53 protein-coding genes, 2 tRNA genes, 3 rRNA genes and 1 pseudogene (2 of these 59 running past the window's edge) are annotated in these 56,122 nt (G+C 54.3%); 28 read left to right on the forward strand and 31 right to left on the reverse strand.

Annotated features, from left to right (window positions below):
* Nucleotides 1-38 carry the 5' end (the start) of a reactive chlorine resistance membrane protein RclC gene (gene rclC / locus LVJ83_RS13165; RefSeq protein WP_244785097.1) on the reverse strand. Its footprint begins 544 nt before the window's first position, so 38 of the gene's 582 nt are visible here — the first part of the coding sequence; its start codon is at nt 36-38; its stop codon lies beyond the left edge, outside the window.
* Nucleotides 39-138: 100 nt separating this feature from the next.
* Nucleotides 139-480, reverse strand: coding sequence for a carboxymuconolactone decarboxylase family protein (locus tag LVJ83_RS13170; RefSeq protein WP_244785098.1), 342 nt, complete (start codon nt 478-480; stop codon nt 139-141).
* 200 nt (nt 481-680) lie between these two features.
* Between LVJ83_RS13170 and LVJ83_RS13175 the strand changes: the two genes are divergently transcribed.
* Together LVJ83_RS13175 and LVJ83_RS13180 are read left to right on the forward strand one after the other, a co-directional pair.
* Nucleotides 681-1,664, forward strand: coding sequence for an AraC family transcriptional regulator (locus LVJ83_RS13175; protein WP_244785099.1), 984 nt, complete (start codon nt 681-683; stop codon nt 1,662-1,664).
* Between the two features lie 46 nt (nt 1,665-1,710).
* Nucleotides 1,711-1,854 carry a hypothetical protein gene (locus LVJ83_RS13180; RefSeq protein WP_244785100.1) on the forward strand — a complete coding sequence of 48 codons (144 nt, stop codon included), beginning with the start codon at nt 1,711-1,713 and terminating at the stop codon, nt 1,852-1,854.
* A gap of 216 nt (nt 1,855-2,070) precedes the next feature.
* Here the strand turns inward: LVJ83_RS13180 and LVJ83_RS13185 are convergent, their stop codons facing one another.
* Nucleotides 2,071-3,027, reverse strand: a complete 957-nt coding sequence (locus tag LVJ83_RS13185; protein WP_244785101.1) for an L-lactate dehydrogenase — start codon at nt 3,025-3,027, stop codon at nt 2,071-2,073.
* 153 nt (nt 3,028-3,180) lie between these two features.
* Here LVJ83_RS13185 and apbC point away from each other — a divergent pair, with 153 nt between their 5' ends.
* From apbC to LVJ83_RS13200, 3 genes are all read left to right on the forward strand, one after another.
* Nucleotides 3,181-4,287: an iron-sulfur cluster carrier protein ApbC gene (gene apbC, locus LVJ83_RS13190; protein WP_342345090.1), complete on the forward strand. Its 1,107-nt coding sequence runs from the start codon at nt 3,181-3,183 to the stop codon at nt 4,285-4,287.
* A gap of 156 nt (nt 4,288-4,443) precedes the next feature.
* Nucleotides 4,444-5,127, forward strand: coding sequence for a 2,3-diphosphoglycerate-dependent phosphoglycerate mutase (locus LVJ83_RS13195; protein WP_244785103.1), 684 nt, complete (start codon nt 4,444-4,446; stop codon nt 5,125-5,127).
* A 253-nt stretch (nt 5,128-5,380) separates the two neighbouring features.
* Nucleotides 5,381-5,686: a hypothetical protein gene (locus tag LVJ83_RS13200; RefSeq protein WP_244785104.1), complete on the forward strand. Its 306-nt coding sequence runs from the start codon at nt 5,381-5,383 to the stop codon at nt 5,684-5,686.
* Between the two features lie 96 nt (nt 5,687-5,782).
* On the opposite strand, the gene LVJ83_RS13205 is transcribed toward LVJ83_RS13200, so the two are convergent.
* A complete protein-coding gene (locus tag LVJ83_RS13205; protein ID WP_244785105.1) occupies nt 5,783-6,943 on the reverse strand; it encodes a benzoate/H(+) symporter BenE family transporter in 1,161 nt (386 codons plus the stop codon).
* A 2-nt stretch (nt 6,944-6,945) separates the two neighbouring features.
* Nucleotides 6,946-7,263 carry a hypothetical protein gene (locus LVJ83_RS13210; RefSeq protein ID WP_244785106.1) on the reverse strand — a complete coding sequence of 106 codons (318 nt, stop codon included), beginning with the start codon at nt 7,261-7,263 and terminating at the stop codon, nt 6,946-6,948.
* A gap of 1 nt (nt 7,264) precedes the next feature.
* Here LVJ83_RS13210 and LVJ83_RS13215 point away from each other — a divergent pair, with 1 nt between their 5' ends.
* Nucleotides 7,265-8,698, forward strand: a complete 1,434-nt coding sequence (locus LVJ83_RS13215; protein WP_244785107.1) for a basic amino acid/polyamine antiporter — start codon at nt 7,265-7,267, stop codon at nt 8,696-8,698.
* Between the two features lie 361 nt (nt 8,699-9,059).
* Here the strand turns inward: LVJ83_RS13215 and recQ are convergent, their stop codons facing one another.
* Nucleotides 9,060-11,384 (reverse strand): DNA helicase RecQ, encoded by a 2,325-nt coding sequence (gene recQ, locus LVJ83_RS13220; RefSeq protein ID WP_244785108.1) that lies wholly within the window; start codon nt 11,382-11,384, stop codon nt 9,060-9,062.
* Nucleotides 11,385-11,544: 160 nt separating this feature from the next.
* Between recQ and LVJ83_RS13225 the strand changes: the two genes are divergently transcribed.
* Nucleotides 11,545-11,976: a surface-adhesin E family protein gene (locus LVJ83_RS13225; RefSeq protein ID WP_244785109.1), complete on the forward strand. Its 432-nt coding sequence runs from the start codon at nt 11,545-11,547 to the stop codon at nt 11,974-11,976.
* Between the two features lie 75 nt (nt 11,977-12,051).
* Complete coding sequence (locus tag LVJ83_RS13230) at nt 12,052-12,366, forward strand: hypothetical protein (protein ID WP_244785110.1); 315 nt, start codon at nt 12,052-12,054, stop codon at nt 12,364-12,366.
* A 51-nt stretch (nt 12,367-12,417) separates the two neighbouring features.
* Here LVJ83_RS13230 and LVJ83_RS13235 read toward each other — a convergent pair whose 3' ends face one another.
* The 4 genes from LVJ83_RS13235 to rsmG all read right to left on the reverse strand — a co-directional run bounded on the left by LVJ83_RS13235 (nt 12,418) and on the right by rsmG (nt 15,537).
* Entirely contained in the window at nt 12,418-13,089 is a 672-nt protein-coding gene (locus tag LVJ83_RS13235) for a glutathione S-transferase family protein (RefSeq protein WP_244785111.1), read from the reverse strand.
* 321 nt (nt 13,090-13,410) lie between these two features.
* Complete coding sequence (locus LVJ83_RS13240) at nt 13,411-14,010, reverse strand: HAD family hydrolase (RefSeq protein ID WP_244785112.1); 600 nt, start codon at nt 14,008-14,010, stop codon at nt 13,411-13,413.
* A 14-nt stretch (nt 14,011-14,024) separates the two neighbouring features.
* Nucleotides 14,025-14,789: a ParA family protein gene (locus LVJ83_RS13245; RefSeq protein ID WP_244785113.1), complete on the reverse strand. Its 765-nt coding sequence runs from the start codon at nt 14,787-14,789 to the stop codon at nt 14,025-14,027.
* Nucleotides 14,790-14,910: 121 nt separating this feature from the next.
* Nucleotides 14,911-15,537 (reverse strand): 16S rRNA (guanine(527)-N(7))-methyltransferase RsmG, encoded by a 627-nt coding sequence (gene rsmG / locus LVJ83_RS13250; protein WP_244785114.1) that lies wholly within the window; start codon nt 15,535-15,537, stop codon nt 14,911-14,913.
* Nucleotides 15,538-15,899: 362 nt separating this feature from the next.
* On the opposite strand from rsmG, the gene LVJ83_RS13255 reads away from it, so the two are divergent.
* From LVJ83_RS13255 to LVJ83_RS13265, 3 genes are all read left to right on the forward strand, one after another.
* Nucleotides 15,900-16,169 carry a 2Fe-2S iron-sulfur cluster-binding protein gene (locus LVJ83_RS13255; RefSeq protein ID WP_244785115.1) on the forward strand — a complete coding sequence of 90 codons (270 nt, stop codon included), beginning with the start codon at nt 15,900-15,902 and terminating at the stop codon, nt 16,167-16,169.
* A gap of 68 nt (nt 16,170-16,237) precedes the next feature.
* A complete protein-coding gene (locus LVJ83_RS13260) occupies nt 16,238-16,495 on the forward strand; it encodes a hypothetical protein (protein ID WP_244785116.1) in 258 nt (85 codons plus the stop codon).
* A 158-nt stretch (nt 16,496-16,653) separates the two neighbouring features.
* The gene (locus LVJ83_RS13265) at nt 16,654-16,911 is read left to right on the forward strand and encodes a hypothetical protein (protein WP_244785117.1); all 258 of its coding nucleotides are present in this window, start codon (nt 16,654-16,656) and stop codon (nt 16,909-16,911) included.
* Between the two features lie 78 nt (nt 16,912-16,989).
* Here LVJ83_RS13265 and mnmG read toward each other — a convergent pair whose 3' ends face one another.
* Nucleotides 16,990-18,882, reverse strand: coding sequence for a tRNA uridine-5-carboxymethylaminomethyl(34) synthesis enzyme MnmG (gene mnmG / locus LVJ83_RS13270; RefSeq protein WP_244787794.1), 1,893 nt, complete (start codon nt 18,880-18,882; stop codon nt 16,990-16,992).
* 486 nt (nt 18,883-19,368) lie between these two features.
* Entirely contained in the window at nt 19,369-20,745 is a 1,377-nt protein-coding gene (locus tag LVJ83_RS13275; protein ID WP_244785118.1) for an MFS transporter, read from the reverse strand.
* Here LVJ83_RS13275 and LVJ83_RS13610 point away from each other — a divergent pair.
* Nucleotides 20,744-20,875 (forward strand): hypothetical protein, encoded by a 132-nt coding sequence (locus tag LVJ83_RS13610; protein WP_280515217.1) that lies wholly within the window; start codon nt 20,744-20,746, stop codon nt 20,873-20,875. The genes LVJ83_RS13275 and LVJ83_RS13610 overlap by 2 nt on opposite strands.
* 58 nt (nt 20,876-20,933) lie before the next feature.
* Here the strand turns inward: LVJ83_RS13610 and LVJ83_RS13280 are convergent, their stop codons facing one another.
* Genes LVJ83_RS13280 through LVJ83_RS13290 form a run of 3 tightly spaced genes read right to left on the reverse strand, consistent with a single transcriptional unit; the run spans nt 20,934 to nt 22,729 of the window.
* Complete coding sequence (locus LVJ83_RS13280) at nt 20,934-21,257, reverse strand: GIY-YIG nuclease family protein (protein WP_244785119.1); 324 nt, start codon at nt 21,255-21,257, stop codon at nt 20,934-20,936.
* A complete protein-coding gene (locus LVJ83_RS13285) occupies nt 21,254-22,147 on the reverse strand; it encodes a LysR family transcriptional regulator (protein ID WP_244785120.1) in 894 nt (297 codons plus the stop codon). Before LVJ83_RS13285 ends, LVJ83_RS13280 begins: the two co-directional genes overlap by 4 nt.
* 15 nt (nt 22,148-22,162) lie before the next feature.
* On the reverse strand, nt 22,163-22,729 hold the full coding sequence (locus LVJ83_RS13290) for an isochorismatase family protein (RefSeq protein WP_244785121.1): 567 nt from the start codon (nt 22,727-22,729) through the stop codon (nt 22,163-22,165).
* Between the two features lie 122 nt (nt 22,730-22,851).
* Here LVJ83_RS13290 and LVJ83_RS13295 point away from each other — a divergent pair, with 122 nt between their 5' ends.
* Both LVJ83_RS13295 and LVJ83_RS13300 read left to right on the forward strand, forming a co-directional pair.
* On the forward strand, nt 22,852-23,502 hold the full coding sequence (locus LVJ83_RS13295) for an NAD(P)-dependent oxidoreductase (RefSeq protein ID WP_244785122.1): 651 nt from the start codon (nt 22,852-22,854) through the stop codon (nt 23,500-23,502).
* Nucleotides 23,503-23,674: 172 nt separating this feature from the next.
* The gene (locus LVJ83_RS13300; RefSeq protein WP_244785123.1) at nt 23,675-24,163 is read left to right on the forward strand and encodes a nuclear transport factor 2 family protein; all 489 of its coding nucleotides are present in this window, start codon (nt 23,675-23,677) and stop codon (nt 24,161-24,163) included.
* A 216-nt stretch (nt 24,164-24,379) separates the two neighbouring features.
* Here the strand turns inward: LVJ83_RS13300 and dnaE are convergent, their stop codons facing one another.
* On the reverse strand, nt 24,380-27,814 hold the full coding sequence (gene dnaE, locus LVJ83_RS13305) for a DNA polymerase III subunit alpha (RefSeq protein WP_244785124.1): 3,435 nt from the start codon (nt 27,812-27,814) through the stop codon (nt 24,380-24,382).
* A 416-nt stretch (nt 27,815-28,230) separates the two neighbouring features.
* Here dnaE and LVJ83_RS13310 point away from each other — a divergent pair, with 416 nt between their 5' ends.
* The 7 genes from LVJ83_RS13310 (at nt 28,231) to LVJ83_RS13340 (ending at nt 32,476) form a co-directional block, all read left to right on the forward strand.
* Nucleotides 28,231-28,512: a HigA family addiction module antitoxin gene (locus tag LVJ83_RS13310; protein WP_244785125.1), complete on the forward strand. Its 282-nt coding sequence runs from the start codon at nt 28,231-28,233 to the stop codon at nt 28,510-28,512.
* Nucleotides 28,513-28,628: 116 nt separating this feature from the next.
* Nucleotides 28,629-28,868: an RNA-binding S4 domain-containing protein gene (locus LVJ83_RS13315; RefSeq protein ID WP_244785126.1), complete on the forward strand. Its 240-nt coding sequence runs from the start codon at nt 28,629-28,631 to the stop codon at nt 28,866-28,868.
* Nucleotides 28,846-29,052 carry a hypothetical protein gene (locus LVJ83_RS13320; protein WP_244785127.1) on the forward strand — a complete coding sequence of 69 codons (207 nt, stop codon included), beginning with the start codon at nt 28,846-28,848 and terminating at the stop codon, nt 29,050-29,052. Before LVJ83_RS13315 ends, LVJ83_RS13320 begins: the two co-directional genes overlap by 23 nt.
* Complete coding sequence (locus LVJ83_RS13325) at nt 29,045-29,881, forward strand: PHP domain-containing protein (protein ID WP_244785128.1); 837 nt, start codon at nt 29,045-29,047, stop codon at nt 29,879-29,881. The genes LVJ83_RS13320 and LVJ83_RS13325 overlap by 8 nt, the downstream gene beginning before the upstream one ends.
* A gap of 100 nt (nt 29,882-29,981) precedes the next feature.
* Nucleotides 29,982-30,608, forward strand: a complete 627-nt coding sequence (locus LVJ83_RS13330) for a Type 1 glutamine amidotransferase-like domain-containing protein (RefSeq protein WP_244785129.1) — start codon at nt 29,982-29,984, stop codon at nt 30,606-30,608.
* A gap of 97 nt (nt 30,609-30,705) precedes the next feature.
* A complete protein-coding gene (locus LVJ83_RS13335; RefSeq protein ID WP_244785130.1) occupies nt 30,706-31,326 on the forward strand; it encodes an L-threonylcarbamoyladenylate synthase in 621 nt (206 codons plus the stop codon).
* Between the two features lie 499 nt (nt 31,327-31,825).
* Nucleotides 31,826-32,476 (forward strand): site-2 protease family protein, encoded by a 651-nt coding sequence (locus LVJ83_RS13340; protein WP_244785131.1) that lies wholly within the window; start codon nt 31,826-31,828, stop codon nt 32,474-32,476.
* Between the two features lie 53 nt (nt 32,477-32,529).
* Here LVJ83_RS13340 and LVJ83_RS13345 read toward each other — a convergent pair.
* Nucleotides 32,530-32,930 (reverse strand): annotated as a pseudogene (locus tag LVJ83_RS13345) (IS30 family transposase); the annotation flags it as partial.
* A gap of 38 nt (nt 32,931-32,968) precedes the next feature.
* On the opposite strand from LVJ83_RS13345, the gene LVJ83_RS13350 reads away from it, so the two are divergent.
* Nucleotides 32,969-33,286 (forward strand): IS630 transposase-related protein, encoded by a 318-nt coding sequence (locus tag LVJ83_RS13350; protein WP_244785132.1) that lies wholly within the window; start codon nt 32,969-32,971, stop codon nt 33,284-33,286.
* The gene (locus LVJ83_RS13355; RefSeq protein ID WP_244785133.1) at nt 33,267-33,806 is read left to right on the forward strand and encodes an IS630 family transposase; all 540 of its coding nucleotides are present in this window, start codon (nt 33,267-33,269) and stop codon (nt 33,804-33,806) included. The genes LVJ83_RS13350 and LVJ83_RS13355 overlap by 20 nt, the downstream gene beginning before the upstream one ends.
* Before the next feature lie 388 nt (nt 33,807-34,194).
* On the opposite strand, the gene LVJ83_RS13360 is transcribed toward LVJ83_RS13355, so the two are convergent.
* The 6 genes from LVJ83_RS13360 to LVJ83_RS13385 form a co-directional block, all read right to left on the reverse strand.
* Nucleotides 34,195-34,485, reverse strand: a complete 291-nt coding sequence (locus LVJ83_RS13360; RefSeq protein WP_244784473.1) for a ComEA family DNA-binding protein — start codon at nt 34,483-34,485, stop codon at nt 34,195-34,197.
* A 246-nt stretch (nt 34,486-34,731) separates the two neighbouring features.
* Nucleotides 34,732-34,844: ribosomal RNA gene (rrf, locus tag LVJ83_RS13365) — 5S ribosomal RNA — on the reverse strand.
* Nucleotides 34,845-35,031: 187 nt separating this feature from the next.
* Nucleotides 35,032-37,925, reverse strand: a 23S ribosomal RNA gene (locus tag LVJ83_RS13370).
* Nucleotides 37,926-38,382: 457 nt separating this feature from the next.
* Nucleotides 38,383-38,458: transfer RNA gene (locus LVJ83_RS13375), tRNA-Ala, on the reverse strand.
* 29 nt (nt 38,459-38,487) lie between these two features.
* Nucleotides 38,488-38,564, reverse strand: a tRNA-Ile gene (locus tag LVJ83_RS13380).
* An 82-nt stretch (nt 38,565-38,646) separates the two neighbouring features.
* Nucleotides 38,647-40,187, reverse strand: a 16S ribosomal RNA gene (locus LVJ83_RS13385).
* The 16S, 23S and 5S rRNA genes sit together here with 2 tRNA genes alongside, the layout of an rRNA operon.
* A gap of 999 nt (nt 40,188-41,186) precedes the next feature.
* Between LVJ83_RS13385 and rarD the strand changes: the two genes are divergently transcribed.
* Complete coding sequence (gene rarD / locus LVJ83_RS13390) at nt 41,187-42,113, forward strand: EamA family transporter RarD (protein ID WP_244785134.1); 927 nt, start codon at nt 41,187-41,189, stop codon at nt 42,111-42,113.
* 254 nt (nt 42,114-42,367) lie between these two features.
* On the opposite strand, the gene ruvC is transcribed toward rarD, so the two are convergent.
* From ruvC to LVJ83_RS13405, 3 genes are all read right to left on the reverse strand, one after another.
* Nucleotides 42,368-42,910, reverse strand: a complete 543-nt coding sequence (gene ruvC, locus LVJ83_RS13395) for a crossover junction endodeoxyribonuclease RuvC (RefSeq protein ID WP_244785135.1) — start codon at nt 42,908-42,910, stop codon at nt 42,368-42,370.
* Nucleotides 42,911-43,198: 288 nt separating this feature from the next.
* Nucleotides 43,199-44,452, reverse strand: a complete 1,254-nt coding sequence (locus LVJ83_RS13400) for an NRAMP family divalent metal transporter (protein ID WP_425316034.1) — start codon at nt 44,450-44,452, stop codon at nt 43,199-43,201.
* A 744-nt stretch (nt 44,453-45,196) separates the two neighbouring features.
* Nucleotides 45,197-46,465 carry an NRAMP family divalent metal transporter gene (locus LVJ83_RS13405; RefSeq protein WP_425316009.1) on the reverse strand — a complete coding sequence of 423 codons (1,269 nt, stop codon included), beginning with the start codon at nt 46,463-46,465 and terminating at the stop codon, nt 45,197-45,199.
* 84 nt (nt 46,466-46,549) lie between these two features.
* On the opposite strand from LVJ83_RS13405, the gene LVJ83_RS13410 reads away from it, so the two are divergent.
* Complete coding sequence (locus tag LVJ83_RS13410) at nt 46,550-46,882, forward strand: hypothetical protein (RefSeq protein WP_244785138.1); 333 nt, start codon at nt 46,550-46,552, stop codon at nt 46,880-46,882.
* A 77-nt stretch (nt 46,883-46,959) separates the two neighbouring features.
* On the opposite strand, the gene metE is transcribed toward LVJ83_RS13410, so the two are convergent.
* Complete coding sequence (gene metE / locus LVJ83_RS13415) at nt 46,960-49,245, reverse strand: 5-methyltetrahydropteroyltriglutamate--homocysteine S-methyltransferase (protein ID WP_244785139.1); 2,286 nt, start codon at nt 49,243-49,245, stop codon at nt 46,960-46,962.
* Nucleotides 49,246-49,923: 678 nt separating this feature from the next.
* Here metE and LVJ83_RS13420 point away from each other — a divergent pair.
* Nucleotides 49,924-51,063 (forward strand): NADH-dependent flavin oxidoreductase, encoded by a 1,140-nt coding sequence (locus tag LVJ83_RS13420; protein WP_244785140.1) that lies wholly within the window; start codon nt 49,924-49,926, stop codon nt 51,061-51,063.
* Nucleotides 51,064-51,184: 121 nt separating this feature from the next.
* Here LVJ83_RS13420 and LVJ83_RS13425 read toward each other — a convergent pair whose 3' ends face one another.
* The 3 genes from LVJ83_RS13425 to LVJ83_RS13435 all read right to left on the reverse strand — a co-directional run bounded on the left by LVJ83_RS13425 (nt 51,185) and on the right by LVJ83_RS13435 (nt 54,375).
* Nucleotides 51,185-51,709 carry a cytochrome b gene (locus LVJ83_RS13425; RefSeq protein ID WP_244785141.1) on the reverse strand — a complete coding sequence of 175 codons (525 nt, stop codon included), beginning with the start codon at nt 51,707-51,709 and terminating at the stop codon, nt 51,185-51,187.
* Between the two features lie 400 nt (nt 51,710-52,109).
* Nucleotides 52,110-53,921 carry a BCCT family transporter gene (locus LVJ83_RS13430; protein WP_244785142.1) on the reverse strand — a complete coding sequence of 604 codons (1,812 nt, stop codon included), beginning with the start codon at nt 53,919-53,921 and terminating at the stop codon, nt 52,110-52,112.
* A gap of 124 nt (nt 53,922-54,045) precedes the next feature.
* Complete coding sequence (locus LVJ83_RS13435) at nt 54,046-54,375, reverse strand: hypothetical protein (protein ID WP_244785143.1); 330 nt, start codon at nt 54,373-54,375, stop codon at nt 54,046-54,048.
* Here LVJ83_RS13435 and LVJ83_RS13440 point away from each other — a divergent pair.
* Nucleotides 54,362-55,288: a LysR family transcriptional regulator gene (locus tag LVJ83_RS13440; RefSeq protein ID WP_244785144.1), complete on the forward strand. Its 927-nt coding sequence runs from the start codon at nt 54,362-54,364 to the stop codon at nt 55,286-55,288. The two genes, LVJ83_RS13435 and LVJ83_RS13440, sit on opposite strands and share 14 nt — an antisense overlap.
* 132 nt (nt 55,289-55,420) lie before the next feature.
* Here LVJ83_RS13440 and LVJ83_RS13445 read toward each other — a convergent pair whose 3' ends face one another.
* Nucleotides 55,421-55,690, reverse strand: coding sequence for a DUF3079 domain-containing protein (locus LVJ83_RS13445; protein WP_244785145.1), 270 nt, complete (start codon nt 55,688-55,690; stop codon nt 55,421-55,423).
* A gap of 230 nt (nt 55,691-55,920) precedes the next feature.
* Here LVJ83_RS13445 and LVJ83_RS13450 point away from each other — a divergent pair, with 230 nt between their 5' ends.
* Nucleotides 55,921-56,122, forward strand: partial view of a PhoH family protein gene (locus LVJ83_RS13450; RefSeq protein ID WP_244785146.1) — the 5' portion only. The gene runs 1,220 nt beyond the window's last position; 202 of the gene's 1,422 nt are visible here — the first part of the coding sequence; it begins with the start codon at nt 55,921-55,923; its stop codon lies beyond the right edge, outside the window.

Consider the following 56,122-nt stretch of genomic DNA (forward strand, 5'->3'; position numbering starts at 1 on the left):
TTGGCAATCTTGTTGATTAAGTCACGATAGAAATCCATTGTAAATCCTTTCAAGTTATTTACAGGTTAAAAAAAGAATTTCTTCCTGGCTTAATGTGTTATGTATTTGTTTTATTTTTTATATTGACTGCCAGCCGGCTTAATTTCCGCGCTGGCTCTCCACGGCCTCCATCGCCCGCAGCGAATAGGTGTAGGCGGCGCCGGCGTTGAGTGAAATCGCAGTGGCTAAGGCGCCGGCGATTTCGCTGTCGGTAGCGCCGGCTTTTACTGCGGCTTCGGCATGCACGCTGATGCAGCTTTCGCAACGGGTGGTAACCGCCACGGCCAGGGCGATAAGCTCGCGGGTTTTCGCATCAAGCGCTTCGGCAGCTGCGGCCTGCTCCAACGCCTGATAAGCCTGCAACATGCGCGGATGCTTGCCGCCGAGTTTGCCGAAGGCTTTTTTCACCAGCGCGGCGTGTTGTTTCCAGTCTAAAAACATGGTGTTGCTCCTTTACGGTGGTCTTGCTGATAATCGATGCGTTTATTTTGCGCTTGTTTCAGCACACTCGCTTATCTGATAATCTCTTTTTTCGTTGCAAAAAGCGCATTAACGGCTGTTAAACATTCGTGTACGGATGGATTTTGACAGCCGGGATGGTCTAGGGTGTCCTAAAACAACAAATGAGATAAAGGTTTTTGATGAGCAATATTTTAGACAAGCTGCTGGAATACGCGCAGGTGTCGGCGGCAATCGACACGCAATGCATGGTGAGCGGGCGCTGGCAGTTGCGCCACCCGGAAACAGAGCGGCGGGCTTATGTGCATATCGTCACTTCGGGCACGGGCGTATTGCAGCTGCCGGATGCGCCGCCGCAGCGGCTGTATGCGGGCGATTTGGTGTTTCTGCCCGGCGGCGGCGAGCATTGCATCAGCGATTACAACGGCAGCGGCGAGGCGGCGCCGGTGTCGTTTTGCCGGCGCGGACCGTGGACCTTGAAAAGCAACACTTCGGGGCGGGAAGATTTGGGCATGCTGTGCGGGCGCTTTGATTACCGGCTGCCGGGCAGCCTGCTGGATGATTTGCTGCAAGGCTATCCGCCGGTGGTGATTGTGCCGTGGCAGGACCTGCCGCAACTGCGCGCCTGGGTGGGCTTGTTGCAGCTGGAAATGCAGACGGCCGAAGATGAAGCGGAAGGCGCCTACAGCGTGGTCAACGGTTTGGCGCAAGCGCTGCTGGTATGGCTGGTGCGCTATTGCTGGCAGCAGCCGCAATGGCAGAATCCGCCGCCGGGGCTGCTGCGCGGCCAACAGGATGCGCGCTTGCGGCCTTTGCTGGCGGCGGTGATGGCCGACCCGGCCGGCGCCTGGACGGTGGAAACCATGGCCGAGCAGGTGCATTTGTCGCGCGCGCAATTTATGCGCGTGTTTCAGGCGGCCATGGCGCAAAGCCCGCACCAGTTTGTGATGCAGACCCGCTTGCGGCAGGCGGCGGTGTATCTGCGCAACCGCACCGACAGCGTGTTGCAGATTGCGCTGGCCACCGGCTTTCAAACCGAATCGCACTTTGCCCGCCTTTTCAAACAGCACTACGGCGCCACACCGCGCCAATACCGGATGCAGGCGGCATCACTGGGCAAGACATCGCCGCCGGCCGCCGAAGTCTGGATGGATTTTGCGATTTAGCCGCCGCAACCGCAAAACCGGCCTAGGGTGTCCGGACAATTTGTTTATGAGGGGATTTTTGTTCCTGAAAATGCAGATGCCAGGCAAAAAACGCAGCAAGATCGGCCATCTTGCGAGGCTTTTTAACGCAGCAGATGTGCTTTTAGCGCAAAAAAGGATGATACATGAATTGTCCGGACACCCTGGGTGATACTTGTAGGCCGAATGCTCGAATCCGATATTGTTCAGACGGCCAAAATCATTGGGTATCACAAGAATATCAAACCATTTGTCGGATACAAATATCCGGCCTGCGGCTTACTTTTGTGAATGGCATTATCCGTTTGAAAAAACAAACCGTTCAGACGGCCTCAAACAGGCCGTCTGAACGGTTTTATACACATTCGATTTTTTGCAGATGGTCGGATTATGCCTGAAAATCATCCACTTTTTGCTGATGGCTTTTCAGCAGTTGTGCCGATTGGTTAAATTTTGCCGCTTCATTTTCATCCAGCGGAATTTCAAATACGCGCACGGCACCTTGGCGGTTGATAACGGCAGGCACGCCGATGTATACGTTGTCTTGCCCCAATTCGCCCTGCAACAGGGTGGATACGGTCAGCACCACGCCCTGATTGTGCAAAATGGCATTGGAAATGCGGCTCAACCCCATGCCGATGCCGAAGCTGGTGGAGCCTTTGGCTTCGATAATGTCGTAGGCGGCGTTGCGCACATTTTGATGGATTTTTTCCATGCGCGCGCGGCCGTTTGCTTCTTGCTCAAATACTTGTTTCAGCGGCATGCCGGCAATGTGGGCGGCGCTCCAGGCGGCAATCACGCTGTCGCCGTGTTCGCCGATCATGTGCGCATCCACGCTCACCGGCGCCACATTGAATTCGTTGCCCAAACACACGCGGAAACGGGCGCTGTCGAGAATGGTGCCCGAGCCGATAACGCGCTCTTTGGGCAGGCCGGAAAACTTCCAGGTGGCGTAAGACAACACGTCGACCGGATTGGTGGCCACCAGAAAAATGCCGTTAAAGCCTGAAGCCATCACTTCGCTGACGATGGTGTGAAACACTTTAAGATTGTTGTCGATTAAATCCAGGCGGGTTTCGCCGTTGCGTTGCGGCACGCCTGCGCAGATGCACACGATATCGGCATCGGCACAATCGGCATAGCCGCCGACAAAAATATTGGCGGGCGTGGGCGCGTAAGGCATGCCGTGGCGCAAATCGCGCGCTTCGCCTTCGGCACGTTTGCGGTTGAGGTCGATCAGCACCATATCGTCGCAATGGCCTTGGTTGAGCATGGAATAGGCATAGCTGATGCCCACGGCGCCGGTGCCGATTACCACGACTTTGTTGCCCACTTTTTTCGTCATGCTGCGCTCCTGAAAAGGTTTGTCTCACCCCGATTATAGTGGTTTTCAATTTTGTAGCGTGATTTAGTCTGCTTTAAATTGCGTTAAAACTGATGCCGCCCACGCCTTGGCAGTTGCTTTTCGGCGGCGGCGCCCCCAATCTGTTAAAATCGTATCCACACATCACAAAGAGTTTCTCACATGAATATTCCAGCTATCGAAGCCGCCCTTGCTGCGGTTGAAATCCCCACTACCGGGCGCACTCTCGGCAGCGAAAATGCCGTGCAAAGCGTGGAAGCGCGCGCAGACGGGCTGCATATTGCCTTACAGTTCGGCTTTCCTGTGCAACATATCGGCGAAGCGCTGGCCGCGCGCGTTCAGACGGCCTTGCAAGATCTGGCCGGCACACAGCCGCTGCATTTGAGCCTCACCACCATAGTGGCTACCCATAAAGTGCAGCCCGGCGTGGCCACCATCAAAGGCGTAAAAAACATCATCGCCGTGGCTTCGGGCAAAGGCGGTGTGGGCAAATCCACCACTACCGCCAATCTGGCGGCCGCACTTGCGCGCATGGGCGCCCGTGTGGGCGTGCTCGATGCCGACCTCTACGGCCCCAGCCAGCCGACCATGTTCGGCGTGGCCGAGGGCAAGCCCGACCAGCGCGACGGCAAACTGGTGCCGGTGGTGGCCGAAGGCGGCGTGCAGGTGATGTCGATCGGCTTTCTGGTCGACACCGATCAGGCCGTGGTATGGCGCGGCCCCATGCTCAGCCAGGCCTTGCAGCAATTATTGTTTCAAAGCGAGTGGAACAATGTGGATTACCTTTTTATCGACCTGCCGCCCGGCACCGGCGATATCCAGCTGACCCTGTCGCAAAAAATCCCCGTAACCGGCTCGGTGGTGGTCACCACGCCGCAAGACATCGCCCTGATTGATGCACGCAAAGCGGTGGACATGTTTCAAAAGGTGAATATCCCGATTTTCGGCGTGTTGGAAAATATGTCGGTGCACATCTGCACCCACTGCGGCCACAGCGAAGCCATTTTCGGCAGCGACGGCGGCAAAGATTTGGCGGCCAAGCTCAAGGTGCCGCTGCTCGGCCAGCTGCCGCTGAGCCTGCCCGTGCGCGAAGCGATGGACAACGGCACCGCTGCGGCGCTGTTTGAACAGCAACCCGCCATTGCCGATATCTACACCGCCGCCGCCTTCCAAGTGGCGCTGGCGGTGGCCGACAAAGGCAAAGATTTCAGCAGCCGCTTCCCGAAAATCGTGGTGGAATAAAAACAGGCCGTCTGAAACCGGCTGCCGGCGCGCTGCCCGGGCGGCTTTCAGACGGCCTTTTTAACCCACATCAAATCCCGACAAGCAACACGCAACGACAACATCAAAATATGTTATAAAGCTGTTTTGCCAACTAACCCCTATTGGAGCAAGCGCATGGAATTAGTATTTATCCGCCACGGCCAAAGCGAGTGGAACGCCAAAAACCTGTTTACCGGCTGGCGCGATGTCAAACTGAGCGAGCAAGGCCTGGCCGAAGCCGCCGCCGCCGGCCGGAAACTGAAAGAAAAAGGCTACCAATTCGATATCGCCTTCACCTCAGTGCTCACCCGCGCCATCAAAACCTGCAACATCGTGCTGGAAGAAAGCGATCAATTGTGGGTGCCGCAAATCAAAAGCTGGCGCTTAAACGAGCGCCATTACGGCCAACTGCAAGGCCTCGACAAAAAGCAAACCGCCGAAAAATACGGCGATGAGCAAGTGCACATCTGGCGCCGCAGCTACGACACCCTGCCGCCGCTGCTCGACCCGGCCGATGAATTTTCTGCCCACAACGACCGCCGCTACGCCCAACTGCCCGCCGATGTGGTGCCCGACGGCGAAAACCTGAAAGTTACCCTCGAGCGCGTGCTGCCTTTCTGGGAAGACCAAATCGCCCCCGCCATCATCAGCGGCAAACGCGTATTGGTGGCCGCCCACGGCAACAGCCTGCGCGCATTGGCCAAACACATCGAAGGCATTTCCGACGACGACATCATGGGCTTGGAAATCCCCACCGGCCAGCCGCTGGTTTACAAGCTCGATGATGATTTGAAAGTGGTTGAGAAGTTTTACCTTTAATGCCGCACCCGCCCCGCTTTTGCGGCAGCGGGTTTCAACAACAGGCCGTCTGAAATATTGTTCAGACGGCCTGTTGTATTGTGCCGAACGGGATAAATACCGTTCACCAAAGTAAGCCGACAAGGCGACAAGGCGAAGACAGTACGGCTAGGCAGGCCAACAACCTCAGATGGTTTTTGTGAATGGGTAGAATTCCCCACAAACCGGCACTCTGCGTTAGAATAAAGCTTCCCGACACAATCAGGAGCACATCATGTTAAACCGCTTGTATGAAAGCAGGCAGAGCCTGTTTCTTTTCAGCACCTTCACCCTGATGGTGGCGTTTGCCCTATCGGCGGTGGCGGTGTTCGGCACCATCAGCCGCGATATTCATTATCTGGCGTTTTTGCCGGTGGGCTTTATGTTTTTTGTGAGCGCCCTGTTCGGCTTTCTGGTGCTGGCCGATGAAGATGCCTCGCTGGCCAAACGCAAAGCGTTTTTCTCGATTGAAGCGGCCACGGCGCTGTTTGCCCTGTTGCTGCTGCCGCTGTGCTGGTGGTTTGTGGCGCAGGCGGTGTAAACACTTGAGGCCGTCTGAAAACCCATGCAAAAAATAACCTGCGCCATCGGCCGGCCTGCACGCAAAAAGGATAGACGGGCTATTTTTGTGAACGGCTCAACGTGCGGTTTTCTTATTCAGATGATACACCGCCACACCCATCAGCAAGCCCCAAAACGCGCTGCCGATGCCGAGCAGCGTCATGCCTGAGGCCGACGCCAGCAAGGTAACCAGCGAAGCTTCACGCGTGGCTTCGTCTTGCCAGGCGCCAAGCAGGTTGGCTTGCAGCGTGCCGAAAATGGCAATACCGGCCAGCGCCGCCAGCAATTCGGCAGGCAGGGCGGCAAACAGCGCCACCACCATGCCGCCGGCCGCACCCAAGCCCAAATACATCACCCCCAGCCAGATATTGGCCAGATAACGCCGTTGCGGGTCTTTATCCACATCACTGCCCATGCAGATGGCGGCACTGATGGCGGCCAGATTCACCATAAACGCACCAAACGGCGCAAACAACACCGTGGCCGCGGCGCTGCTGTTGATCAGCGGTTTGGCCGGCGTATCGTAGCCGTAGCTGCGCATAATCGCCATGCCCGGCACATTCTGAGTGGCCAGCGAAGCAATAAACAGCGGCACGCCCACGCTGATGATGTGGCCGATGTGAAACTCGGGCGGCACCCATTCCAGCACCGGCGCGCGCCATTGCAGCTGCTGCCAGTCGAGCAGCCCGGCCGAAGCTGCGTAGCCGAACCCCACCAGCAGCATCAGCAAAATGCTGTAGCGCGGCATGCGGATTTTGCTGAGCAGGTAAGTGGCCAGCATCAGCAGCACCAACACCGTCTGCCCCTGCATGGCGGTAAACACGCGGCTGCCGAAATTAATCAGAATTCCCGCCAGCATGGCCGCTGCCAGCGAGCCGGGAATCAGCCGCACCAAGCGGTCGAACCAGCCCGCTGCCGACACCAGCAGCATCGCCGCGCCGGCAAAAATAAACCCCGCCACCGCTTCGTTGAGCGAAATGCCGTGCATGCCCACCATCAGCGCCGCTCCCGGTGTGCACCAGGCCATCATCACCGGCGCCCGGTAGCGCACGCTCAAACCCAGCGTGAGCACGCCGCACACCAGCCCGATAATGGTAAACCATGAAGTAATCTGCGCATCGGTGGCGCCAAACGTTTGCGCCGCCTGAAAAATAATCACCGCGCTGCTGCCGTAAGACACCAGCAAAGCCGCCACAGCAGCGGCGAAATGAGCGGGAGAAAAAACAAAACGTTTCATATTTATCCACAAACCGGCAGGAAAATGTGTTTATAACATATTTTAACCTGATGTTTGTGTTTCCTGCCTATCCGTTGGTGTGTGGCGGCGCGCCCAGATAGGCAGGCTTCAGGCCGCAAGGTTGCCGTGTGCACAGAAAAAAGGGGAAGATGGCTCAAATCGATTTCAGACGGCCGGGCGGCTTTTGCCAACAGGATGCCGTCTGAAACCGCGATGCACTTATCCCGTTGCGCAGCAAACCGCAACACCGATGTTTTTAGAAATATCATGCTGTTTTCTGTTAAAATTCTTCTCTTTTTTATCTCAACATCATCAATCATTATGGCTTCCAACAAATCCAAAATCGGCCTCACCGCGCTGACGGCGCTGGTGATCAGCTCGATGATCGGCTCGGGTATTTTCAGCCTGCCGCAAAACATGGCCGCCGTGGCCGGCTCCCAAGCGCTGCTGATCGGCTGGCTGATTACCGGTATCGGCATTATCTTTCTCGGCCTTTCCTTTGCCAGTCTGGCCAAACTGCGCCCCCACCTCGATGGCGGCATCTACACCTACGCCCGCGAAGGCTTCGGCGATTTGATGGGCTTTTTTTCGGCCTGGGGCTACTGGCTCTGCACCACCGTGGGCATTGTCGGCTATCTGGTGGTGGCGTTTGAAGCCGTCGGCACTTTTGTCGATACGCCTGATGCGGTGATTTTCGGCAAGGGCAACACGTTTGCCTCGTTTGTCGGCGCCTCGGTAATTGCCTGGTTGGTGTATGCTTTAGTGGCACGCGGCATCAAACAAGCGGCGGGGGTGAATCTGGTGGCCACGGTGGTGAAGGTATTTCCGCTGCTGCTGTTTATCGGCTTGGCGGCGTATTTTTTCCAACCCGATATTTTCATTGCAGACTGGCGCGGCGCGAGCATTGCCGCCGAAACCGTGGCAGACAACAGCATCATGAGCCAGGTGAAAAACACCATGCTGATTACGCTGTGGGTATTTACCGGCATCGAAGGGGCAGCGGTGTTGTCGAAACACGCGCGCAAGCGTTTGGATGTGGGGCGCGCCACCGTGATCGGCGTGGTGATTGCGCTCACGCTGTATGTGGCGATTACCGTATTGGCGCAGGGCGTATTGCCGCGTGCTGAAATTGCGGCGATGAGCAATCCCTCAATGGCCGGCGTGTTGGCGCATATGGTCGGCGGCTGGGGCAAAGTGTTAATCAGCGTGTGTTTGATTGTATCGGTGCTGTCGTCTTATCTGAGCTGGACGCTGTATGCCACTGAAATTCCGCATTTGGGCGCGAAAAACGGCGCGTTTCCGGCCTCTTTTCTGAAATTCAACCGCAATGAAGTGCCGCACAAATCGCTGCTGTTTACCACGCTCACGGTGCAATTATGCCTGTTTTTGGTGTGGCAGACCGGCAACAGCTATGAAGCGCTGCTGCTGATTTCCACTTCGATGATTCTGATTCCGTATTTCTTAATCGGCGCGTTTCTGCTGAAAATCGCCTTCACCGAAAACCTGGCGCCGAAATACAAGCTCATCGGCCTGATGGCCACCGCTTACGCGCTGTGGATTGTGTATGCCGCGGGGGTGGAATATCTGCTGTTTTCGGTGCTGCTGTATCTGCCGGGCGTGTTGCTATTTCTCTATTCGCAGCGCAAACACCACGGCTCTTGGCGCTTCAACGGCTATGAAAAAGCAATTTTGTTGCTGCTGGCCGTGTTGGCCGTGCCGGCGGTGATGCAGTTTGTGCAGAGCCTGTCCGCTTGATGATTGAATCAATAGAGGCCGTCTGAACCCGATGTTTCATACCAATTCACAAAAATAACCTAACGGCGTTGGCTCGCCTTGCCGCACTATTTGTACTGTCTTCGGCTCGCCGCCTTGTTAGCTTACTTTTGTGAATGGGTATCAGACGGCCTTGGGTTTGCGAAACATCGGGTTCACAAACCCAACGGCTTGCAACAACGGCATAGGTCGGATACTTGCACCCGGCCAAACGGTTGCTGTTGCTGCTGTTTCCCGGCATGGCGGTGATGTTGGAAATGTCGGATTCGAGAATCCGACCTACGCCGGCTGTTTTACTTTTCCATTTAAGGCCGTCTGAAACCTTTTCTTTTTCAGACGGCCTTTATTCGGCACACAGTTTCAACAACGCTTCCCCGTATTTCGCTATTTTCTCATCATCCATGCCGTGCACTTCACACAGCTCCGACTGACGTTGCGGCTGTTTGGCGGCAAGGGCGCGCAGGGTGATTTTGCTGAGCACCTGATAGTCTTCAACACCTTCGGCGGCAGCGGTTTGGGCACACCATTGCAGCAGTGCGCGCATGCATTGGCGGCGGCGTTCGTTTTCGGGGCTGAGGCCGTCTGCAAACGGGGCGCATACGGCGAGGATGTCGGCGCCGTATCTGCCGCTGCGCACGTCGCCCAGACCGTATACGCCGTGCAAATCCAGCCCGGTGGCAGGGGTGAGGTTCAACAAATCGCGCAGGGTGTCGTCGCTGCACACTTTGCCGGGGGCACAGCCTTCGCTTTGCGCCTGCTTATCGCGCCAGGCGGTGAGTGCCGCCCACAGCTGCCGTTGGCGCTCGTCTGCCCACGACGGCTCGGCGGTTGGCGGGTTTTCCGACGGGTTTTCAGACGGCCTGTCGTCATCGGCGGCGGTGTGGCAGACATTGAGAATATCAAGGCCGAATTTGTTGATTTTGGCTTCGCCCAAGCCGTAGATATGGTGCAGGTCGGCCAGTGTTTGCGGCATTTTTTCCACCACGTCGCGCAGGGTTTTGTCGCCGCAAATCACATAGGCGGGCACTTCTTCGGCGCGGGCTTTTTCGATGCGCCAGCTTCTGAGCGCCTGCCAGATACGCTCTTCACGCTCGGTGCGCAGCCAGTCGTCTTTCGGTTTTTGAGTGGCGGCTTTTTCGCGTTTGAGCGGGCGCAGCCATACTTGGCTGTCGCCTTTGAGCACGGCTTTGGCCGCTTCGGTAAGTTGGAGCGATTGGTATTCGGTGACGTTGACATTCAAAAGCCCCAAGCCGATGCTTTGGCGGATCACGCCGCGCCATTCTTTGTCGGTCAGCTCGCTGCCGATGTTGTAGGTAGAGAGCTTGTCGTGGCCGTTGCGCGCTATCCAGTCGTCGCCCTTGCCACGCAACACGTTGATCACATAACCGGCGGCAAAACGCTGGCCTACCCGGTAGATACACGAAAGTAATTTTTGCACCAATACCGTGCCGTCAAAGCGCACCGGCGGGTGCAGGCAGTTGTCGCAATGGCCGCAGGGGGCGCTCGTTTCGCCGAAATGTTGCAGCAGCATCACGCGGCGGCAGTCGGCGGTTTCGCACACGCCGAGCATGGCATCGAGCTTTTGCAACTCGATGTTTTTCTGCATCTCGCCGCTGGCACCCTGCTGGATGCGTTCGCGCAAAATCACCCAGTCATTCAGCCCGTAGCACAGCCAGCTGGCGGCAGGCAGGCCGTCGCGGCCGGCGCGGCCGGATTCTTGATAGAAATGCTCAATGCTTTGCGGCATGTCGAGGTGGGCGACAAAACGCACATCGGGCTTGTCGATGCCCATGCCGAAAGCCACGGTGGCCACCACAATCACGTTGTCGTCCTGCGTGAAGCGGCGCTGGTTGGCTTCGCGGTTTTCCATGCTCAATCCGGCATGGTAGGGAATGGCATCGAGGCCGTGTTCGCACAAAAATGCCGCCACGTCTTCCACTTTTTTACGGCTCAGGCAATAGACGATGCCGCTTTGGCCGGCCATCTGCTTTTGAATAAATTCTAAAAGCTGCTTTTTGCCGTTGTTTTTTTCGATAACCTGGTAATAGATGTTGGGGCGGTCGAAACTGGCGACAAATTCGGGCGACTGCTCCAGCTTGAGATAATGTTTGATGTCGGCGCGGGTTTCGGCGTCGGCGGTGGCGGTGAGTGCGATACGCGGCACTTTGGGGTAGCGTTCGGCCAAAAGGCCCAGCTGCTGGTATTCGGGGCGGAAATCGTGCCCCCACTGGCTCACGCAATGGGCTTCATCGATGGCAAACAGGCTGATGGTGTTTTGGTCGAGAAAACGCAGAAAACGCTCGTTTACCAAACGCTCGGGGGCAACATACAATAATTTCAGACGGCCTTGGGCGATATCGTCGGCGATTTGGCGAATATCCTCAGGATGGGTGCCGCTATGCACACACGCCGCCGCCACACCCGCCACATGCAGATTGGCGACTTGGTCGTTCATCAGCGCAATCAGCGGCGACACCACCACCGCCACGCCCTCGCGCATCAAGGCGGGGATTTGATAACACAGGCTTTTGCCGCCGCCGGTGGGCATCAGCACCATCAGGCTTTTACCCGCAGCCAGCGTGTTGACGATGTTTTCCTGCGTGCCGCGAAATTCGGGGTAGCCGAACACATCGTGCAAAATCTGCCGGGCGGCGGGCGGGTTGGTCATAAAGGGCAATCCGTTATATGATAGGTTTCAACACGGAGCCGATACATCTAACGGCCCCGACCGGTAAACTGACTGCTTCCGCACATTATCCAGGAAGCGCAATCAAGTGCTATTTTATCGTTTTACGGCTTTTCGCTAAAGGCCGTCTGAAAGGAAACCCATGAATATTTCCCGCGCCCTGCACTACACCGCCGCTGCCGCCTTGGCCGCGCTGCTTGCCGCCTGCGCCGCCACCGGCCCCGACGTGGCCGGCAACTGGAAAGAAATCGGCACCATCAACAGCGGCAACATCAAAGCCGCCATCGACACTTCAAGCATCAAGCGCAACGGCCAGCTGGCTACGTTTCGCGATAAGAAAACCGTGCTCAAGCCGTCTGAAGAGCGCTATGTCAACACCCCCGCCTACAAAACCGCCGTGGGCGAATGGGAAATACACTGCCGCAACAAAACCTACCGCCTTACCGCCCTGCAATTGCTCGACGAACGCGGCCAAGTGTTGATGAACCAAAAATACACCGCCGCCGGCCTGCGCCCGATGTCGGTGATGGGCGGCTCGATTACCGAAAAACAATTCGAAACCGTGTGCAAATAACCGCAGGCCGTCTGAACCAATCCGCACGTTCACGCATCATTTCAGACGGCCGCCACATCACAGAAAGGATATTTTATGAAACAAATCATCATTTTGGCATTGGCCATCTCAAGCTTTGCCTATGCCGCCCCCGCCGATGAATTATTGGGTGCGCAAGCCGCTTTTCGTCAAGCCTTGAGTGCCCAAAACAGCAGCGGCAGCAAAATTACCTCGCTGCAAACCGACTTGGCCGCCGCTCAAAGCCGCCTGCAACAAGCGCAGGCCGATGTTACCCGCCTGGAGGGCGAGCTGCAAACCGAGCAGGCGGCAAAAGCACAACATGATGCCGCCCTGCAAGCCGCCGGCGAACGCCTGAACGCCGCATGGAGCGCCGCCCGCTCCGGCCAATAAACGGCGGCAGCCAGGCGGTTTTCAGACGGCCGGGTAGCTTCACGATAGCTGTCAAACGGCCGCCAACATCGGGCTGCCTGCCTTGGTCAGCGCCCGCCGGTAAGCCTCATCTTCCTCAATACGCTGCAAATAAGCACTGATATGCGGGTAAGCGGCCACATCAAAACGCACCGCCGCCGCCTGCAACGGATAGCTCATCATAATATCGGCACCGCTGATATCATCGCCCATCAGCCAGCGCCTGCCTGCCAGCTCATGATCCACATAACGCAGATGCAGCGCAGTTTGCGGCTCGATAAAGCTTTGGCGGGCGCGGGCGCTGATTTTTTTGGCTACCGGTTTGACAAAGAAAGGCATAGGGGCGCTGTCGATTTTGCGGAACACCAGCGCCATCAGCATCAGCGGCATCAACGATGCCTCCGCATAATGCAGCCAGCGCTGATACGCCCAATAATCGGCGCTGCCGGGCGCGGGCATCAGCCTGCCGCCGCCGTAGGTTTGAATCAGATAATCGGTGATGGCGCCGCTCTCGGCCAAAATCAAATCACCGTCTTGCAACACCGGCGCCTTGCCCAGCGGATGAATGTTTTTCAAAGCCGCCGGCGCCAACAGCGTATCGGGGTGGCGCTCGTGTTGTTGCAGCGTATAATCCGCCCCCAATAATTCCAGCAGCCACACAATGCGCAGCGAGCGCGATTGTGCCAAAGCATGTAAAGTCAGCATCGGCTTGTCCTTAATGATAAACAGCATTGTCCCGCTACTATACAGGATGCCGACGGAAATTTTAACGCTCCATCAGCTAAAGCCTCTTGCCGCAAGCACGGCAGCCATCACAAAACAGGCCGAACTCTTTGCAAAACCCTAGCTTTGATTACAGTTCGAAGTTAGCGCAGCACAGAAAGCGCAGACATCTCATTTAGACAGCAAGCTTTCAAGCAGCGCATAACGAAGAAATGTGCCTAAGATAGGGATTTTGCAAAAGTCTCAGGCCGTCTGAACATTTCAGACGGCCTGTTGATTCACCCTCATCCGTTTTCCAAGCGCTCAGCTTTCGATAAAACGGTATACCTGTTCGACATCTTGCGGTCGGTTTTGATAACACACGCCGGCAATCCCCAATGCGGCGGCGGCATCAATATTCACCTGCATATCGTCGATAAACAGCGTTTGCGCCGGATTGAGCCCATAAGTTTCCAGCGCATAGCGGAAAATGGCCGGATCGGGCTTGATGAACTGCACTTCGGCTGAAATCACCATACCGCGAAACAGCGGCCAATAATCGTAACGATGGCGCAGATAGCGGATGGCGTGCAGCGGCATATTGCTGATACAGATTAAATCAACGCCTTGTTGGTGCAAATCGCGCAGCAATGCCACGCCCAAAGGCAGCGGCGCCAGCGATTCGCGCATGGTCTGCATCAGCCGCTCGATTTCCGACTGCGGTTTTTGCAGCAAACCGGCATAAAATTTCAAGGCTTTGTCGTATTCAATCAAGCCCGCATCCAGCGCCTGCCAGCATTGGCCCGACAACACCTGCGCATAAGCCCTGCGCTCTTGTTCGTCATCACTGAAGCGGCGCAGAATGGCTCGCGGATCCCAGCGCAGCAAAACGTTGCCCAAATCGAAAATCACTGTTTTCTTCATATGCCGCCCGCCTTTCAGGTGCGCGCCAACACCTCATCGGCCAGCGCCAAATAAGCCAGCGTGCCCTTGGCTTTGGCATCGTAGGCCAAGGCGGGCAGGCCGTGGCTGGGCGCTTCGGCCAAGCGCACGTTGCGCGGAATGGCGGTGTCGAAAAGCTGCTTGCCGAAATGTGTTTGCAATTGCTCGGTTACTTCTTGCGAAAGGCGGCTGCGGCTGTCGTAAAGCGTGCGCACGATGCCGAGAATATCGAGCTGCGGGTTGATGGCCTGACGGATTTTGCGCACCGTGGCCACCAAATCGGAAATGCCTTCGAGCGCGTAATATTCACACACCATCGGCACAATCACGCCTTGCGCCGCCACTAAGCCGTTAAGCGTGAGCAGCGTGAGCGTGGGCGGGCAGTCGATCAACACATAATCATAATCGCCCTCTACCGCAGCAAGCGCGTTTTTCAGGCGCATTTCGCGGGCGATTTCCTGCACCAGCTCGATTTCCGCTCCGGCCAAAGTGCGGTTGGCGGCCAGAATATCATACCCGCCGGCCTCGCTGGCCACCACGGCATCTTTCACTTCGGCCTCGCCCAACAACACCTGATACACGCCGCCGCTGATGCTGCTTTTGTTGATGCCGCTGCCGGTGGTGGCGTTGCCTTGCGGGTCGAGGTCGATAACCAGCACACGCTTGTTTTTGCTGGCCAACGAAGCGGCAAGATTGACCACGGTGGTGGTTTTGCCGACGCCGCCTTTCTGGTTGGCCACGGCGATGATTTGTGCGCTCATAATTTGTCTTATCGAAATCGGTTGGATGGCTTGGATTGTACCTTTATTTGCCTGAAATGGATATGCAGAGGCCGTCTGAAAAGTTTCAGACGGCCTCCGGCTTATGTGTCTTGTTTGCCGCTCAGCGTTTGGGCTGCATAATCACCATATGGCGCTCGGCATTCAACTCGGGCACGGCCAGTTTGTCGACTTTGACCACGGCCACATTCGGCGGCATCTGGGCGATTTCTTCATAGGGATACACGCCTTTCATCGCCGCCCAATAGCCGTTTTCGTTGAGCAGGTGTTTGGTCAGCGAAATAAAGTCGGCCAGCTCGGCAAAGGCACGGCTGGTGACCACGTCTACTTTTTTATCGTGCATGGCTTCAACACGGCCGCTGGCCACGGTAACGTTGCCCAAACCCAGCTCGATGACGGCCTGTTGCAGGAAGGTGGTTTTTTTGGTGTTGGAATCAAGCAGCGTAATCTGCAAATCGGGGCGGCAGATGGCGGTGGGAATGCCCGGCATGCCGCCGCCGGAGCCGACATCCATCAAGGTTTGCGCACCGGCCACATAGGGCAGCAGCGTGAGGCTGTCGAGCACGTGGTGGCTGACCATGCTGGCTTCGTCGCGCAGCGCGGTGAGGTTGTAGGTATTATTCCATTTTTTCAGCAGCGCCACATATTCGAGCAGCAGCAATTGTTGGGCGGTGCTCAGGCTCAAGCCCATTTGTTGCAGGCCTTGCTGCAATTTTTGCTTGTTGTCCATTTTTTTATCCTTATTCTTGGGTTTACCCGTTATGTTAGCCCAAAACCTGCTTATGCGGGTGTGAATTGTTTGATAGGCCGTCTGAAATGTGATTCATAAACGCACCGGTTACCGCACCCGCATGCGGGCGTATAGTATTGACAGGTTGAGGAAACCGGCCTTGGGGAGATTCACATAATCAACCGCAAACGCGCATAACAGCAGTGGCAAAACGAAATCAACGATTACGCCGTTTATTCGCTGCCGCCCATGAAAAAAGCCGCACGACCACAAAATCAGCAGCAAGTCTGACATGTATCAACAACATATATTTCATAAAATATTAACATTAGATGTATTGATTTAATATTTTAGGGCTATAAATGGCTGTTTTTAAAATTAAATATCAGGATCATGAGTTTGATTGCGCCGGCGATGAATATATTCTGGATGCGGCAGAGAGAGCAGGATTGGAAATTCCCTATTCATGCAGGGCAGGCTCATGTAGTACATGCACCTGCTATTTACTTAAAGGTGAAGTAGAACAAAGCGATGGTTCTTTCCTTGACGAACAACAGCAGAACGAAGGTTATTTTTCTGCTTGTGTTGCTTACCAAAAAAAGATTGCAATATTACCTATGTCAATGATATAGATACTTTCCCTACTAAAGGAAAATGGGTAGCTATTGATGTTGATTATGATGCCATTAAGGACACCGCCATGATTGCAGCCCAAGGGATAGCGCATGCAGAAGAAGGAAAATTTACTTTCTCTGACCCTAGGGCATATATAGGCACAACCAGGACAATTACATTAAGATGGGAACCTCTAGAAATATCAGATATGGCGTTTGATGATTTTGAACGCCATCCGTTGGGAACCATAAAAACTGTGCGGCAAAAGTATATTTACGGCTCGGATGAGCTCGCGGGCGGTTTCTCTTATTATTGGTATCCGCATGCAGGAGGTGGCTATTGAAAACAAGGCAGTCTTTATTTTATAAACTATTGGCGTGTTTTGATATTTTTGCTGTGGCATGGGTAATTTTCCCCTTTTCCGGGAAATACCCCTTGATATGGCAGCAATTCCGGCAAATTGAAAAATTATCGCGAGACTTCGCACCCTTTGGCACAGGTTTGTATATTTTATTTGCTGCTGCACTGCTGCTTTATGCCACTTTACTTTTTTCAGCCAAGCAGTTGTGGCAGCAAAATCCGCGGGTTTGGAAACTGGCATTGATACAGCTGCCGCTGCGTTTGATTGCCTCAACCCCCAGCATCCCTTTTCTGCTGACATTGGTGCTGCCGTTGGGCGCTTTATTTGCCTATCCGGTTTGGCTGGCGGTGGAAATCGGCAAAATTTATGCTTTGCGGCGTTGGGCCAAACATGGATAAACGGGTAAAGATAAGGCCGTCTGAAAGCCAGTAAACCAGTTTTTCAGACGGCCTTATCTTTACCCGTTTATCGGCATATCAAGCCTGCCGGGCATCTTTAAACCCGCGCTTCAAATGCACCATCAGCAGCGCCACCGCAGCGGGCGTAACGCCGGAAATGCGGCCGGCCTGTCCGACGGTTTCGGGGCGGTTGAGGTTGAGCTTTTGCTGCACTTCGGCAGATAAGCCCTTGACTTTGCTGTAATCAATATCGGCGGGCAGCTTGAGGGTTTCCAAATCGCGGCGGCCTTCGATTTCTTCGTTTTGGCGGTCGATATAGCCTTGATATTTCACCTGAATTTCCACTTGTTCCACCACATCGTCAGCCAGCGGCTGCTCGGGAAGTGCGCCTTCGAGCGTCATCAGCGCGGCGTAGTCGAGATTGGGGCGGCGCAGCAAATCATGCAGGTTGGCTTCGCGGCTGAGTTTTTGGCCGAACACGCGCTCCTGCTCGCTTTCGGGCAGTTTGGCGGGGGTGTACCAGGTGGCTTTCAGGCGCTGGATTTCGCGTTCGATGGCTTCGCGTTTTTGCTCGAATGCCTGCCATTGGCCGTCTGAAATCAGGCCGATTTTGCGACCGTCTTCGGTGAGGCGCAAATCGGCGTTGTCTTCGCGCAGTTGCAGGCGGTATTCGGCGCGGCTGGTAAACATGCGGTAGGGCTCGTTCACGCCTTTGGTAATCAAATCATCAACCAACACGCCCAGATAGGCCTGCTCGCGACGCAGCAGCAGCGGATCTTGCCCGCGCACAAACTGCACGGCGTTGGCACCGGCCAGCAGCCCTTGTGCGGCGGCTTCCTCGTAACCGGTGGTGCCGTTGATTTGGCCGGCAAAAAAGAGGCCGGTGATGGTTTTGGTTTCGAGGCTGGCTTTGAGGTTGCGCGGGTCGAAATAATCGTATTCGATGGCATAACCGGGGCGCAGGATGTGGGCGTTTTCCAAGCCTTTCATCGAGCGCACGAGGGCGATCTGGATGTCGAACGGCAGGCTGGTGGAAATGCCGTTCGGATAATATTCGTGCGTGGTCAAGCCTTCGGGTTCGAGGAAAATCTGATGGCTGTCTTTATCGGCAAATCGGTTGATTTTGTCTTCAATCGAGGGGCAGTAGCGCGGCCCCACGCCTTCGATTTTGCCGGTAAACATCGGGCTGCGGTCGAAACCTGTGCGGATGATGTCGTGGGTTTGCTGGTTGGTATGGGTAATCCAGCAGCTCACCTGCTGCGGGTGCAGATTGGCATGGCCGCGAACGGAAAACACCGGCACGGGTGTATCGCCCGGCTGCTCGGTGAGCTTGGAAAAATCAATCGTGCGCCCGTCGATGCGCGGCGGCGTGCCGGTTTTCAGACGGCCTTGCGGCAATTGCAATTCTTTCAGACGGCCGCCCAAAGATTGCGCCGCCGGATCGCCTGCACGGCCGCCGGCGTAGTTTTCCAAGCCGATGTGGATTTTGCCCGACAGAAACGTGCCTGCCGTCAGCACGACCGCGCGCGCTTTGAATTCGACACCCATCGCCGTCACCACGCCGCTGATGCGGTCGCCCTCAAGCGTAACGTCGTCGACCTGCTGCTGAAACAGCGCCAGATTGGGCTGGTTTTCGAGCATATGGCGGATGGCGGCCTTATACAGAATGCGGTCGGCCTGCGCACGGGTGGCGCGCACGGCGGGGCCTTTGCTGGCATTGAGGCGGCGAAACTGGATACCGCTCATATCAGTGGCCAGCGCCATTGCGCCGCCGAGCGCATCAAGTTCGCGCACCAAATGGCCTTTGCCGATACCGCCGATAGACGGGTTGCACGACATCTGGCCGAGGGTTTCGATATTGTGGGAAAGCAGCAGCGTTTGCGCGCCCATACGTGCCGCCGCCAGCGCTGCTTCGGTGCCGGCGTGGCCGCCGCCGACCACGATAACATCGTATTGTTTCGGGTAAATCATCATTATTGTCTTGGTTAACCTGCGTGTGTTGGCGGATATTCTGTCATGCCCATGCCCTCAAGCAGCCTGATTATCTTCGGCTTGCCGCCTTTGTCGGCTTATACCCATTCACAAAAATAACCTAACAGCGTTGGCTCGCCTTGCCGTACTAGCTGTACTGTCTTCGGCTCGCCGCCTTGTTAACTTACTTTTGTGAATGGGTATGACTTGGGCAAATGGGGATGAAACAGCCGCATTTGGAAAAAATAGTTTTGAATTGTACGCCGATTCAGACGCTGCTTCAATGGTGGCAATATTACAGAAGATATTGATTTTATAAACAAACAGGCCGTCTGATACCCATTCGCAAAAATCAACCGACCAAGCGGCGAGCCGGAATGAGTGTTGCCCGACAGCGCCGGTTAAGCGTTTGCCGATAGATTAAGGCCGTCTGAAAACGGTGCAAGTGCAGTTTCAGACGGCCTTGAAAGACAGGCGGGCTGTATTTTAAGAGTGGGCGGTTGTGGCATTGCCGGTTTGCCGCCCCCTGCCGTCGCGCCGCGCATACCACCAGTTGTTAAACAAAAACACCGCCGCCACCGACAGCGCGGGCACGGTAAGCGCCAGCGCGATGGTGTAGAAATTCCAGCCCATGCCCAGCATCCAGGCGCCGGCAAAAGCAGAAATAATCGCGCCGGTGCGGCCGATGCCGTGCATCCAGCCGTTGCCGGTGGCGCGGGCATTGAGCGGGAAGAAGTTGCTCGAAAAAGCGTTCATACCGGTGCCGCCGCCGTTAAAGGCCGCGCCCATCAGAAAAGCTGCCGCACACAGCAACACATATTGGCCGCCGGCATTGCTCATTACCACCAGCAGCACCGCACCGCCGGCGTAAGCCGCCGCCAGCACCAAAGATGCGCGGAAACGATCCATAAACCAGCCCAGCATAATCGAGCCTAAGGGGCCGCCGAGCTGGAACATGGCGCTGATAATCGCTGCTTGGTGCATCTGCATGCCCGCTTCTTTAATCATGGTCGGCATCCAGCTGCCGAGCAGATACACCAAAAACAGGTGCAAAAAATAAGCCAGCCACAGCAATACGCTGCCGACGCGGTAATAGCCGTTAAACAGCGTTTTTACCGGGCTTTGCGGCGCGTCGCCCACGGCTTGCGGCAACGGAATGGTAAACATGCTGGCGGCAGTGGTGGTGCCCGGTGCACAACGTTCGACGATTTTGCGGATGATTTCACGCCTGCGGCCTTTGTGTACCAGAAAGGTTACCGATTCGGGCAACACGAAATACATCACCACACTCAACAGCATCGGCAACACGCCGCCGAACACAAACACGCTCTCCCAGCCCCAATGCGGAATCATCCATGCCGCCAGAAAGCCGCCGCCCGCCGCACCGACGGTAAAACCGGCAAACACAATGGTTACCATCAGCGCGGCACGGCGGGCGGGGGAATATTCGCGTGCCAGCGTCGCCACCAGCGGCATGATGCCGCCCATCGCCAGCCCGGCGATAAAGCGGTAGAGAATGATTTCGGTGATGCTCCCGGCGCGCGCCACCAAAAGGGTAAACAGGCCGAACAGCATCACGTTGGCACACAATACCGTGCGCCGCCCGAATTTATCGCCCAAAGGCCCGGCAATCAGCGCGCCGAAAGTGAGGCCGAACAGCGCCGCGCTCAAAACCGGGGCGAGGTGTTCGTTGGTCAGCTGCCAGGCGTCTTTGAGGGCGGGGCCGACAAAGCCCATAATCACCACGTCGAAGCCGTCCATCACCACCACTAAAAAACACAAGGCGATAATCCATTTTTGATAGGCGCTGACAGGGCGGCTGTCGAGCAGCGCGCGCACATTGATTTCATGAGTTTGCAGCATGTTGAGGCTTTCTCGACCGGCGGCGGTGTGTCCGCTGCTCGGCGTTTGTGAATATTTTATGAAAACAGGGCGTATTGTAGCCGAAGCGGCCACGCTTACCGCGCCGCTGCTGCAATTTGCCCGTAAATAGCATGGTGATTGCAAAGGCCGTCTGAAAAATCACTTTCAGACGGCCTTGTTTAACACAATCATTCATTATCGGGCGGTTTTTTTAAATATTCTGCCAATACTGCCCACAATTTCCGTTTTTGCACGGCGGTTAACCGCTTGATGCGCACTTCCAAGCGCATCGCTTCGCTGCGCGACAAACCTTGATAGACCAAGCGCATTTCGTCGGGGCGGTGCATGCGGGTGAATTTCGCGCCTTTGCCCGCTGCGTGTGCGGCAAAACGCGCTTCGGGGCGGTTGCTGATGCCGCAGTAAAGCACTTGGTCGCAACGCAGCAGATACACACACCAACCCGCATCACGCGGCACCAGCACCGGCAGCCGCAAAGCCGCATAAAGCTTCATGCCGCCCCCGGTGTGTCGGCAAAACTCTGCTGCAACAGCCGCAACACCACTTCGGTTTTGGCCGACTGCACCCGATACGGCGTTACCGCATAAATATTGACGGCCGGCAGCGCCCATTCGGGCAACACCACTTTCAGACGGCCTGCGGCTACCATGCCGGCAATTTCACCGTCAAGCTGCATCGACAAACCCAAACCCGCCTGCGTGAGCGTCGATACCGCCGCCAGTTGGTTGCACAACATGCTCTCGGGTACATCCAACACAAAGCTTTCCGCACCGTGCCGCAAGGTGGTGTGCACGGGCAGGTAATGCAGCCAGCGGTGGCCGGCCAGCATTTCGGGGTGTTCAACCGGCGCATGGGCGGCCAGATATTCGGGGGCGGCGCAAATCTGCCACTGCCAAACAGCCAGCTGACGCGCTATCAGGTCGGGCGCATCAAGCGCATGTTCGCCGCCGCGCAGGGCAATATCGACCGTGCCCTGTTTCAAATCGGCCAAGGTGTCGCTGAAATAAAGCTGCGGGCGGATTTCGGGATATTGCTGCTGCAACCGTTTTAAGGCCGTCTGAAACGGCGGTGCCAACGCCATACCCGAAGGCAGCGCGATATTCACATCGCCCGCCGCCTCGGTTTTCAGATTATCGAGCGCCTGTAACGTGTCGGCCAGCGTGTGGCGCAAGCGCAGGCAATATTGCGCCAGCGCCTGGCCGGCGTCGGTGGGGGTGAGGCGGCGGGTGCTGCGGTGCAACAGCTTCACGCCGTGCAGCTTTTCCAGCCGCGTGATGTGCTGGCTCACGGCAGAGGGGGTCATGCCCAATTGTTGCGCCGCAGCATTCATACTGCCCTGCTCAAGCACGGCGGCAAACACCAGCAGCGGTTTGATGTCTTGCATTTCAGACGGCCTTTATTAACGGGAAACGGTGTTTAACCAATCAACGGCTTCGCTTGCAGCCAGCACGGCACCTTGCTTGCCTTGCGCCCGTTGAAACCGCCAGTAACGATTGGTATGGGCAATCACCGCTTCCACAGGCGGCGCGCCCCATTGGATTTTGTCGCCCGCCGTATGCGCATCGGCAACCAGCGTCACATCATAGCCTCTGACAAATGCACCATGAAGCGTGGAGCGGATACAGGCATCAGTTTCCGCTCCGGCCACCAGCACATGCCCGACGCTTCTTGCGGCGAGGATGGTTTCCAGCGCCGTTCCCTCAAAAGCATCGCCATAATGTTTATGAACCACCGGCTCGGCAGGCAGCGCGGCAAGCTCGGGAACATATTCCCAATCATGGCTGCCGCGAAGCAGATTATCGTCATCGTGCTGAACCCAAATAACCGGCAACCGTTGGCTGCGCGCCACGTCCACCAAACGCACAATATTGGCGACTACCTCATCACGGCGGTACACGCCATCGACCACCCCGTTTTGAACATCAACAATCAGGGCAACACCTGCGCGGCCTTCCAAAGCAGACATATTCAGACTTTCCGATTATTTAGACAAGCTTAATAATATAAACAGCAAACGCGGGATTATCAAGCCTTTCAGACGGCCTTATACTGCACCCATCTTTACGCAACCCGCACAAGGAGCAAAATATGAATATCGCAGTGATTGGCGCCACCGGTTATGTCGGCAACGCCGTGGTTAAAGAACTCGCCGCCCGCGGCCATCAGGTTACCGCTTTTGCCCGCAACACCGGCAAAGTATCGGAAGCCGCCAATGTGAAAGCCGTAGCCGCCGATGTCAACGCCGCTGATTTTGCCGGCAAACTCGCCGGCTTCGATGCCGTGGTGAGCGCGTTCAACCCCGGCTGGAACAATCCCAATATCGGTGCGGATTTCGCCAAAGGTGCAGCCGCCATTACCGAGGCCGCCAAAACAGCGCAAGTGCCCTACCTGCTGGTGGTCGGCGGCGCGGGCAGCCTGTATGTCGCCCCGAATCTGCAATTAATCGACACGCCCGAATTTCCGCAAGATATTTTTGACGGCGCCAATGCCGCCCGCAACCTGCTCACCGATTTGCGCGACCGCCGTGATGTCAACTGGGCGTTTATCAGCCCGCCCGCCGCGTTTTACGAAGGCAGCCCCAGCCGCCCGCAAGGCAAATACCGCAGCGGTAAAGACGAAGTGCTGATGAACGGCGAAGCACCGGCCGGCATTCATGTTGATGATTTAGCCAAAGCGATTGCCGATGATGTAGAACAAAAAGCCCATCTGCACCAACGCTTTACCGTGGCCGAAGTATAAGCATCAGGCCGTCTGAAAGCAGCCGCCAACTTGCCTGCCGGGCTTTTTTTCAGACGGCCTGTATACCCGTTCACAAAAATAACCCAACAGCGTTGACCCGCCTTGTGTGCTTACTTTTATGAATGGGCATTATCCAGCCATTTCCCAACCACCCGACCGGAAAAAACATACCATGAAAAAACTCCTGCTTGCCGCCGCCACCGCCGCCTGCCTGCTCAGCGCCTGCGGCACCGCCCAAACCACAACGGCACCCACCACCGCGCAAACCAACATGCAAAGCCAAATCGAACGCAACAAAGCCAATGTGCTCGCCTTTTACGATCTGGCCTTCAACCAGCACCAACCGCAACAAGCAGTAGCGCGCTACATCGGCAACGAATACATCCAGCACAACCCCAGTGTCGCCGACGGCGGCCAAGCCTTTATCGACGTATTCGCCCCGTTTTTACAACAACATCCGCAATCACGCGCCGAAGTAAAACGCGTGGTGGCCGAGGGCGACTTGGTGGTGTTGCACATATTCAGCCGCACCTCGCCGCAAGACAGAGGCCGGGCCATAGCAGACATCTTCCGCCTCGATAAAAACGGCAAAATCGTCGAGCATTGGGATGTCGTCCAACCCCTGCCCGAACAATCTGCCAACAATAACAGTATGTTTTGATTAAATATATAATATAAAAGGCCGTCTGAACCGATAGGGTTCAGACGGCCTTTTATATTGACGTACTGCAAATAACCATCTGTATCACGATATTACGTCCTGCTTTTCCGGCCGCTTCTTTAGAGTGTCCTGGTGAGGGTGTCCTGATGTGTCGATTTACGGAACACCCTACCCCCATCAGCATGGTTTTCAGATGGCATCAACATGATTGGAAGCTCACCAAGTGACGCTGATCGAGCGTTCGCCCAACAGTTGTTGCAGGCTGTCAAACAGTTCGGCTTTGGGGGTAACGGCCCATTTTGCGGCTGTTTTCAATTCGCCGTAAGCGGCAGGGTTGCTGTAGCTGATCCGGATGGGAATCTGGCCGGCGCCGGTTTGCCGATACGTGCTTAATAATTCAGCCAACCGGCGGATATCGTGTTCCGGTTTCAAGCTGAGGTTGAGGCCGCGGGCGTATTTTTCTCGGGCATTTTGCAGGGTGATGACTTGGTTGGCCATAATCCGCAGCGCATCGCCGCCGTTGTAGTCGTCGCGGCTGATTTTGCATTCCATAATCAATACTTGGTCGGCTTTCAGACGGCCTGTGCATTCTTCCAACACTTGTCCGCTGATCAATACTTCTGCCTGGCCGCTTTGGTCTTCCAGCGTGGCAAAGGCGATTTTGCCGCGTTTGCCCATGATGGTGCGCACGGCGGTGACGAAGCCGGCCACGCGTACGTGGTCTTGCGGTTTGAGTTTGCTCAGGCGCATGGGGGCGAACTGGCGCACTTCTTGGGCAAACGGGCCGAAGGGGTGGCCGGAAAGGTAAAAACCCAGCACTTGCTTTTCTTCGGCCAGCTTTTCCGATTCGCTCCATTCGGGCATGTCGGCAAGCTGCACCGGCTCGATGGCGTCTTCCATCAAGTCAAACAATCCGCCCTGATTGGCATTGGCGGCTTTCTGTTCGGCATTGCTGATGGCCAAATCGATGTTGGCGATTAATTTGGCGCGGTTGGGGTCGATGCTGTCGAAGGCACCGCCGCGTATCAGTGATTCAATGGTGCGTTTGTTGATGTGCGCCTTGCCCACGCGTTCGCAGAAATCGAGCAGGTCTTTAAACGGCCCGCCGTTTTCGCGTGCCGCCACAATCGCTTCTACTGCGCCTTCGCCGGTGCCTTTCACGGCGCCGAGGGCGTAGCGGATACGGCGCTGGCTGTCGGGGGTGAAACGGTAGTCCGACTGATTGACATCGGGCGGTAAAAATTCAATGCCGTTGGCACGGGCATCGTCGTAAAACAGCTTGAGCTGGTCGGTGTTGTCCAATTCGCTCGACATGGTGGCGGCCATAAATTCGGCGGGATAATGCGCTTTGAGCCAGGCCGTCTGATAGGCTACCAGCGAATAGGCGGCGGCATGCGATTTGTTGAAACCGTAGCCGGCGAATTTTTCCATATAGTCGAAAATTTCATCGGCTTTTTGTTGGTTGATGCCTTTTTCTGCCGCACCGGCCACAAAGGTGGCACGCTGTTTCACCATCTCTTCGACTTTTTTCTTGCCCATGGCGCGGCGCAGCAAATCGGCACCGCCGAGGGTGTAGCCGCCGATAACCTGTGCGGCCTGCATCACTTGTTCCTGATACACCATAATGCCGTAAGTGGGCGCTAATACATCGCTCAGCAGCGGGTGCAGATATTCGAATTTGGCGCCGTGCATGCGGTCGATAAAGTCGGGAATCAGATCCATCGGGCCGGGGCGGTAGAGCGATACGAAGGCGATAATTTCTTCAAACTTGGTCGGCTTGGCTTTTTGCAGCATTTTTTTCATGCCAGTCGACTCAAATTGGAACACTGCTGTGGTGTTGGCGCTGGAAAACACTTTATACGCCGCCGGATCATCGAGCGGAATATGGTTCACATCCACTTTTTCGCCGGTGGTTGCGGCGATAAAGTTTTGCGCCATTTCGATAATGGTCAGGTTGCGCAGGCCTAAAAAGTCAAACTTCACCAAGCCCACATCTTCCACATCGCCCTTGTCATACATCGACACCGGCGAGGCGGATTCGTCGGCCTGATAAACCGGGCTGAAATCGGAAATCTTGCCCGGCGCAATCAATACGCCGCCCGCGTGCATGCCGAGGCCGCGGGTAAGGTCTTCCAGCCGCTTGGCCAGGTCGATGAGCTGGCCGGCGTCTTCGTTTTCAATCAGGGTTTGGATTTCCGGCTCCAGCTCCATCGCCTTTTCCAGGCTGACCGGGCGGTTGGCTTCGAGCGGAATCAGTTTCGATAATTTGTCGCACAGGCCGAACGGCAGCTCCAATACGCGCCCAACGTCGCGGATCACCGCTTTGGACGACATGGTGCCGAAGGTCACAATCTGGCTCACCGCATCGGCGCCGTATTTTTCACGCACATATTCGATCACGCGGCCACGGTTGCTTTGGCAGAAATCGATATCGAAGTCGGGCATCGATACCCGCTCCGGGTTCAGAAAGCGTTCGAACAGCAGCGCATATTCGAGCGGGTCGAGGTCGGTGATTTTCAGCGCATAAGCCACCAGCGAGCCGGCGCCCGAACCGCGCCCCGGCCCTACCGGGCAGCCGTTTTCTTTGGCCCAGTTGATGAAGTCTTGTACGATGAGGAAATAGCCGGGGAAGCCCATCTGAATGATGATTTGCAGCTCGAAATCCAGCCGCGCCTGATATTCGGGCATTTTGGCCGCGCGCTCGGCTGCATCGGGATACAGCACCACCATGCGCTCCTGCAAGCCTTCGTTGGAAAGCACGGTGAGGTAGTCATCGAGCGACAAGCCGTCGGGGGTGGGAAACTGCGGCAGAAAGTTTTTACCCAAGGTAATGTGGATATTGCAGCGCTTGGCAATCGCCACCGAATTTTGCAGCGCTTCGGGCAGGTCGGCAAAACGCTCCGCCATTTCTTCGGGCGACGCAAAAAATTGGCTCGGCGTGAATTCGTGCGGGCGTTTTTTATCGGCCAACACCCAGCCGCCGGCAATACACACGCGTGCTTCGTGCGCTTCAAAATCATCGGCGTTCAGAAACTGGGTCGGGTGCGTGGCCACCACCGGCAAATCCAGCGCCGCCGCGATTTGCAGGCTGCCCGACACCGATGTTTCCCATTGCGGCCGCTCCGGCAGCCGCTGCAATTCCAGATAAAACGCACCGGGAAACCAGGCGGCGTATTTCTGCGCCGCCGCCAGTGCCGCATCTTCGTGGCCGTTCATCAGGTTGGCGCCCACTTCGCCGTAATGCGCGCCCGACAGGCAAATCAGGCCGCTGTTGTCGCCTTCGGCCAACCAGCTTTGGCGCAGCTCGGCATGCTCGGTATTGCGGTCTTTACCCACATAGGCGGCAGTGAGCAATTCGCTCAGGCGCAGATAGCCGGCATCGTTTTTCACCAACAGCATAGCGCGGTAAGGTTTTTCGGGCGCATCGGGGTTTTCGATCCACACATCGGCCGCCGCAACCGGCTTGATGCCGGCACCGCGGCAGGCTTTGTAGAACTTCACCAAGCCGAACATATTCATCAAATCGCTCACACCCAAGGCAGGCAGGCCGTATTCGGCGGCTTTTTTCACCGCTTGTTTGATGCGCACGGTGCCGTCGGTAATCGAAAATTCAGTGTGCAGGCGCAGGGGGATGTAAACGGGATCGGTCATGGCGAATCTGTTCTGTGGGTAAAAAAGCAAAACCGTATTGTAACGTTTTTGGCGGATGAGATGTATCGGATTCGGGAATGCCTTGGGCGTATCTTGACGCTATACAGATCAATCTGTATAGTTTTAATATACAAGGGCAGCTTTATGCTTAAGCGCTTGAAACACAGAGGGCTTGAAAATTCTTTACCCGTGGCAACCAAGCAGGCATTCAGCCTGCTCACGCACCCAAATATCAGCCTGCAACGAACCGCGCTCAAGCAGACTTATACACGCCCCGGCTGAACTCTGCCCTTTAAGCGGTGATTTGAAAGGGCATTGGCTTATCAAAGTCAACAGCAACCAGCGGCCGAGCTTTACTTTATAACGGCACCGATGCCGAAATTGTGGATTATCAAAACCATCATTAGGAGCACATCATGCGTATGCACAAGCCCGTTCATCCCGGCTGGGTATTGCGCGAATATCTGGGCGATACCAGTGTAACCGAAGCCGCCAAGCGCTTGGGCGTGACCCGCGCCGCCTTGTCGCGCATCCTCAACGGCAAAGCAGCCGTTTCTGCCGACATGGCCGTGCGTCTGTCGATTTTGCTCGGCACCAGCAGTGAAATGTGGGCCGGCATGCAAACCCAATACGATTTATGGCAGGCCGAGCAAAAACCGCACGATTTCGTGGTGCCGCTGAATGTCGCCTCTGCCTGAACCTTTCAGACGGCCTCAATCTCCGCCGCACAACTTGTTTTCCCGCTCAACACACCCACTTTATCAATATTAACGAGGCCGTCTGAAACAGGCCGTCTGAAAAGAAAGCAACAACCATGCAAGCCACCGTTTATTTGGAAGACCACGAATACATCGCCCTGTGCGATTTGCTCAAACTTGCCGGCCTGGCCGACAGCGGCGGCCAAGCCAAAGCCGCCATTGCAGAGGGGCAGGTGTTGCGCAACGGTGAAGTGGAAACCCGCAAAACCGCCAAAATACGCGGCGGCGAAATCATCGAATTCAACGGCGCAGTGCTGGAAGTGGAAAACGGCTATGACCCGGAAACTGAAGCCTGAAGATTTAATGCCCGAGCCGGTGCGCCCCGAGTCGTGGGAATGCTGCGGCAGCGACTGCGGCGACGCCTGCATCCAAACCATTTATTGGCACGAAAAAGCCAAATACGATGCACAGCAGCGCGAATGGAAAGTACAACAGGAAGCAGCAAAAAACGAAGGCCGTCTGAAAGATAACCATGATTGATTTACACTGCCACTCCACCGTTTCAGACGGCATGTTAAGCCCGCGCGAAGTGGTGCGGTTGGCGCACCGCAACGGCTGCACCCTGCTCGCACTCACCGACCACGACCACACCGGCGGGCTGGCCGAAGCGCGCGCCGAAGCCCAAACACTGGGCTTGCGCCTGATTAACGGCGTGGAAATATCGGTGACCTGGCGGCACCGCAGCGTGCATATTGTCGGGCTGGATTTCGACGAACACAACGAAGCGCTGCAAAACCTGCTCGCCCACGTGCGCAAAGGCCGTCTGAACCGCCTGGCCGCGATTGCCGCCAAGCTGGAAAAGAAAGGCATCACCGGCGCTTATGATGGCGCACTCGCCTTGGCCGCCAACCCCGAAATGGTCAGCCGCACCCACATCGCCGAATATTTAATCCACAGCGGCCACGTGCGCAACAAGCAGCAGGCATTTACCAGATATCTGGGCGAGGGCAAACCCGCCAGCGTGGCGCACGACTGGGCTTCACTGCCGGACTGCGTGGCCGCCATCAAAGGCGCGGGCGGCCTGGCCGTGATTGCCCACCCGATGCGCTACGGCTTTTCCGCCACCGCCAAACGCAATTTATTTGAAGAATTTAAAGCACTCGGCGGCAACGGCATCGAAGTGCACAGCGGCAATTGCGATAAAAACGATCGCTTGAACTACGCGCTGCTGGCCGAACGCTTCGGCTTGATGGCAAGCTGCGGCAGCGATTTCCACCGCTTGGGCGACTACAGCGGCGGTGTATTGGGCGCCTGCCCCGAATTGCCGCCGGGCTGCAAACCGGTGTGGGAAAGTTTTCAGACGGCCTGAATTTTCAAAAGGCTTAATAAGGGCTTCCCGGCTATTGGGTTGATGGGGCATTTTGTCATTCACACCCATCAACGATATTGGGAAACTCAAGGAAACGATGATGAAAAAACTGTTTCTCACCGCTTACTTTGCCCGCACTGCCGACTTGCTGCCGCCGTTTGCCGGCGATTGCTCCGGCCGCCGCGTCTGCTTCATCCCTACCGCCGCCATCCCCGAAGCTGTGGATTTTTATGTGGACGAAGGCAGAGCGGCTCTGGAAAAGCTGGGCATGACGGTTGATATACTGGATGTGGCCGCCGAGCCCGCCGCCGTGATTGCCGCCAAACTGCATCATTGCGATTGTATCTATGTGTCCGGCGGTAACACTTTCTTCCTGCTGCAAGCGTTGCATAAAAAGCAGGCGGGCGAAATGCTGGCGGCACAAATCAGCGCAGGCAAGCTCTATATCGGCGAATCGGCGGGGGCGGTGATTTTGGCGCCAAGCGTTGATTATATGCGCGCAATAGACGATGCGGGGGCGGCGGAGCAGACAATTTCCACAGGCTTGCAGATATTGGATATTTACCCCTTACCGCACTACGGTGAGTTTCCGTTTGCCGAAGCCACCGCAGAGATTATCCAAAACTATGGCCGCAAATTGGCCATTTGCCCGATAAACAACGGGCAAGTAATTTTAGTCAGCGGTCAGCAATTTGTTGTCAAAAGCATAATAAATGCCCATTCATAAATGCAGTCAGGTAATTTTATGAACGGCATCACCCACTTTCAGACGGCCACTCAACAAACCAAAAGCCGTCTGAAAATAAAATAAAAGGAACCTTATCATGGCACAATTTTTCGCCATCCACCCCGACACCCCGCAAGAGCGGCTGGTCAAACAGGCGGCAGACATCATCAGAAAAGGCGGCGTGGCGGTCTACCCCACCGACTCCTGCTACGCACTCGGCTGCCAAATCGGTGACAAAACCGCCATGGAACGGATTTTACAAATCCGCAAAATCGACCTCAAACACCACCTCACGCTGATGTGCGCCGACTTGAGCGAATTGGGCACTTACGCCAAAGTGGACAACAGCCAATTCCGCCAGCTCAAAGCCGCCACCCCCGGCAGCTATACCTTTATCATGCAGGCCACCAAAGAAGTGCCCAACCGCACCCTGCACCCCAAACGCAAAACCATCGGCCTGCGCGTGCCCGACAATAAAATCGCACTGGCCTTATTACAGGAATTGGGCGAACCCATGCTCAGCTGCACGCTGATGCTGCCCGAAGACGAAGAGCCGCTCACCGACCCCTATGAAATCCGCGACCGCCTCGAACATGCGGTAGATGTGATTATCGACGGCGGCTGGTGCGGAACCGAGCCGACCACCGTCATCGACATGACCGACGGCATCGAGTTGGTGCGCGAGGGCAAGGGCGACAAAACCTTGTTTGGATTGTAAAGGCCGTCTGAAAACACAGATTCGATTCATGGAACGAATACAGGCAAAACAGCACCTTTAGCGCAATGCTTACCGACTGTATCTTGGCCGCCGCATCTTTAAGGTATCGGCTACGCTTAGATCAGGTGCCGCAATTAACGCAGGGCCGGAAGCCCGTCTGGATTTGACCGACATTATTCGGCCTGAATAAGCGCAGCTGCCATCCAAGCATCAGGCGGTTGCCATGTATCGTGAATGAATTGGCGGCGAGCCGAAGACAGTACAGGCAGTACGAGCTTAACTTATACCCATTCACAAAAGTAAGCGAACAAAGCGGCGAGCCGCAGACAGCACACACGCACGGGGCTGCTTGACTTGGTGCTTCAACACCTTAGCGGAACCGGTTCTCTTCGAGCTCAGGCGAACCCACCCTGTATTCGTTTAAAGCTCATTCTATGAGATTATTTTCAGACGGCCTCATCCCATAACAGGCCGTCTGAACACACACAAGGAAACTTTAATGGGCAATTTCAATTTAGGCATATTTTTATTGGCCGTATTGCCGGTATTGCTGGCAATTACCGTACACGAAGCAGCTCACGGCTATGCCGCGCGGTATTACGGCGACCGCACCGCCGAGCAGCTCGGGCGGCTCACCCTCAACCCACTGGCACACATCGACCCCATCGGCACCATCGTGGTGCCGGCAGTGATGTTTTTCACCACCGGTTTTATGTTCGGCTGGGCCAAACCCGTGCCGGTGGTTACCCGAAACCTGCGCGATACCCGCATCGGCATGCGCATGGTGGCCATTGCCGGGCCGGCATCGAATTTTGCCATGATGTTCGGCTGGGCCGTGCTGATGATGCTCTCCCCGCTGGTGCCCGAAAGCTTCCAATATCCGATGCGGCAGATGGCCACTTTCGGCGTAACCATTAATGCCGTGCTGTTTGTATTAAACATGCTGCCGATTCTGCCGCTCGATGGCGGCCGCTTTGTCGATACCTTTCTGCCGGCCAAGGCATCCTACAGTTTCCGCAAAATCGAACCCTACGGCATGTGGATTCTGATTGCACTCTTATTTACCGGCATGCTCAACAAAATCATGCAACCGTTTTTGGCCGTAGTGCTGGGCTTGGTGCAAAGCTTTATCCGACTACTGGGTGGTTAGCCCACATTGATTCAATCTAAGGCCGTCTGAAAACTTGATATTTTCAGACGGCCTTAGATTTGCATTTCAAATGCAACACTTGGAAGTAAAGGTTTAAACACCCCCAAAAATAAAGCACTGGGCGTTTCATAGCCAAGTTTTTTCTCGGACGGTGGTTCAACGCATCCTGAACAGCCTTAATCTGGCGCTTACTGAACAACCTGAAAGCCGTTTTCTTTGGAAAGTATTGGCGGATAAGGCCGTTGGTGTTTTCATTGCAGCCCTTTTCCCATAAGTGATAGGGGCGGCAGAAATAAGTTTGGGCGCCTAATGCCTCGACCACTTTCTTGTGACGGTAAAATTCCTTGCCGTTATCCATGGTAATGGTCAAGACCCGGTTTTGGTGTTTTCTCAATACGCGAATGATGGCTTTTTTCGTATCTTCCGCTTTGAAATTTCCCATCTTTTCAATGATATAATCAAAAAAAACAAAACCAGTACAATAGAAAAACCATGGCATACTCAAAAGATTACCGACAAATGATATTAGCAAAGCTCGAATCAGGTGAAACCTATCGAGCTTTAGCCGCTGAATTCAACATCAGTAAAAGCACCATACAAAACTGGAAGAAGCAGCCTGAGCGAAAAATAGTAACCACCCGTCACTCCAAAATCGATATGGAAAAGTTACGCCAAGATGTAGTGCAGTATCCCGACCATTATCAAAGAGAGAGAGCCGTCCGCTTTAACTGCACGCAACGGGCAATCGGCATTGCATTGAAACGGTTGAAGATTACTCAAAAAAAAGACCTTGAAACATCCTCGGGCTGATAAAGCAAAACGCCGTTGTTTCAGTCAGCAGCTCGCACGTTACGAACAAGATGGCAGACCGATTACCTATCTTGACGAAAGTGGCTTCAAATCCAACGATTACCGTCCCTATGGATACGCAACGAAAGGCGAAAAGTGTTACGGCACTGACAACCGGCAATTGAAAAACACCACCAATGCTATTGGCGCGATTCACGATAACCGGTTATTTTCGGTAGGTCTTTATAATTGCAGCATTGACAGTACCGTTTTCCATCACTGGGTTGAAATGCTACTGCTGCCAGAACTGCCTCCAAGCAGCGTGATCGTGATGGATAATGCCACATTTCATAAAAGACAGGATATTCAAGACTTGATTGAAAAAGCGGGGCATACGATTCTTTGGCTGCCTCCATACAGCCCCGACCTAAATCCGATTGAGCAAACTTGGGCTTGGATTAAGCGGAAACGGCAAGATTGGAGGGTGGATTGTCTGGATACGCTGTTTTTCTATTTCTTGTGGATTTGTGACAGTTTTTAATTTCTTCGACTATAGTTTTTTTCTTTGAAGATATTACAGAGGATGGCTTTAGGGGGCTGGGCGCACTCTTTCCAAACATCCCATTTCAACTGTGCCAATTCCACCAACAGCAAACCATCAGCAGCTATCTGCCGCACAAGCCGCAGCCCGATGCAGTAAAAGCCTTGAAGACACGTTCAGACGGCATCGTTCAAGCAACGGAGCCGGTTTAACCGCGGTTTGAATAAATGGTATCAAACGTATCGCAATCATTGAAACGAAATAAGCCAAGGTGCCGCGGCAGCAACCCGGCGGGCACCGCCGCCAACACCCGGTATTGTGCAGCCGCCATTCCCCCCTAAAGCAAAGGCCGCCCGAACGGGCAGCCTTCAAACAGCTAAACGCAGCATCACGGCTTCTTAAGCGCAGGCTTGGCCTTCTTCGCCGCCGCCCCCGATACCGAAGCCTCATCCTTCAGACGGTTGTAAATACCGTCTCCGATCCCCTTCACGTTCTTCAGCTCCTCCACACTTTTGAAGTTGCCGTTGCGGCTGCGGTACTCTACAATCGCCGCCGCTTTCGAGGGGCCTATGCCCGGCAGGGCTTTGAGCTCTTCTTCCCCGGCGGTGTTGATGTTGACCGCCGCCAGCGAGAAGCCGGTGCTTATCAGCGCCAGTGCGCCCCAAATCAGTTTTTTCATATTGTTTTCCTTCGTAATGTTGTTCGGCCTTCACCGGCAGCCTCTGCTGCATGCCGGCATTTGTTTATGATAAGGGTATTTTTTGATGCGTTCAAATATTTTTACTGCATTAACGGTTATGTGCCCGAATATTGCGCCGGTTTGTCGCAATCGGGCAACAGCAAGAGGCTGTTGGGGCCGTCCACCCGCCAACCACCCACAGAATAAAGCCCCGATACGTTTCCGTATCGGGGCTCTTGAATGGGTGTCTGGCAGTGACCTACTTTCACATGGGTATCCACACTATCATCGGCGCTGAGTCGTTTCACGGTCCTGTTCGGGATGGGAAGGCGTGGGACCAACTCGCTATGGCCGCCAGACTTAAACTGTACAAATTGCTAAAGCCGTCGCAACATGGTCTCCCATCTTGCTTTATCAACATGAACCGAGGCGCGCTCTGGGCGCTGCGCCCGCTTCCAACAAGGGTAATGTGTATCGCATGTCCGTACTGCTGTACGGCTCATGACTTCAGTAAGCTTTATCATCATTCGAAGTTCTTCAAATGATAGAGTCAAGCCTCACGAGCAATTAGTATCGGTTAGCTTCACGCGTTGCCGCGCTTCCACACCCGACCTATCAACGTCCTGGTCTCGAACGACTCTTTAGGGTGGTTAAACCACCAGGGAAGTCTCATCTTCAGGCGAGTTTCGCGCTTAGATGCTTTCAGCGCTTATCTCTTCCGAACTTAGCTACCCGGCTATGCCACTGGCGTGACAACCGGTACACCAGAGGTTCGTCCACTCCGGTCCTCTCGTACTAGGAGCAGCCCCCGTCAAACTTCCAACGCCCACTGCAGATAGGGACCAAACTGTCTCACGACGTTTTAAACCCAGCTCACGTACCACTTTAAATGGCGAACAGCCATACCCTTGGGACCGACTACAGCCCCAGGATGTGATGAGCCGACATCGAGGTGCCAAACTCCGCCGTCGATATGAACTCTTGGGCGGAATCAGCCTGTTATCCCCGGAGTACCTTTTATCCGTTGAGCGATGGCCCTTCCATTCAGAACCACCGGATCACTATGTCCTGCTTTCGCACCTGCTCGACTTGTCGGTCTCGCAGTTAAGCTACCTTTTGCCATTGCACTATCAGCCCGATTTCCGACCGGACCTAGGTAACCTTCGAACTCCTCCGTTACTCTTTGGGAGGAGACCGCCCCAGTCAAACTGCCTACCATGCACGGTCCCCGATCCGGATAACGGACCTGGGTTAGAACCTCAAAGTCACCAGGGTGGTATTTCAAGGACGGCTCCACCAAGACTAGCGTCTCGGCTTCTAAGCCTCCCACCTATCCTACACAAGTGACTTCAAAGTCCAATGCAAAGCTACAGTAAAGGTTCACGGGGTCTTTCCGTCTAGCAGCGGGGAGATTGCATCTTCACAACCATTTCAACTTCGCTGAGTCTCAGGAGGAGACAGTGTGGCCATCGTTACGCCATTCGTGCGGGTCGGAACTTACCCGACAAGGAATTTCGCTACCTTAGGACCGTTATAGTTACGGCCGCCGTTTACTGGGGCTTCGATCCGATGCTCTCACATCTTCAATTAACCTTCCAGCACCGGGCAGGCGTCACACCCTATACGTCCACTTTCGTGTTAGCAGAGTGCTGTGTTTTTAATAAACAGTCGCAGCCACCGATTCTCTGCGACCCTCCAATGCTTACAGAGCTAGTCTTTCACATCAGAGGGCATACCTTCTCCCGAAGTTACGGTATCAATTTGCCGAGTTCCTTCTCCTGAGTTCTCTCAAGCGCCTTAGAATTCTCATCCTACCCACCTGTGTCGGTTTGCGGTACGGTTCTGATTTAGCTGAAGCTTAGTGGCTTTTCCTGGAAGCGTGGTATCTGTCACTTCGCATCCGTAGATGCTCGTTATCACTTCTCGGTGTTATGAAAGTCCGGATTTGCCTAAACTTTCCACCTACCGGCTTGAACGGCCTATTCCAACAGACCGCTGACATAACCTTCTCCGTCCCCACATCGCACTAAATCAAAGTACGGGAATATTAACCCGTTTCCCATCGACTACGCATTTCTGCCTCGCCTTAGGGGCCGACTCACCCTACGCCGATGAACGTTGCGTAGGAAACCTTGGGTTTTCGGCGAGCGGGCTTTTCACCCGCTTTATCGCTACTCATGTCAACATTCGCACTTCTGATACCTCCAGCAACCTTCTCAAGTCACCTTCTTCGGCCTACAGAACGCTCCCCTACCATGCTAATCTAAATTAGCATCCGCAGCTTCGGTTATAGATTTGAGCCCCGTTACATCTTCCGCGCAGGACGACTCGACCAGTGAGCTATTACGCTTTCTTTAAATGATGGCTGCTTCTAAGCCAACATCCTGGCTGTCTGGGCCTTCCCACTTCGTTTACCACTTAATCTATCATTTGGGACCTTAGCTGGCGGTCTGGGTTGTTTCCCTCTTGACAACGGACGTTAGCACCCGCTGTCTGTCTCCCGAGGAACCACTTGATGGTATTCTTAGTTTGCCATGGGTTGGTAAGTTGCAATAACCCCCTAGCCATAACAGTGCTTTACCCCCATCAGTGTCTTGCTCGAGGCACTACCTAAATAGTTTTCGGGGAGAACCAGCTATCTCCGAGTTTGTTTAGCCTTTCACCCCTATCCACAGCTCATCCCCGCATTTTGCAACATGCGTGGGTTCGGACCTCCAGTGCGTGTTACCGCACCTTCATCCTGGCCATGGATAGATCACTCGGTTTCGGGTCTACACCCAGCAACTCGTCGCCCTATTAAGACTCGGTTTCCCTACGCCTCCCCTATCCGGTTAAGCTCGCTACTGAATGTAAGTCGTTGACCCATTATACAAAAGGTACGCAGTCACACCTCTAGGGTGCTCCCACTGTTTGTATGCATCAGGTTTCAGGTTCTGTTTCACTCCCCTCCCGGGGTTCTTTTCGCCTTTCCCTCACGGTACTGGTTCACTATCGGTCGATGATGAGTATTTAGCCTTGGAGGATGGTCCCCCCATCTTCAAACAGGATTTCTCGTGTCCCGCCCTACTTGTCGTATACCTAGTACCATACTTGAAATTTCGAATACGGGGCTTTCACCCACTATGGCCAAGCTTCCCAGCTTGTTCTTCTATCTCAAGTATTATCGTATACAGGCTCCTCCGCTTTCGCTCGCCACTACTTGCGGAATCTCGGTTGATTTCTTTTCCTCCGGGTACTTAGATGGTTCAGTTCTCCGGGTTCGCTTCTCTCAAGCTATGTATTCACTTGAGGATACCGTACAGAATACGGTGGGTTTCCCCATTCGGACATCGCGGGATCTTTGCTTTATTGCCAGCTCCCCCGCGCTTTTCGCAGGCTTACACGTCCTTCTTCGCCTATCATCGCCAAGGCATCCACCTGATGCACTTATTCACTTGACTCTATCATTTCAAGAACCTCATTGACTTCGCCCAACCTCCCGTTGACTAGGGGACCGGACTTGAGGTGCCTACTTTGATAAAGCTTACTGCTTTGTTGTGTGATTCACTCTGCCTTTTGTGTTTCAGAGTGAATCCGATACAATCATCACCCAAATTTTTGTGCTCCGATTGCTGCTGGGCTGTCGCCGGATATACCGGCTCTGCTTTTGCTGAAACGCATTCCGTTGCAACGGTTTGCGCTTCCAATCGAAACAACATTGTCTTTGTTTGTTGATTTCGGCTTTCCAATTTGTTAAAGATCGATGCGTCTGCCGCCGCGGATTTTGCCCGGGCTTCAGAATAACTTCGCAAATCAAAATGAGCTGGCCATTATAACAGCCGCTTTCGCTCTGTCAATTAAAATAAGAAGCTGCCGCTTCTTTTTCCTTTTCCAACTCGCTTTGATTTGGGAAGCTTTTGGTGGAGGCAAACGGGATCGAACCGATGACCCCCTGCTTGCAAAGCAGGTGCTCTACCAACTGAGCTATGCCCCCAGTACCGGCCGTGCGGTGCTACTTCTGTTTGGTGGGTCTGGGAGGACTTGAACCTCCGACCCCACGCTTATCAAGCGTGTGCTCTAACCAGCTGAGCTACAAACCCAAGGCCTTTGCTTCTTTAATTCTGCATCTCTTCTACAGTTTACCGATAAGTGTGAATACGACAACGCCTCTTCTTTCTCTAGAAAGGAGGTGATCCAGCCGCAGGTTCCCCTACGGCTACCTTGTTACGACTTCACCCCAGTCATGAAGCATACCGTGTTAAGCGGGCTCCCGAAGGTTACCCTACCCAATTCTGGTATCCCCCACTCCCATGGTGTGACGGGCGGTGTGTACAAGACCCGGGAACGTATTCACCGCAGTATGCTGACCTGCGATTACTAGCGATTCCGACTTCATGCACTCGAGTTGCAGAGTGCAATCCGGACTACGATCGGTTTTCTGGGATTGGCTCCACCTCGCGGCTTGGCTACCCTCTGTACCGACCATTGTATGACGTGTGAAGCCCTGGTCATAAGGGCCATGAGGACTTGACGTCATCCCCACCTTCCTCCGGTTTGTCACCGGCAGTCTCATTAGAGTGCCCAACTTAATGATGGCAACTAATGACAAGGGTTGCGCTCGTTGCGGGACTTAACCCAACATCTCACGACACGAGCTGACGACAGCCATGCAGCACCTGTGTTACGGCTCCCGAAGGCACAACTCCGTCTCTGGAGTCTTCCGTACATGTCAAGACCAGGTAAGGTTCTTCGCGTTGCATCGAATTAATCCACATCATCCACCGCTTGTGCGGGTCCCCGTCAATTCCTTTGAGTTTTAATCTTGCGACCGTACTCCCCAGGCGGTCAATTTCACGCGTTAGCTACGCTACTAAGGCATCATGTACCCCAACAGCTAATTGACATCGTTTAGGGCGTGGACTACCAGGGTATCTAATCCTGTTTGCTACCCACGCTTTCGAGCATGAACGTCAGTGTTATCCCAGGGGGCTGCCTTCGCCATCGGTATTCCTCCACATCTCTACGCATTTCACTGCTACACGTGGAATTCTACCCCCCTCTGACACACTCTAGTTACCCAGTTCAAAACGCAGTTCCCAGGTTGAGCCCGGGGCTTTCACATCTTGCTTAAATAACCGTCTGCGCTCGCTTTACGCCCAGTAATTCCGATTAACGCTCGCACCCTACGTATTACCGCGGCTGCTGGCACGTAGTTAGCCGGTGCTTATTCTTCAGGTACCGTCATCACCACCGAGTATTAGCCGGCGGCTTTTCTTCCCTGACAAAAGTACTTTACAACCCGAAGGCCTTCTTCATACACGCGGCATGGCTGGATCAGGCTTGCGCCCATTGTCCAAAATTCCCCACTGCTGCCTCCCGTAGGAGTCTGGGCCGTGTCTCAGTCCCAGTGTGGCGGATCATCCTCTCAGACCCGCTACTGATCGTCGCCTTGGTGGGCTCTTACCCCACCAACTAGCTAATCAGACATCGGCCGCTCAAATAGCGCAAGGCCCTAAGGTCCCCTGCTTTCCTCCTCAGAGAATATGCGGTATTAGCCATCCTTTCGGACAGTTATCCCCCACTACTCGGTACGTTCCGATGCGTTACTCACCCGTTCGCCACTCGCCATCAAAAGAGCAAGCTCTTCTATGCTGCCGTCCGACTTGCATGTGTAAAGCATGCCGCCAGCGTTCAATCTGAGCCAGGATCAAACTCTTATGTTTAATCTCTAACTTTTTTTAACTTCTGGTCTGCTTCAAAGAAATAAACGAAGATATGTTAAAACATTTCTTGTCTATCTTTTTCAACAGTGTGAGGCGTCACCGCACTCACACTTATCGGTAATCTGTTTGTTAAAGAGCAAGAACGAAATTATACAACACCCAATCTTCTTGTCAACCGCAGAATCTAAAAACTTTATCTATAAAGCCTTCTCAATCCCACCGTCCGTGCTATAATTATCAGTTCGTTTCGTCACCGCCGAAGCAGCGAAGAACCGAACTATACCCCCTCCCCAAACACCGTCAACCAAAATGCCGGAAGTTTTTTACCTAAAACCGGCATCGCCTTGTTTTAGATGCGCATTTTGTTTCGGCTTCTCTACTGCTTTTTTACCTGCACTGCTTCAAACTGGCTGCGGCCGCTGATTTTATGCTTGTGGCCGTCTGAAAACATCTATATCGGCATTTGTTTTTCAGACGGCCAATCTTTCAATTTTAATCAGAACAACTTAATCCAGCAGAAACCATCTGACACATTCTTTTATTTCCATATGATTACCAATACTGCCCAGGTGCGCATAGGCTTATCTACTCAGATAACTTGTGTTTCAGATTTTTTATTCTAATAATTCTCGATAACTTAATATATTTAATCTTTATAACCGGATTAAGGATTAGAGTTCTTGTACTTTTATTTTAAATGATTTACATTTTGAAACATCAAAAGTGAGCGGACGCTCCTGAATAAGCCAAGTAAGCAAAGGCGTAGAAATCATAATAGAGAGAGTTTTTGAGCAGCAGTATTGTGGAAAACAGGCTATCCTAAAGGATGGCCTGTTTTAGTTTACAGCTTGAGTTCTAGGGTATCCTAAATAAGCCGACGCTTTCTTCATTCCATATCGGAATCGATATCCATATTTTCAACCCGACCAGCACTGCGGCTTTGCAAAGGCTGCCCGCAGGGCTATCATACCGCATTCACTCCTGCTAAAGCCGAACATCATGAACCCTTCTTCAGACGGCCTGAACGAACAGCAAAAAGGCCTGCTTTATGCATTCGGCTGCTATCTGATATGGGGCCTGTTCCCGCTTTACTGGTATCCGCTCAGCCACGGCGCCATCGGTGCAGAGCAGATGTTGGCGCAACGGGTATTATGGTCGGCGCTGTTTTCGCTGGCGGTCTTGTTTGTCTGCCGCCAAAGCCACCTTTTGGCCGCCGCCATCAGAAATCCCCGCTTGCTGCTCACTTTTACCGGTTCGGCGCTGGCCATTTCCATTAACTGGCTGGTTTTTTTATGGGCCATCACCCACAACCACGTGCTTGATGCCAGCCTGGGTTATTTTATTTCGCCACTGTTCAGCATGCTGCTCGGACGGATGTTTTTCAACGAGCGCTTCAACCGCGTTCAGCTTGCTGCCATTGTTTTGGCGCTGACAGGCGTGTTGTGGCTGGCGCTGCCGGCCGGACAAGTGCCGTGGGTTGCACTGCTGCTTACCGTCAGCTTCGGCATTTACGGCCTGCTGCGCAAAATCGCTCCCTTGGCTGCGCTGCCCGGCATGGTGCTGGAAACGCTGCTGATGCTGCCGTTTGCCGCTGCCTATCTGCTGTGGACTGCACACAAGGGCGATTTGGTATTCGGCGCCTTGCCGCCGCTGCCGCTGGCCATTTTAATCGGCTCGGGCGCGGCCACCACTATTCCGCTGATGCTGTTTGCCGCTGCGGCCAAACGCATTACCATGAGCCATTTGGGCATCATTCAATATTTTTCGCCCACCTGCCAATTTATTATCGGCCTGACGGTATTTGGTGAAGCGTTTGATTTATCGCGCTTTATCGGCTATGTGTGGGTGTGGGCGGGCGTGGCGGTTTACCTGTTGGGCATTTGGCTGCAACACCGCGCCGCTGCGCCGGAAAACCCGTGTATATAATATGTAACACACAGGTGCAATCTCCCATCCCTTACAGCATCAGGCCGTCTGAACTATGGTTCAGACGGCCTGAAATCTTTACAGCATACTTTTTCAGCGTGGAAATACTCCATTACGCCATCATACTCACACCCCTCAACGGGAATTTTGCACAGACCAGATCAGCCGCCCACAGTGATTTGAGATGCCGCAAGGTTGGTTTGATTACCCATGCATCAAACTTATCGGCGTATTTCGGCTTGCACTTAACCGCTCTACGGTTGGAAGCGCCCGCGCTTAATCTGCAAACCGCCTTGCTGCAATTGTGCGGCCAAGCCGTGGTTGCGCAGCGCATGAGTAAGCGCCACGGCCAGCCCGTCGGCGGCATCGGCCTGCGGTGTGCCCGACAAACCCAGCATCTGCACCACCATATGCTGCACCTGCTCTTTGGCCGCTTTGCCCTGCCCCACCACAGCCTGTTTGACTTGCAGCGCAGTATATTCGAACACCGGCAGCTGCCGCATCACCAGCGCCGCCACCGCAGCGCCGCGCGCTTGCCCCAGCATCAGGGTGGCGGCCGGATTCACGTTCACAAACACCTGTTCGACAGCTGCCTGTTGCGGCCGGTAGGTGGCCACCACTTCATCAAGATGGTTCACAATCACCGCAATACGCTCAGCCAACGGCGCGTTCGGCGGGGTTTTGATGCAGCCGGAAGCCACATAGAAATGCTCGCGGCCGCGCACATCAATCACACCGAAGCCGGTAACGCGGCTGCCGGGATCGATGCCCAAAACACGAGTGCTTGAAGTATGCATAAGAGTTTCTTTTCAGACGGCCTGCAATCAAAGCGGTATTATCAAAGCGGTATTATATAGTGCCATGAATAAAAAAGTGTTACAGCGTTGCTGCGCCTTGTATCGCCGCTTTCTTCATTCCACTATAACAGGCCGTCTGAAAGCGTTTGTTTTTGCTTTCAGACGGCCTGTTGTGTTGAGCCGGGCGGGTTTCAGGGTGCCCCGACAGAATATGCGCGCGCGTTCACGCCCAAATACACTCACGCCTTATCACGTGATAGCCGCATTGGGCAGAATATGCGCGCGCGTTCACGCCCAAATGCCGCTCAAATTGAGCAGAAACAACACCGCAAAGCCCACCAGATACACCAGCCCGGCAATGGCCAAAGCATTCATCGCCGGCGTAACCGCATGTTTGTGGGTGTTGCGTACCAGGCGGTAATTCAGCCAGGCAAACACCGGCGCGGTGAGAAAAGCTGAAATCATGGCAAATTTCAGCATTTCACCCAAGGCGCTGTTAAACCATAAAATCACAGCCAAACCGGAAAACACCGACCAGCAGGTCCACACGGTTACCGCGCGGTTGCTGCGCTGTTTCTGGCGCAAAATCAGGCGCAGCGCCTCAGCATTGATGCGGCCGTAACCGTCGGCCACCGTCAGCGTGGTGCCGAACATGCAGGCAAACGCGATAAACGCCACCAACAGGCGCGACCACTCGCCGATGGTGCGGGCATACATCTCGATCAACTGGCCGATATACGCACCGCCGGCCAGCTTGACTTCTTCGCCGTTGCCAAACTGCACCCATGCGCCCAAGGCCAGAAATACCAAGGCCAGCAGCGCCGATACCGCATAGCCGACATTAAAATCAAACATCGCATCTTGATAATTGCTGGGATCAAGTTTCTGTTTGGCGGTGACCCACATCGAGTTGATGGCGGTTACCTCCATCGGCGCCGGCATCCAGCCCATCAAGGCAATGATAAAGCCGAGCGAAGCCATATTCCACGGCGAAGGCTCAATAAACCCGGGCTGCACCTGCGCACCGCGCGAAGCCGCCACCGCCACCGCCTCCAGTGTGGCCAAGGTCAGGCTGAGCATAATCACTTTAGTTACCCGGTCGAGCGCGCGGTAGTGACCGAGCAGCAGCAAGGCCAACGTGGCCGCCAGCACCACCACCGACAGCATATTCACCGATAAGGCGATGGAAGGCAGCGCCATTTTGATAATCACCGCGCTGATCAGCGCCAGCGCGCCGGTGCTGATGGTGGCCGAAAGCACGGTCAACACCACAAACACCCACAAATACACGCGGCTTTGCGAGGCATAACCTTCAATCAGGCTGTTGCCGGTGTCTAGCGTGTAGTGGGTGCTGAAGCGGAAAAACGGGTATTTCAACACATTGACCAAAATAATAATCACCGCCAGCTGCCAGCCATAGAGCGCACCGGCCTGCGTAGAGGCAATCAAATGCGAGCCGCCCACCGCTGCCGAGGCCATCAGAATACCCGGCCCCAAAGCCCGAAAACGGCTTTTCCAGCTCGATGCGGCCGGCGCGGCCATGCGGTTTTTTGTTTGAGTTTGCATAGATAATGTCCTTATACCCATTCATCAAAATCATCTGACTGTGTTTGCCCGCCCCAGCTCGAAGAGGGTGGGTTTTGCCAGGGTGTCCTGACCATTCGTTTATGGAGGGATTTTGGTTCCTGAAAATGCAGGTGCAAGGCAAAAAACACAGCAAGATTGGATATCTTGTTAGGCTTTTTAACGCAGCAGATGCGTTTTCAGAGGCAAAATACACCTTTAAATCAACACATCAGGACACCTAGGCTGTTTTGACCACTCACCGGTTCCAAATCAGCTGTATTGCTTTCATCAACGTACTTTTATGGATGGGTATGATTTGCTTGTTGCCGCCATTTTCAGACGGCCTTAAAATTTGTATGCGGCATCTTAGCCGAAATTAACACTAACCGCTTTCATATTATTGAAACAATATTGCTGTAATAATAAAAAATGCAAAATGTTACATCAATGTTTATTAGTTTTAAAAAACAAAATGCCTACAACGGCTTTCAGACGGCCTTAGTATCGCTTTTTGCCATATTGTCCAATCCGATGTCGTCACAGGATTAATCAGGCCGTCTGAACGGTTGGCGCTTACGAACCATTCAGACGGCCTGCAAATCATAGTGAAATGAATAAAAAGTGCGGCGGCGTTGGCCTTGCTGCCTTGTATCATCACTTCTTTTCTGATTCCACGATAGATACCGATACGCTCAAGTTTTTAAAGCAACCCCGGCTGCTTCAACCCAGCGCGCCGGAAAGTTGCAGCAAAAACAGCACCGCAAAGCCCACCAGATAAATCAAACCCAACCAAGAAAACGCCATCAGCGACGTATGGATTTTATGCTGCGCCCCGCGGGCCAGCATCAGGTTGAGCCAGGCAAACACCGGCGTGGTGAGAAAAGCGGTAATCATGGCAAATTTCAGCATCGGCGCCAGCGAGCCTTTAAAAAACAGAATCACCACCATGCCCGCGATGCAGGCCGCCACGATCCAGATATTCAGCGCACGGATGCTGTATGACGGCTCTTTTTTTAACAGCCGCAGCGCTTCAGTATTGGCGCGTGCATAGCCGTCGGTGGCGGTGAGCGTGGTACCGAACATGCAGGCAAACGCGATAAACGCCACCAGCCAGCGCGCCCATTCGCCGATGGTGCGCGCATACATATCGATTAATTGCGCGATATAAGCCGGCCCCGCCATTTTCACTTCCTCGCCGCTGCCGAACTGCACCAGTGCGCCCAAAGCCAAAAACACCACCGCCAGCAGCGCCGAGCCGATATAGCCCACATTGAAATCAAACAACCCGTCGCGATACGACACATGGTCGAGCTTGCGCTTGACCGACACCCACAACGAATTGATGGCGGAAAACTCAATCGGCGCCGGCATCCAGCCCATCAGCGCGATGATAAAACCGAGCGAAGCCAGATTCCACGGCGAAGGTGCTACAAAATCCGGCGCCGCAGCGGCTCCACCGTTGGCCGCCGCAATCGCCACCGCCGCCACAGTAGAAGCCGTCAGCGCAATCATAATAATTTTAGACACTCCGTCTAAAGCGCTGTATTTCCCCGCCAGCAACACCAGCAAGGTTACCGACAACACGCCGCCGGCCAGATAGTTGATGCCGATACCGGGCAGCATAAAGCTCAGAATCACCGCCGTAATCAACGCCACACCCGCCACATTAACCACCGTGGCAAAAATATTCAGCACAAAAAACGCCCACAAATACAGCGGATTTTTATCACGGTAGCCTTCCAACAGGCTTTTGCCGGTGTCGAGCGTATATTGCGCGCCGAAACGGAAAAACGGGTATTTAAACACATTCACCAAAATAATAATCGCCGCCAGCTGCCAGCCGTAAATCGCGCCGGCCTGCGTGGATGCCACAATATGCGAGCCGCCTACCGCCGCCGAAGCCATCAAAATGCCCGGGCCGATAGCGCCGAGCCGCGATTGCCAGGTCGAACGCGGTTCCGCCGCCCGGTGTGTTGCTTTATTCATCATCTGCCTTTTCAGTTGTAATACCCATTCATCCAACCACCTATTTGTGAATGGGCATGATATTCTCAATACAATAATTGAGACAAGTTGTCGAATTATATAGATGAACATCAATTATGTATATTAAAAATAGACATTTCTGATATACCGTGTGGTATTTCGCTGAATTTAGACAACACAGGCCGTCTGAAACAGATTCAGACGGCCTCAAGAGTGCCCGGACAACGCTTTTATGAGGGGATTTTTGCTCCTGAAAATGCAAAGGCCAGACCAAAAACGCAGCAAGGCAGGGGCATTTTACAAGGCTTTTTAACGCAGCAGATGTGTTTTCAAAAACAAAAAATATCCGTCAATCGTCCGTCAATCGAATGTTCAGCAGGAGTAGCAACTGTATTTTTAAGGCCGTCTGAAATACTGTGAACTACTCACACAAATCCTGCGAAAACAAAGGCCGTCTGAAAAGTTTCAGACGGCCTCGATTCAAGCTCAATCCATCATTACCGCTGTTTGCCGGTTAATTCGGCACGCAGTTTTTGGGTCACGTTCATCATCACTTCGAGCTGCTCGACGGTTTCTTTCCAGCCGCGGGTTTTCAGGCCGCAGTCGGGGTTGACCCACAGGCGCTCGACCGGCACCACGTCCATGGCTTTGCGCAGCAGGTGTTCCACTTCAGCTTCGGTGGGCACACGCGGGCTGTGGATGTCATACACACCCGGGCCGATGTCGTTGGGGTATTTGAAATCGCCGAAAGCAGTCAGCAAATCCATATCGGAGCGCGAGGTTTCGATGGTAATCACATCGGCGTCCATCGAGGCAATCGCGGGCAAAATGTCGTTAAACTCCGAGTAGCACATATGGGTGTGGATTTGGGTGCTGTCTTCGGCATCGGTGCTGCTCAAGCGGAACGATTCGCAGGCCCAGGCCAGGTATTCGTTCCATTGGGCTTTTTTCAGCGGCATGGCTTCACGGATGGCCGGCTCATCGATTTGAATCACTTTGATGCCGGCTTTTTCCAAATCCAGCACTTCATCATTCAAGGCCAAGGCGATTTGTTTGGCAACGGCGCTCAAGGGCACGTCGTCGCGCACGAAAGACCATTTGAACATGGTTACCGGGCCGGTGAGCATGCCTTTCATCGGGCGCTTGGTCAGCGTTTGCGCGTAGGTAGACCAGTAAACCGTCATCGGGTTGGGGCGGGAAACGTCGCCGAAAATAATCGGCGGTTTCACGCAGCGGCTGCCGTAGCTTTGCACCCAGCCGAATTGGCTGAAGCAGTAGCCGGCCAGCTGCTCGCCGAAATATTCAACCATGTCGTTACGCTCGGCTTCGCCGTGCACCGGCACATCGATTTGCAGTTTTTCCTGCTCTTCCACGCAATAGGCGATTTCTTTTTTCATTGCGGCATCGTAATCGGCGGCAGAAAGTTCGCCTTTTTTGAAGGCGGCGCGTGCCTGGCGGATTTCGATGGTTTGCGGAAATGAGCCGATGGTGGTGGTGGGCAGCAGCGGCAGGTTCATCCAGGCCTGTTGCGCTTTAATGCGCTCGGCAAACGGCGATTTGCGCTGATCGGCACCTTGGCGCAAACCGGCCACACGTTTTTGCACGGCTTCGTTGTGGATTTTTTTGTTGGTAGCACGGTCGGCGGCGGCAGCATCAGAGGCGGCAACAGCTTCTTTCACGCTGTCTTTGCCGTGTGCCAGCGCTTGTTTTACCACACCCAATTCCACCAATTTTTGGGCGGCAAAGGCCATCCACGATTTGATTTCAGCATCGAGCTTTTCTTCTACGCCCAAGTCTTGCGGGCTGTGCAGCAGCGAGCAGCTCGGCGCAATCCATAAATTGTTGCCTAATTTTTCCTGCACCGGTTTCAAAGTGTCGATAATTTTGCTCAGATTGGCACGCCACACATTACGGCCGTCAACCAAACCGACCGACAATACTTTGTTTTCCGGCCAAGCATCGGCGAATACTGCCAATTGTTCGGGCGCGCGCACAGCATCGATGTGCACGCCGTGCACCGGCAGCGTTTTCAACAGATTCAGATGCTCGGCCACAGAAGCAAAATAAGTGCCGATGATGATGCGCACGCCGGTGTTGGCCAGCTCTTTATACACACTCGCAAACGCATCCACATAAGGTTTGGGCGCATCTACGGCCAAAACCGGCTCGTCGATTTGAATCCAATCCACCCCTTCGGCGGCCAGCTCGCGCAACAGTTGCGCATAAGCGGGCAGCAGCTTCGGCAACAGGGTTTCCACACGGCAGCCGAATGCCTCTTTCTTTTTGCCCAACCACAGCAGCGTCAGCGGGCCGACCAGCGTGGGCTTGATGTCGTGGCCTTGCGCTTTGGCTTCTTTGATTTGCGCAATCAGGCGGCCGGCATTCACTGAAAATTCGGTGTCGGCATGCCATTCGGGCACGATATAGTGATAATTGGTGTCGAACCACTTGGTCATTTCCATCGCAAACTGGGTGGCATTGCCGCGCGCCAGTTGGAAATACTCGGGCAGGCTCAGGTTGGCAGCATCAAAGCCGAAGCGTTTCGGAATCGCGCCCAAGGTGCAGAGCAGATCAAGTACATGGTCGTAAAACGAAAAATCACCGACCGGCAGCAAATCGGCGCCGGCCGCTTTTTGAGCCGCCCAGTTGAGGCGGCGGATTTCGGCGGCAACATCTTGCAGCTCGGCTTCGCTTTTCGCGCCTTTCCAAAACGCTTCGACGGCAAATTTCAATTCGCGCTTCGCGCCGATGCGCGGATAACCTGAGAGGTGGAAAGTATTCATAATTGTCGGTTCTCCTGTGTATGACCGGATAAATGTGTTGATGGTGCCATCATGCAGCCATTTGCCGCCGGATGCAAACGACAATTTTGCATGGCCGTCATGAATCATTTTAATGTTGCTTTACGTTATTGATGAAACAGCCATATGCAGGCAAACCCCGCTTGTTCAGACGGCCTCATGCTTCTTGACGTGTTTTTACACAGCCGGTGATTTAGGGTATCCTGACGTGTCATATATCATCATCTTTTTTGCGCTAAAAGCACAGCTGCTGCGTTAAAAAGCCTCGCAAGATGCCCATCTTGCTGCGTTTTTTGCCTGGCATCTGCACTTTTATCACAAAAAATCTGAATCATTCTGAATTGTCAGAGCACCCTAGGGTGTCCGGACAATTCGATTTACGGGTGCTTTTTGCCCCTGAAAACGCATCTGCTGCGTTAAAAAGCCTCGCAAGATGTCCAATCTTGCTGCGTTTTTTGCCCGGCATCTGCATTTCCAGGAACAAAAATTCCCTCATAAACGAATGGTCAGGACACCCTAGCGGCGGCTAAATTTATAATATCCGCCGTTCAGACGGCATCATTTCCATTCACAAAATCCGCCCGGCAAGGTATTGAGATTATTTTGTGAATCGGCATCAGAGGCCGTCTGAAAGCATCAAACCACAACAGGACAACCATCATGAATCCGATTTACGCTCCCCTTTTCCAACCCTATACGCTCAACAACGGCGCCGAAATCCGCAACCGTCTGGTGGTGGCGCCGATGACCCATTACGCGTCCAACCCCGACGGCAGCGCCAGCAAAGAAGAGCTGGCCTGGCTGCGCGGCCGCGCCGGCAACATCGGCATGTTTATCACCGCCGCCACGCTGGTATCGGCAGAGGGCAAAGCCTTTCCCGGCCAGCCCGAAAGCATCAGCGAAGACGACATCTACAGCCTGCGCCGCGTGGCCGCTACCATTCAGGCGCAGGGCGCCAAAGCCATTTTGCAGATTCACCACGGCGGCAAACTGGCGCTCAAAGATTTAATCGGCACACACGATATCATCGCACCCTCGGCCGACGAAACCACCGGAGCGCGGGCCATGACGGATGAAGAAATCCGCCGCACCATCGCCGCCTTTGCCCAAGCCGCCGAGCTGGCCGTGGTGGCCGGCTTCGACGGGGTTGAAATCCACGGAGCGAATAACTACCTGATCCAACAGTTTTATTCCGGCCACAGCAACCGCCGCAACGACGAATGGGGCGGCAGCCGTGAAAACCGCATGGCTTTTCCGCTGGCTGTAGTCAAAGCGGTTACTGATGTGGCCAAACGCTGCGGCAACGGGCAATTCATTATCGGCTACCGTTTCTCGCCCGAAGAGCCCGAAGCGAGCGGCCTGACCATGGAAGACACCTTGGCGCTCATCGATGCGCTGGTGCAAACGCCGTTGCAATACCTGCATGTGTCGCTGTGGGATTTTTACAAAAAAGCCCGCCGCGGCGCCGACACCGCGCTCACCCGCATGCAGCTGATTCACCAACGCATCGGCGGCAAGCTGCCCTTAATCGGCGTGGGCAACCTGTTTAGCGCCGATCAGATTCTTGCCGCCTATCAAACCGGCTGGGCCGAATTTATCGCACTGGGCAAAACAGTGATGATTAATCCGAACATCGGCGATTTGATTGCCAACGGCGAAGAAGCCGACATCATCACCCGCCTCGACCCCGAACAGGAAGACCATTACCGCATTCCGCCAAACCTGTGGGCCGCCTGCCTGCGCGGCCCCGCCTACCTGCCGCCGCTGAAAGACAAGGCATGGGCACCGGTGGATTTATAACGCCCCGCATCAAGGCAACAACAGGCCGTCTGAAACCATTATCGATAATGATTTCAGACGGCCTGTGATACTTGAACGGGTTGTTATACCCATTCACCCAAACAACCTAACAGCCGTTGGCTCAACGCCCCAACATACGCGGCAACACATCTTCCCCTTTCAAACGGTGCACCGCCACCATGGCGATGTGCCCCGCCGCCAGCGCAAACAGCACCCACGCCAGCGTGCTGTGCCAATTGCCGCCCAGCTGCACCATCCAATCGATTTTCTCCGGCGAACCCTGCATCACGGTTGCGCCGAACACTTCCAATGCCCCGCGGGCGCCGCCATATTGGCGGATAAGGCCGATAAACGGCACCGCCACCATCAACACATACAGCGCAATATGGCCGAACAGAGCCGCCATACTGTCGGCAGGCGGCCGGCGCTTGAGGTTGGCCAGCGCCCACAACAGACGCAAGACCACCAGCACTGCCAACAAAAAGCCCACCGATTTATGGTAATACATCAGGCCTTTGGTCCATTCGGCATCATCGGCCAACAGCCACGAAAGTGCGGTAAACAGCATAAAGGCAAAACCGGCCGCCATCAGCCAGTGAAAAAAACGGCTGATGCTGCCGTAAGATTGGGCATTGTCTGCCTGCATAATTGTGCTCCTGTATAAAAAATCAGTAGGGTATCCCGTTTCTCAAACAACCTGACTGCATTAACCCGCAAACCGGCCTGCTCCAGGGTGTTCTGACTATTCATATATCATCAGATTTTTTGTGATAAAAGTACAGATGCCAGGCAAAAAACGCAGCAAGATTGGGCATCTTGCGAGGTTTTTTAACGCAGCAGATGTGCTTTGAGCGCAAAAAATCTGAATCATTCTGAATGGTCATGACGCCCTAGGGTATCCTGACAGACAGGTATTTATCTCTGACGGATGCTGAAATGATAAAGGCCGGCCGGCAATGCTGCAAATCTGCCGGCCATATTTTACCGTTTGGCATTGGTGCGCTTCATCAGGCCGTCTGAAAGCTTCGGCGCTTTTTCAGACGGCATCAATCTTTCGATTCATCGTTTTGCTGCTGGCGTAATTCTTCATATTGCGCCTGTTGCGCCAACACCGAGCCTTGCGGCGCTTCCGAAGTTTCGCCCTGCTCCCACGGCGCATTATCGGGCAATTCTTCGATATGGATGGTTTTCAACGAATAATCGGGCTGATAATGCAAGTCGTATTTCGCCGCTTTGATGGTGGAGAGCATAATCAGGCTCATAATCAGCAGCAGCGGTGCGCCCGCAAAAATCGAGGCCGTCTGAAGCGTGGAGAGGCCGCCGATAAACATCAGCGAAGCCGGCATAAAGCAAAGGGTAAACGCCCAAAATAAACGGTTCCAACGGTGCGGCTCGCCATCCACTTCGCGCTGCACCACCGAGGCCAGAATATAAGAAATACTGTCGAACGTGGTGGCGGTGAAAATCACAGCCAGCACCGTAAACACCGCAATCGCCAGCTTGGCCATCGGCAACGTGCCCAAAATGGCGAAAATAGTGGCGGTAGCACCGCGCTCGTTCAACACCGCCACCACATCCAGCGCACCGGTCAGCTGCATATACAGGCCGTAGTTGCCCAAAATAATAAAGAACACCGCGCAGCCGAGCGAGCCGAAAAAAATCGAACCGACCGCCATTTGGCGAATGGTGCGGCCTTTGGAAATCTTGGCGATAAACAAGCCGATGGTGGGCGCAAACACCAGCCACCACGCCCAATAAAACACCGTCCAATCCTGCGGAAAGTTTGTGCGCTTAAAGCCGTGCTGCTCAAACTGGCCGAAAGCTTCCGTCCACGTCATCATGGTAGCCATATGAGTGAGCGAGCGGCCGAGGCTTTCCAGCCCGGTATTGAGAATAAACACCGTCGGGCCGGCAAACAGCACAAACAGCAAAAAAGCGATGGCCAGATAAAAATTGATGTTGGATAAAAACTGAATGCCGCCCTTCAAGCCTTGGTAGGCGCTGTAGGCGAAAATCAGGGTCGTGAGCAGCAACACGCCCAGCTGCATGCCCAGGCCGCCGGAAGTGCCGAATAAAACCGACAAACCCTCGGTAATCATCGGCGAAGCCAAGCCCAGCGAAGTGGCGCCGCCGCCGATCATGCCAAACACAAAAAACACATCCACCAGCTTGCCCCAATTGCTGCGGGTAAAGCGTTCGCCCAACAGCGGCATCAGGCTCTGGCTCACTTTCAGCACCGGCGAATTGCGCACATGGGCAAAATAAGCAATCGACACCGCCGGCACCAGATAAATCGCCCACGCCACCGGTCCCCAGTGAAACATACCGTATGTCGACGCCCAGCGCACGGCATCAGGCGAACCTGCGGCAATGCCGAAAGGCGGGCCTTGATAATAATAAACCCACTCCAAAATGCCCCAATAAAGAATGCCCGAACCGATGCCGCCGCAAAACATCATCGCCGCCCACGAGGCAGTTTTAAATTCCACTTCATCTTCAGGCTTGCCCAATTTGATGTTGCCGATATCCGAAGCGGAAATGTATGCCACAAACACCACCGCCAACACCCCGAAAGCCAGATAAGCGCCGCCGAATTTTTCGGTAACAAACGCTTTGGTCAGCGCCACCCAGGCCGCACCTTGTTCGGGAAAAATCACCAACGGCAGCGTCACCGTCAGCAAAATCAGCAACACGCCGAAAAAAGTAAATTTGTCGATACGGGTGTCGGGCGTGGCCGAAGCGCGCGGTTTGAAATTTTTATCGGCGTCAAACATGCCCAAATGGCGGTAAGAAGAAGATGAGTGTGCCGGTTTATAGCGCAGCGCAGGGCGGCCGGCAGAAGATTTACGAACGGACAATGTTGGCTCCTTAGTTGGTTATTCGTGAGTGTCATGTCGGTTTTTAGAACGAAATATCGAAAAACAAACTACCTGTGAAAAATCATGTAAGCAACTTATTATAGCATAAATATAAATACATGATTTAAAATGAAATTATAAACTTCAAAGCAAATATACCTTTATCAACGGGTAAATTTTCGTTACCGGAAACTAAGGCATCCTGATGTGCCGCCGCCAACTCAGCCGCCGCAATCGTTTTGCACCTTTCAGCAGCCGCCCGCCTTTCAACCGCAACCACCCTTTCGAACGGAAATACCCGGCATATCCACTCAAAAAAGCACGGGCGCAGGCTGATTTTCTGATGGATATCAGGCCGTCTGAAAAACCGCCCGCGCAGTAGGCGCAGCCGGCTCAAACCGCTATAATGAAGCAAATTCATACTCACACAAAAACCGCTCATGGAATCCATCATCGAATTACGCCATCTGAAAACCCTGCTGGCGCTGGAAGAAACCGGCAGCGTATCGCTGGCGGCCAAACGCGTGTTTCTAACCCAATCAGCCTTGTCGCATCAAATCCGCGCCCTCGAAGACTACTACGAAACCTCGCTGTTTGAGCGCAAATCCAACCCCTTGCGCTTCACCCCCGCCGGCGAACGCCTGCTGCAACTGGCGCGCGAGCTGATGCCGCAAGTGGCCGCCGCCGAGCGCGACATGGCGCAGATTATCGAAGGCGAAGCGGGCGAACTGCGGCTGGCGGTAGAATGCCATACCTGCTTCGACTGGCTGATGCCGGCAATGGGCGAATTCCGCCCGCTATGGCCGCAAGTGGAGCTGGATATCGTCTCCGGCTTCCAAGCCGACCCGGTCGGGCTGCTGCTGACCCACCGCGCCGATCTGGCCATCGTATCCGAAGCCGTACCGCAGGCCGGCATCGTTTACCAGCCTTTGTTTGCCTATGAAATGGTGGGCATTTGCGCCAAAGACCATCCGCTCGCCGCCAAAGCCGTATGGCAGCCGGAAGATTTTGCCGATGAAACCCTGATTACCTACCCCGTGCCCGATGATATGCTCGACTTGCTGCGCAAAGTGCTGCTGCCCAACGGCATCAACCCGCAACGCCGCCACAGCGAGCTGACCATCGCCATCATCCAGCTGGTGGCCAGCCGCCGCGGCATCGCCGCCCTGCCGTATTGGACGGTGATGCCTTATCTGGAAAAAGATTATGTGATTTCGCGCAAAATCACCAAACACAGCCTGCAAAGCGAACTTTATGCCGCCATGCGCGCAGAAGATACCGGCAAAAGCTATCTCGACGACTTTTGCCAAACCGTGCGCGAACGCGGCTTTGCCGACCTGCCCGGTTTGAGCGTGCTGGAGATGTAATCTTTTCAAAATAACCATCTGATGCCCATTCACAAAAGTAAGCGTAGATCAGATACTTGTATCCGACTACGCTTGCTTTAATTTAGGCTATTTTTGTGAATGTTTTTCAGACGGCCTTTGCCTGCCGGAATCTCAAACCGCTTTGGTTTTCAGCGGCAACTTGATGTGCGGTTTGGTTTTTTTCTCCGGCGCATCTTTCAAGCCCAGCTCGATTTGTTGCGCATCGCTCAAAAGATTGCTCCAATCACCGTGCCGGTACCATTCCGGGCCGTCCATTTCAATCGGGTGTTGGATACGTTCGCAGCCGTTACCGCACTGCAAATCGGCGGCTGAGCAATATTTATCGCAACCCCAACAGATACGCTCGGGGTTTTTCGGATAGATGGGAAATTTTTTGGCCATGATAGCGGTTTGCGGTTGATTTTTGAACCACTTTACGCTTATATTAATCAGTAAACAATATTCCGAAGCCAACAAACGCCGCTTATCGGGCAGGTTTTACCCGATTTTAAAAATTACCTTTTGTTACAACCGGTTGTATTTACGAAACCCTCACAGTCATCTGTTTGTCAAACAGCGCTGACACACTGTTACCGTAATATTTCCCAACCCCTCCACAGAAGGCGCCGTTTATGTCACCCAATCTCGAAGGCTCCGGCCGCAAGCTGTTTATCCTCGACACCAATGTGCTGCTGCACGACCCTTCCAGCCTGTTCAAATTCAAAGAACACGACCTTTACATTCCCATCATCACGCTTGAAGAAATGGATGCGCACAAAAAAGGCATGTCCGACGTTGCCCGCAACGCCCGCCAAGCCAGCCGCTTTCTCGACG

Source organism: Uruburuella testudinis (assembly GCF_022870865.1).
GTDB classification, from domain to species: Bacteria; Pseudomonadota; Gammaproteobacteria; order Burkholderiales; family Neisseriaceae; genus Neisseria; species Neisseria testudinis.

What these genes read in the sequence shown, in the direction of transcription:
- LVJ83_RS13285 (WP_244785120.1), bottom strand. Translation starts at nt 22,147, where the DNA reads ATGCAAGACATCAAACCGCTGCTGGTGTTTGCCGCCGTGCTTGAGCAG.
- LVJ83_RS13300 (WP_244785123.1), top strand. Translation starts at nt 23,675, where the DNA reads ATGAAAAAACTCCTGCTTGCCGCCGCCACCGCCGCCTGCCTGCTCAGC.
- LVJ83_RS13240 (WP_244785112.1), bottom strand. Translation starts at nt 14,010, where the DNA reads ATGAAGAAAACAGTGATTTTCGATTTGGGCAACGTTTTGCTGCGCTGG.
- LVJ83_RS13320 (WP_244785127.1), top strand. Translation starts at nt 28,846, where the DNA reads ATGACCCGGAAACTGAAGCCTGAAGATTTAATGCCCGAGCCGGTGCGC.
- metE (WP_244785139.1), bottom strand. Translation starts at nt 49,245, where the DNA reads ATGAATACTTTCCACCTCTCAGGTTATCCGCGCATCGGCGCGAAGCGC.
- rsmG (WP_244785114.1), bottom strand. Translation starts at nt 15,537, where the DNA reads ATGGACAACAAGCAAAAATTGCAGCAAGGCCTGCAACAAATGGGCTTG.
- LVJ83_RS13405 (WP_425316009.1), bottom strand. Translation starts at nt 46,465, where the DNA reads ATGATGAATAAAGCAACACACCGGGCGGCGGAACCGCGTTCGACCTGG.
- LVJ83_RS13230 (WP_244785110.1), top strand. Translation starts at nt 12,052, where the DNA reads ATGAAACAAATCATCATTTTGGCATTGGCCATCTCAAGCTTTGCCTAT.
- LVJ83_RS13185 (WP_244785101.1), bottom strand. Translation starts at nt 3,027, where the DNA reads ATGACGAAAAAAGTGGGCAACAAAGTCGTGGTAATCGGCACCGGCGCC.
- rarD (WP_244785134.1), top strand. Translation starts at nt 41,187, where the DNA reads ATGAACCCTTCTTCAGACGGCCTGAACGAACAGCAAAAAGGCCTGCTT.
- mnmG (WP_244787794.1), bottom strand. Translation starts at nt 18,882, where the DNA reads ATGATTTACCCGAAACAATACGATGTTATCGTGGTCGGCGGCGGCCAC.
- dnaE (WP_244785124.1), bottom strand. Translation starts at nt 27,814, where the DNA reads ATGACCGATCCCGTTTACATCCCCCTGCGCCTGCACACTGAATTTTCG.
- LVJ83_RS13360 (WP_244784473.1), bottom strand. Translation starts at nt 34,485, where the DNA reads ATGAAAAAACTGATTTGGGGCGCACTGGCGCTGATAAGCACCGGCTTC.
- LVJ83_RS13335 (WP_244785130.1), top strand. Translation starts at nt 30,706, where the DNA reads ATGGCACAATTTTTCGCCATCCACCCCGACACCCCGCAAGAGCGGCTG.
- LVJ83_RS13175 (WP_244785099.1), top strand. Translation starts at nt 681, where the DNA reads ATGAGCAATATTTTAGACAAGCTGCTGGAATACGCGCAGGTGTCGGCG.
- LVJ83_RS13350 (WP_244785132.1), top strand. Translation starts at nt 32,969, where the DNA reads ATGGCATACTCAAAAGATTACCGACAAATGATATTAGCAAAGCTCGAA.
- LVJ83_RS13330 (WP_244785129.1), top strand. Translation starts at nt 29,982, where the DNA reads ATGAAAAAACTGTTTCTCACCGCTTACTTTGCCCGCACTGCCGACTTG.
- LVJ83_RS13340 (WP_244785131.1), top strand. Translation starts at nt 31,826, where the DNA reads ATGGGCAATTTCAATTTAGGCATATTTTTATTGGCCGTATTGCCGGTA.
- LVJ83_RS13325 (WP_244785128.1), top strand. Translation starts at nt 29,045, where the DNA reads ATGATTGATTTACACTGCCACTCCACCGTTTCAGACGGCATGTTAAGC.
- LVJ83_RS13180 (WP_244785100.1), top strand. Translation starts at nt 1,711, where the DNA reads ATGAGGGGATTTTTGTTCCTGAAAATGCAGATGCCAGGCAAAAAACGC.
- LVJ83_RS13290 (WP_244785121.1), bottom strand. Translation starts at nt 22,729, where the DNA reads ATGTCTGCTTTGGAAGGCCGCGCAGGTGTTGCCCTGATTGTTGATGTT.
- LVJ83_RS13610 (WP_280515217.1), top strand. Translation starts at nt 20,744, where the DNA reads ATGTTGAGGCTTTCTCGACCGGCGGCGGTGTGTCCGCTGCTCGGCGTT.
- LVJ83_RS13260 (WP_244785116.1), top strand. Translation starts at nt 16,238, where the DNA reads ATGATTGCAGCCCAAGGGATAGCGCATGCAGAAGAAGGAAAATTTACT.
- recQ (WP_244785108.1), bottom strand. Translation starts at nt 11,384, where the DNA reads ATGACCAACCCGCCCGCCGCCCGGCAGATTTTGCACGATGTGTTCGGC.
- LVJ83_RS13200 (WP_244785104.1), top strand. Translation starts at nt 5,381, where the DNA reads ATGTTAAACCGCTTGTATGAAAGCAGGCAGAGCCTGTTTCTTTTCAGC.
- LVJ83_RS13210 (WP_244785106.1), bottom strand. Translation starts at nt 7,263, where the DNA reads ATGATTGATGATGTTGAGATAAAAAAGAGAAGAATTTTAACAGAAAAC.
- LVJ83_RS13170 (WP_244785098.1), bottom strand. Translation starts at nt 480, where the DNA reads ATGTTTTTAGACTGGAAACAACACGCCGCGCTGGTGAAAAAAGCCTTC.
- LVJ83_RS13195 (WP_244785103.1), top strand. Translation starts at nt 4,444, where the DNA reads ATGGAATTAGTATTTATCCGCCACGGCCAAAGCGAGTGGAACGCCAAA.
- LVJ83_RS13280 (WP_244785119.1), bottom strand. Translation starts at nt 21,257, where the DNA reads ATGAAGCTTTATGCGGCTTTGCGGCTGCCGGTGCTGGTGCCGCGTGAT.
- LVJ83_RS13235 (WP_244785111.1), bottom strand. Translation starts at nt 13,089, where the DNA reads ATGCTGACTTTACATGCTTTGGCACAATCGCGCTCGCTGCGCATTGTG.
- LVJ83_RS13315 (WP_244785126.1), top strand. Translation starts at nt 28,629, where the DNA reads ATGCAAGCCACCGTTTATTTGGAAGACCACGAATACATCGCCCTGTGC.
- LVJ83_RS13275 (WP_244785118.1), bottom strand. Translation starts at nt 20,745, where the DNA reads ATGCTGCAAACTCATGAAATCAATGTGCGCGCGCTGCTCGACAGCCGC.
- LVJ83_RS13225 (WP_244785109.1), top strand. Translation starts at nt 11,545, where the DNA reads ATGAATATTTCCCGCGCCCTGCACTACACCGCCGCTGCCGCCTTGGCC.
- LVJ83_RS13420 (WP_244785140.1), top strand. Translation starts at nt 49,924, where the DNA reads ATGAATCCGATTTACGCTCCCCTTTTCCAACCCTATACGCTCAACAAC.
- LVJ83_RS13425 (WP_244785141.1), bottom strand. Translation starts at nt 51,709, where the DNA reads ATGCAGGCAGACAATGCCCAATCTTACGGCAGCATCAGCCGTTTTTTT.
- LVJ83_RS13295 (WP_244785122.1), top strand. Translation starts at nt 22,852, where the DNA reads ATGAATATCGCAGTGATTGGCGCCACCGGTTATGTCGGCAACGCCGTG.
- LVJ83_RS13400 (WP_425316034.1), bottom strand. Translation starts at nt 44,452, where the DNA reads ATGGCCGCGCCGGCCGCATCGAGCTGGAAAAGCCGTTTTCGGGCTTTG.
- LVJ83_RS13215 (WP_244785107.1), top strand. Translation starts at nt 7,265, where the DNA reads ATGGCTTCCAACAAATCCAAAATCGGCCTCACCGCGCTGACGGCGCTG.
- LVJ83_RS13445 (WP_244785145.1), bottom strand. Translation starts at nt 55,690, where the DNA reads ATGGCCAAAAAATTTCCCATCTATCCGAAAAACCCCGAGCGTATCTGT.
- LVJ83_RS13205 (WP_244785105.1), bottom strand. Translation starts at nt 6,943, where the DNA reads ATGAAACGTTTTGTTTTTTCTCCCGCTCATTTCGCCGCTGCTGTGGCG.
- ruvC (WP_244785135.1), bottom strand. Translation starts at nt 42,910, where the DNA reads ATGCATACTTCAAGCACTCGTGTTTTGGGCATCGATCCCGGCAGCCGC.
- LVJ83_RS13245 (WP_244785113.1), bottom strand. Translation starts at nt 14,789, where the DNA reads ATGAGCGCACAAATCATCGCCGTGGCCAACCAGAAAGGCGGCGTCGGC.
- LVJ83_RS13440 (WP_244785144.1), top strand. Translation starts at nt 54,362, where the DNA reads ATGGAATCCATCATCGAATTACGCCATCTGAAAACCCTGCTGGCGCTG.
- LVJ83_RS13255 (WP_244785115.1), top strand. Translation starts at nt 15,900, where the DNA reads ATGGCTGTTTTTAAAATTAAATATCAGGATCATGAGTTTGATTGCGCC.
- LVJ83_RS13310 (WP_244785125.1), top strand. Translation starts at nt 28,231, where the DNA reads ATGCGTATGCACAAGCCCGTTCATCCCGGCTGGGTATTGCGCGAATAT.
- LVJ83_RS13435 (WP_244785143.1), bottom strand. Translation starts at nt 54,375, where the DNA reads ATGATGGATTCCATGAGCGGTTTTTGTGTGAGTATGAATTTGCTTCAT.